Source organism: Paraglaciecola sp. 2405UD69-4, from assembly GCF_047525415.1.
Taxonomy (GTDB): domain Bacteria; phylum Pseudomonadota; class Gammaproteobacteria; order Enterobacterales; family Alteromonadaceae; genus Paraglaciecola.
In genome coordinates, this window is record NZ_JBLIXM010000002.1 from 1,037,852 (window position 1) to 1,095,522 (window position 57,671).

Below are 57,671 nucleotides of genomic sequence, written 5' to 3' on the forward strand. Positions count from 1 at the left end.
ATTTTTTCTAACGGCCTTTCCCAGTTGTCATAAAACCCACCTATGTCGATGCCAAAATATTCTAATTCACTGTGGTTAGCTAAATTATAACTACGCATCCATTCTATTAAGTCCCGTGCTTCTTGCCATTCGCTGTATAAGCTATTCAAGCCATTTTTCCACATGTCGTCTTGCTTAGGCTTGCCTTGAACATAATCATATATAAGTCGAGATTCTGGCAAACCAGTCTCAGTTGCAACAGTATTAAAGCCATGGTTTTCTACTAGGTATTTGATCATGCGCTCATGTAATTGCATCATTTCTTTACTGTTGTGAAACCCTTCAGAGAGGGCGACCACTTTATAATTGGCTATGTCCTTAAAGATAAGATCTAAATCATGGTTGTCTGTGCTGTTTTCCATAGAGATTAGAGGTACATGGTTTTCACTGACCCATTTAACAAAACTATCTTCTACATTATATTTTTCGTCTAACTCTTGCTCGCAGGATATTAAAAATAGAGCGCTAACAAGGATCACTAGTTTATTTTTCATATTGAATTCAAATTAGGTTTTGTTTTTCGTTTTTAACAAAAAAGAGGTTATAGAAATTTAGTTCTTGCAAATTTACTCGGCTGTTTATAGAGCCAGAAATCAGTGTAAACTGTTTTTAAATAAGAAAATACAACAAAGATATTCACTCTAAAAATAACCCATAGCAGCATTTTTCATGACATTTCTTTAAGCGTTTAAAGGTTTTGAAAGCGGTCTAAAATAAAGGGATTGAGACAAGTTAAATGTGCTACTCGCACTAAAATAATTTCTTTGTTCGCCTACATCTATGCAGTTTAGTTTTTATATTTGTGGAAATAAGTTGCTCTTGTTAAACCGACAGGAAAACAACAAAAAAGAGGCCGCGTTCGTGCCTCTTTTCTTTTGTTTTAAGCCTACTGTATTTAGTTTCAAATTAGAGCGCTATTTAATGCCCAGCCCCTTAAATACATAACCAATAAGCAAGTCTTTATTTTTAAAGTTGATTAAGGGTTTCCATGTCACAGTTCCAAAAATCGGTATTTGTGCCACGCCTTTTTCCTGCCCTATAGGTATAAGCCCCATTTCAGGCATAGGTTTGTGAGCTTTGGTTTTTTTACCCTGTTTTGTGGCAACGAGGTTGGCGGCCAATTCTTTTCCTTGTGGTATGGCTGCTGCAGCCAGTTTTAAGTCTTTTAGATCTGCTACATCACCTATGGCCCATAGCGTTTTTGTGCCAGTCACTTGAAAGTCGTCATTTACTTTTATGAAGCCTTTGTCGGTAATGTATTGATTTAAATGAGCTTTCATAAAGTCTGAATTAGCTTTTACACCAACAGCTACATAGGCGATGTCTACAGCTAGTTCTTCACCACTATTTTTATCTATATAAACATCTTTGTGTTGTTGGTAATAACGATTAGTTTGTATGTTTACGCCAAGCGCTTGTAATTGTTTGCTTGCCTTTTGCTGAGTTTTTTCGCTATAGCTGCCAAGCACGCTTGTTCCAGAATCTGCTAGTGTCACTTTTATATTGGGGTGGCTGTAGGCAATATCGCCGGCCAACTCAACACCAACGGCACCGGCACCAATAATCAGTACCGATTGTGCTTTTTCTAATGCCAGTGAAGCGCTTTTTAGCTCCTGGTTACGGGCTTCTAAAGTAAATGCTTGATTAGATTTTGCCACTGAAAAAGACGGGTAACTGGACCCTGTAGCAATTACGGCTTGTTGAAACGAAATGCTGTCGCCGTTTTCAAGTAATGCAGTTTGTTCTGTAAGCTCAGTTACGCGCCCTTGGATAAACTCCCCCGATAGGAAATCGCGATAGCGTATTCTTGGTGTATCTTTGACTTTGGCAAAATCTGCAATGTTTCGCAGTGTGGCCATGGTAACTTCAAAGTAATCTTTGCAGTCAATTAACATCGTGGCTATGTTAGATTTTGCGAGCTCTTGGGCAAGGGTAGCGCCGGCAAAACCGCCACCGATAATAAGCGTGTGAGTAGTAATATTCATTTTGTGTCTCACTTTTAGACTTAAGTTGATTTTTTATGTATTAGGCCTATTTTATCCCGCATAAAAAATGCAACAATGAGCGAAAACCGCACCTTAGTGTGCGTATTCTATACATAGGGTTTATATGAAACATTGGAGCGAAATCAGAACCACCTACTTTGTGGCACAAACTGGCAGCATAAGTGGCGCTGCAAGAACCTTAGGTGTGCACAGAGCAACGATTCTTCGCCACCTAGACATTATCGAACAAGAGTTAGGTGAAAAAGTATTTTTACGTGGCGCTAAAGGTTATAAATTAACTGATGTGGGTGAAGATTTATTACGGGTTGCAAAGTTAACCGATGAACAGTTTAGTGACTTTGCAAAACGAGCTAAAGGTCAACAGGGAGAATTACAAGGAGAGTTTATCTTATCTTCATTAGATGCCTTAACTAGCTTGTTAATGCCCGCTGTACGACTTTTCAGCCAAAAATATCCCAAAATACGCATTCGATGGCTCACCAGTGCAGAGCTAATGAAATTGGAGTATGGGCAGGCTCATGTGGCTATTCGAACTGGCTCCAAGCCACAAGACGACAATTATGTAGTACTCCCCTTTGCGTCACTCAAAATTGGCTTATACGCCAGTAATGATTATTTGCAGAAACATGGTACGCCTGTTGACGAGGCAAGCTTGAAAACACACAGGTTTGTATTTGCAGACGATGCACCACAGCACTTACCCATCACAAAATGGTTTAATGAGGTTATCCCCCCAGAGCAAGTGGTATGCACCAGTAACAACCCTGCCTTGTTGCAGCGTGAAATTGTTGATGGCCTAGGCATTGGGTTCATGCAATGCCAAGTGTCGCAAGCTAATACAAATGTAAGCCGGGTACTACCAGATATTCAATGGGACTTTCAAAATTGGATTGTGACCCATGGCGATCTACATCGCTCTGATAAAATCCAAGGGTTTCTAACTATTTTAAAAAGCGAAGAATACCAAAATGCCATTGCCGCTTTTAGTTAATGGTGCGGGCTCAAATTAGCTTGGAAAATCGAGAGATGATTTTGCGGTTTTACCGAAAATAACTAAGTACGGCTAAGTGGTTAGCTTCAAATTGCTTTTTTACCTAAGTGTTAGCCAAGTGTCATTTCACTTTACAAAGAAATTACTGATGTCATGATTAGGGCAGTTTTAACATTAGAAATAAGCGTTTACTTTACATGAATCAAAACAATTTATCAGATACCTCAGTAGCTCCAGAAAAATCAACTTGTACTAATACTAGTTGTTGCCCGCCGCCACAATCGCCAGTAGTCAGAAGCTCACCTAAAGTTGGGCGTAATGATCCGTGCATTTGTGGTAATGGACGTAAGTATAAAAAGTGCTGCGGTAAAAACGCCTAAAATAAGTCAATTATTTTTAGTTTATTTTGGCAGCTTAGCCATGTTTTAATTGAAGTGTGATTGTATAAAGCAGTGTTTGAGCAGTATATAGGGCCTGCAATCAGGCCCTATTTTTATTGATACAAACGAATTAGAAATCGTAAGACGCTGTTAAGTATATACGGCGACGCTCACCCACAACGGCACCAGATACTTCATTGAAACCAGCCAAGGCAAATTCTTTATCAAATAAATTTTTGATGTTCATTTGGAATTTCCAATCTTGCCAATTGGTTTGCCAAGATAAATCGTAAATAGTGTAAGGCTGAATAGTAAAAGGTGCATCGTAGGTTGTGGTGCGGTCTGTACGCTCCCCTACATATTCTGCGCCAAACGCAATAGACGATGAAATAGACGGAAATTCATAACGAGTCCATAGTCCCAATTGGTTATGAGGGTTGTTAGCCAAAATACGGTACACAGTACTGTCTTCTGAAATTTCATCGGCTTCTACATCAATGTAGGTGTAGCTGATGTTTGCCACCCAACGTGGGGTGATATCCATTAGGGCATCAATTTCAAAGCCTTGGCTGCGGACTTCGCCTATCGCCGAAGTATTGCCATCTTCATCTGCTGTCACTGTGTTTTCACGATCTATATGAAATAATGCGGCGTTCACATTTAATCTGTTGTCTAATAAATAACTACGAACACCTATTTCAAACTGCTGTGCTTCTTCGGGATCAAATAGATCTCCATCAAGTGAGTCTTCTTGATCAGAGGCGGTTTGCGGTGTTAAACCCGTTGATATAGAAGTGTATGGTTTAAACTGTTCGTTAAGATCATAAGTGGCTCCCACGCGAACCGAATAGCCAATATCATCATAAGAGGTATTGTCATCTGTACTGATGTAATCAACAAAGTCCTCCTCAAAACGGTCGACACGAGCCCCCACTAACACAGTCAACTTATCTGTCGCACGCCACATATCTTGAGCATAAATACCCACTTGATTTAGCTCAGTTAACCTGTCTCGGTTCAAGGTTGCGTTATAAGCACTGATGTCAGAGTCGTAACTTGGGTTTGTTAGGCTTAAGTTTGACACTCCGTTAGACACGCCATTAGCGTAGTAGAAGACTTCGTCTTCACTGGCAAAATGATAATCCATTCCAGCGACTATTGTATGCTTGCCTAACTCAGCAACTAGGTAAGAAGAGAGATCAACTCCTTTATAAATACGAGTTTGGTCTTGGTAACGGCGAGTCATTTCATCAAAAGCCCCATCGTCATCGGTGTCTACTAACGCCCTTGCTTGGTGAAACTTGATAATTTCTTCAGTCTCATAGTATCTAAATGTTGAATTACTGCTTAGCCAATCATTAAAAGAGTGTTCAAAGTTGGCTTGAAATATATCCGTTTCGAAGTCTTGATCATCATCAGGTTCGTTACTATTCCACGCAATGTATGTTAGAAAGTTTCCATTCTCGTCAATTGGCACGCCACGTAAACGCTCACCTAACTGATCGAAATGTGTGTATTGCAGAGTCAAAGTACTGTCGTCACTTACATCCCAGGCATAGCCTAAATCAACAATCAGGTTGTCTTCTTCAACATTGTCTCGATATGAGTCTTCGGTACTAGAGTAAACACCAAGTCGATAACGCTGAGATGCGTCTTGGTTAATTGGGCCAGATGACTCTACACTGCCGCTAATAAAGCCTTTATTGCCTAGCCTAACCTCAAGGTTGTTTTCTTGTTCGTGGGTAGGCTTCTTGGTGACGTAGTTTATTGCACCGCCTGCTTCACCTGCACCATAAGCCGCACCAGCTGGCCCTTTTAGGGTTTGCACTTGCTCAATATTGAATAGCTGCGGAATAGTAAAGGTTCTAAATGGGTCTCCTTTAACGCCGTCATAAAACACTTGGCTTTCTTGTTCAAAACCACGCATTTTAACAATCCCATAGTTTAAGTAAGACACACCAGACATAGAACGAAACAGATCTGTTATTTCGTTAGCGGCTTGGTCTTCGATTAACTCTTGAGTAATGATTTGAATCGTTTGTGGAGTTTCGTCAATTGAGGCACTGGTACGGGTAGCAAACACCGCGCTATTACCCTGATAAAGAGACAAAGCACGACCTATGACTTCAATTTTTTCTGTTTCTGCACTTTCGTTACCTTCTTTGTTGTCAGGCGTAACTTCACCGAAAGCTGACATGGCAATGCAAAGTGCCCCGAAAGAAGGGATAGTTACAAAAGTGGTTTTGGCGCGCATATATAGGGTTCTCCAACTGGCTTTAAGAAACCCGCAACGATATAGCAAATGAGAATCATTAGCAATTAGAAATATATGAAATTGAGTAATTATTCGACCAATTTTGAGACAAACTACTTGGTGTGTATTCCCCCCTAAGTAATTGCCACTCTTACTTCACTAAAATCCCCATTAGATGTAAAAAGTAAGCTCCCACGCTCAGCCTTATATCCTTAAATTTACAGTTTCATTTTTATTGTTGTAAAAATTAATTTATAAAGTACTTTGTAGCTTCAAAGATTAAAGTTCAGTTATGAAAATACGCAGCGCAAACACCTGTTTACTACCCCTTTTTTTACTTACCAAATAAGAGGCTAGCTTTGAAAATAAGCGCATTAAAAGACATAAAAATATCTGATGTTTCTCACAACTCTCAGATCAAAAAGAAGGTTTTGGTCGCTAATGGCGATATCCCTCATATTACTAATTTTTCCAGAGCGGTTTTCCCCCCAGGTGAATTGGCTAGTGCACATAGCCATAGTGATATGACAGAGGTATTTTTTATTGAGTCCGGTACAGGCATTATTTCGGTTAATGGCAAAGATATTCCTCTAGAAGCAGGAATGTGTATAACCATTGAGCCAAATGACATACATGAATTAAATAATACAAGTACACAGGATTTAACAGTCATATACTTTGGTGTAGAAACCTAGCAACTTGACTATTTTTACCAAGCCAACACTTTCCTTGAATACCTTTGGGTTTCTCGGTGTATATTGAGTTAAAATCGTCAGCACTTTTGGGCACTACATGTTTATACAGAAAAAATTTCAGGCAATACTTTTCAGTGCGTTAGCTTTGAGTTTATGCAGTTCGTATGCACAAGAAGATACCACTCATCAAGCCACTGCTTACCATAGAGACATGTATCAAAACTATGAGCACAAGGAGTTTGATTTAGGTGGAGAGCCCAGCCGCTTTGCTTGGCGAGAAATGCCGGGACTTTTCCCCCATACTACTATTTTTCATAACCATACCCGTAAATTACCTATAGCGCTTACACCAGCAATTAAGGAGTGGACGGTAACGGCAGATAATAAACCAATCAAGTTTGACGACTACGTATCACAAGACTCGCGGATTGACAGCGTCATCATTATTCACAATGGAAAAATTGTATATCAGAGGTACAAAACCCTCAGTCCATTGGAGCGCCATTTAACTTGGTCTGTGACTAAGGTTATTACCGCTAGCGCCCTAGCTCGCTTAGAAGAAATGGGCAAGGTAGATATGCAAGCCCCAGTAAAAAAATACCTAGCAGATTTTGCATCAAGTGTATGGGGCGATATTAAATTACAAGATGTAATTGATATGGCTTCAGGCATAAATTGTCGAGATGGTGATGGCTATCAAAATACTCAAGCATGTGTATACCGCGCAGAAGAAACCTATGGCGTAGTTCCCCAAGTGCGTGCAAACCTTAGCAAGGCTAGGGAGTATTTAAAATCAATGAAGGCTCACAGAAATCCCGGTGAAGCTACCGAGTATTCGTCTTCAAATACGAATATAGCCAGTTTAGTGATTGAAGAAATCACCCAAAAACCACTTGCCCGAGCCATTAGTGACTTGGTGTGGCAGCCCATGGGAGCAGAAGCTGACGGCCTAATGCTTGTTAACCAATATGGTGAAGCCTATGCCTCTGGTGGCATCAGTGCTCGAATGTCAGATATCGCCAGATTTGGATTAATGTATCTAGATAACCAGGGTTGGGGGCAGTTAGGCTCGGCACATTTAGACTTTTTAAAAAACTCCCCTAGACCCATTTTTACAGATGAGCGTAAACAAGAATTAGAGCAACTCTTTGATGGCGATGCTCCTCTACATAGCCGCTGGCAGTGGGATTTGATTTGGGAAGATGGTGATATGTTTAAATCCGGTTACTCTGGTCAAGGCCTTTATATTTCGCCTAGCAATAATATGGTGATGGCTTGGTTTGGCACTGACGATACAAACTTCAATACCCATAATTTACTGCCCTTATCACGCAAACTATCTAAGGCTAAGTTACTAACAACTAAAAAGTAGCTGCCTTTTTACCCAATTGGTCGGAATAAACAATACGGTTTCGACCTTGATTTTTAGCTTTATAAAGATTTTTGTCAGCCAACTCTACTAAGTCTTTGCACGTAAGTTCTTTGTTAGGTATTAGGGTTGCAACACCTATGCTCATCGTGACATGCTCAGCGACTGAAGAGTTTTTATGATGTATATCTTCAATCTTGAGATTGTTCACAAACAGGTTGAGCCCAGAATGACATTGGATGGCAGTAGTTTCGGGGAGTATAATCGCAAATTCTTCACCTCCAATTCGTGCAGCTAAGTCGGAAGGACGACTAAAACAGTTCCCCCATAAAGCTGCTACAGAAGCCAAACATATATCCCCTCGTTGATGCCCATATAAGTCATTATATTGTTTGAAAAAATCAATATCTCCTATGACTAACGTAAGGGGTTTACCGCTACGCTGGCAACGTTTCCACTCAATACTAAGTGTATGATCAAACTTGCGCCTATTAGCTAATGACGTTAATGAGTCATGGGTAGATTGCTGGAGCAACTCAGAGTTTGCTTGACGTAACTCTTTATCTTGAACTTCGTACCTTTGGATCTCTTCTAGCAGCTTTTTTCTGGGGGCTGTCATTAACTCTTGAAGCCGTAAAGGCGATTTTAAGAAACCAATTAAATGACGTTTAAATACCCAATAAAAAATCAACATTGGCAAACTATAACTCATTGCCAACACAAATTTACCTGCCACACTTCCTAATATAACCTCACCTAAGTCAACTTTGAATGTCATAGCAAGCAACGGAAATAACAAACCATCTAAGCAAAGAATAAAAATAAATGCAGCAGTGTAAACTGAGGCTAATAAAGAGATATTGAAAATCACTTTACGAACCTGAATAAACAAAAATAAAAGCAACAACAACTCTATGAGAATTATTATGCCACCAGTCAAAATAATAGTTAACGATATATGAAATATATCAACTGAGATATTAAGGTGGTTTATTACCAATTCTGCACTTAACAACCACGTAAATAATTTAAATCCAAGAAAAATAATTCCGTCTACGAGAAGTACTAATTTCACCATATTTCTTAATACAGAAACATTACGCTCTATGATAAGTAACATAGTTGTACTCATCATAAATGCTCCAAAAGCGACACTTCCTCCCGATATAATAATTCCGTCAGCTAATTCAAATGAATAGATACTGCCAAGTAGGCTACCAAATACCAACATAGCGCTAATGTAAATATAAAATAGGCTAGATCGAGAACTTGATTTTATTGTGGTCAAATAGAGTGGAAAAATAGAGTACAGAGCTATGTTGAGCAGAAAAGCACCGAAAACATTCATTATGAGTTACTTTATATATTGTTATTATTAGTTTTGAATTTTAAGTACATAACTGCTGAAGCAATAATGAACATATACATGAAATGGTACGCTAAATTTCTAAATATTAGAACTATGAAACTTTAAAAATACAAATAATTAACTTAAAACCAACATAACTTACATTAAATCCCAAATAGAGTGGTTAAACACAAATAAATTAATGCTCAAATCTACATAATGTTTTCGCCATTCTCTGGGTCTCTTGCTCTTAATGCTTGTTCACGTATTTCATTAGCTTCACTTGAAACATCATCATGTACTGCAAGGTTTCGCTTCTCTGACTTAATGATTACCTGACTTTCACTTTGCTTGGTGCTGGTTGAAGAGAGTGAATCTTTAGAACCGGCTATTACGTTTGCGGTTGAAACTATATTAAGCCCTTGGGGGAAGACACGCTCTCTAGCATCATCAGGCATACTAATTCCACATTGATTATATTCTTCTACCAACTGCCTCATTAATACCGAAGACATTTTCAAAACACTTGTTTCTTCTACATTTACCCAAAAATAAACTTTAAGGTTATAAGTAGATGGCCCCAAATTATCAATTAGTATCTGCGGCTCTGGATCCCGCAAAATATTTCCATGCTTTTCAATTACAGACAATGCGATTTGCTCAGCTTTTTTAATATCTGCGTCGTAGCCTACTCCCAACATAAAATGACCTCGCATTAATGGGTTAGCAGTTAAATTCTTGATCACACCTTTGTATATTGTCGCATTAGGTATTTGAATATGGTTACCGTCAAAGTCAACCAATGTAGTGGCTCTCGCTGTAACCTTTTGGATGATCCCTGTAGAGCCATTAACTTGCACTATATCACCAATTTTAAATGGTCGCTGAACAGTAAGTAACAAGCTTGATATAAAGTTTTCGGCTATATCTCTAAAGGCAAAACCTAAAATTAACCCCACCACACCGGTTCCGCTGACAATAGCTACCGCAAACCCAGTCAAACCGGCGAGGTAGAGAAAAAGATAACACCCCAGCAAGATAAAGAATAAGCTAATACTTCTTTGTAAAACCGAACTAATTAGAGGCGTAAATGAGGAAGACGCGGGCTTAAGCAGCACCTTTGAAAGCGGACTAGCCACTAAAACAAATATAACCATCACCACCAAGCCAATACCAATACCCGGCAGTCGGTACATAAAGTTTTGCCACAGCTCAACTAACAATGATTGTGCCTCAGTTATGCTTTCTACTCCGCCCCCTTCTTGCTGTGCCACAACGTAATCAAATGGTCTTATTTTGATATTTGCTAACAAGGTAAACGCTATTTCTATCAACATGACCTATCCTTTCCTTTTTTCGTTTGTGTAATACTTTTGAAATTCCTAAACTTATGCTCGAGCGGCTTGCTAAATAGTGACTTTATCTAAGCAAATATAACTATACTCTACCCCAACTCAGCCTAGTTAATCCTTATTTTCACATTCACTTTTCCAACTATTTGGGTTTACTCAAACTAGACAGTTAGAGAGAAAAATAGACTTTCTTATACTTCATCATACCTATGTATTTTCAAATAGATTTTTAAACTAAAACATATGGGGTTAAATATGTGCATCAGAACATTAACTCACTTCAATTCATCATTGAAATAAAGTTCGAGGCTTAGTTATGTTAAAAATAGTAAAAGTATCTATCGCAATTGCTAGTGTCGCACTCTTTAGTATTGGCCATGCCAACGCTCATGTGGGCGAGATATTCGTGGACAATTGCACCATAGTTAAATCTGACGACAAAGGTGAGTTAAGTAAAAAAGCGAAATACGTAAAGCCAGATTTCAAATTAAAATTGAAAGATTTTTCTACTAATTCTCCTTGCGTTGAAAATCATTTATCTCTGTCTCGCGTGGCAAGTAAAGATAGAATAAACGCTAGGTTCTAATGTTTTGAACAGGTTCATTTACCAAGTATGACCAGTTCAACATGGTGAGGTAATCACTTAGCAATAAGTAGGTTACCGTAGGAAAGGCCTCTTTTGAGGCCTTTTTTATTTTCTAACTTTCATATTGTTAGGGGGGGTTGAGCTAAGGATATAGATATCCATGAACCTTCATATTAAACAACAAATGAAATTTCACCGTTTTTTAAGGCTTCAACGACACCTTACCTTTAACTTCTCTGTTCATTACTTTTTTGAGCCCATCTTTAGCTCTTTCTAGTGGCACAACTTCATCCACTATCACTTTAACTTTGCCTTGCACGTACCAAGTAAGTAACTCTTGCATATTTGCCGCAAAATCTTTGGGTTGATGCTGCGTAAAGGAGCCCCAAAACACTCCTACTACCGAGTACCCTTTCACTAACGCTAGATTAACTGGAAACTCTGGGATAGTGCCGCCAGCAAAGCCTACGACCAATAAGCGGCCATTCCAAGCCATACTTCGGGAACATGCATGGAAAGTGTCCCCTCCCACGCACTCGTAAACCACATCTACACCTTTACCATTTGTAACTTCTTTAATGGCTGTTTTCAAATCAGTATCTGTGTAATTAATAAGGATATCCGCACCATTTTCTTTGGCGATATCAAGCTTTTCTTGGCTTGAGCACACTGCAATTACCTTTGCGCCCATTTCTTTACCAATTTGCACAGCCGCTAACCCAGTGCCACCGGCAGCGCCTGTTACTAATAAGGTTTCTCCGGCTTTAATTTGCGCTCTTTGTTTTAGTCCATGGTGGGCTGTGGCATGGGCTGTAACTAAGGCAGCGGCCTCTTCGTCTGGAATTTCATCAGGTAGGGGTAAAACATGGGTAGCAGGACAAGCGACTTTTTCGGCATAACCTCCTAGCATACACAAGGCAATCACTCGCATTCCCACTTTTAAATGGGTAACCCCTTCGCCAACTTCACTTATTACACCCGCTACTTCACTACCAGGAATAAATGGAAAAGCGGGCTTCATTTGATATAGGCCCTGCACTAGCAACCCATCTGGAAAATTAACGCCCACAGCATTTATATCTACTACCACCTGACCTTTCGCTGCTTTTGGGTCGGGTACATCTTGGTATTCAAGCGCTTCTACTGGCGCAAATTTATTACAAACAATGGCTTTCATTACCTATTCCTAAAATATTACTGAGTTAATTGTAAGGCGTATTGTGCAAGTGGCTGCACCATGCCCCCTACTGCTTGCGCTTCTTTATTTGAAGCATTGCCATCTTCAGCTCTTTTAGCCACACCTTGAGCTATTGCCGCTAATCTAAAAAAGCTAAATGCTAGGTAAAAGTTCCAGTTATCAATTTTATCTATGCTCATCAAATCACAGTAAGTTGCGACATAGTCAGACTCATTAGGTATACCTAGTTTTGCTCTATCGACACCTCCTAATCCTGTTGCTTTCCCAACGTTGTCAGGTAAGCGTAATTGCATACACTGGTAAGCTAGATCTGCAAAAGGATGACCTAAGGTTGAAAGCTCCCAATCTAAAACAGCTATCACCTTGGGTTCGGTAGGATGAAACATTAGGTTGTCCATACGGTAATCGCCATGAACCAAGGACACTTTGCCATCGTCGGCAGGTAAATTACTCTCAAGCCAGTTAATAAGCTTGTCCATCTCTGGAATATCTTGGGTTCTTGATAGCTCATACTGCTTACTCCAGCGACTAAACTGACGCTCGAAATAATTCCCTGGTTTGCCATAATCCTCTAAACCTGCTTTTTCTAAATCAACACTGTGCAAAGCGGCCATCACCTCAGCCATATTTTGATACATAAGGTGGCGAGTGCCGCTGTCAGAAATCTCTGGTAGTGCGCTGTTCCAAAATACCCTTCCCTCTACGTACTCCATGACATAAAACATACTGCCAATTAACGAGGTGTCTTCGCAAAGGTGATAGACCTTAGCAACGGGAACATTAGAACTGACTAAGGCATCTAATACCCGATACTCACGGTCTACAGCATGGGCAGACTTTAATAGCTTTCCTGGAGGTTGGCGCCTGAGGACATAGGTGGCATTTGGTGTGTCTAGTTTAAAGGTTGGGTTAGACTGGCCACCAGCAAATTTAGTGGCTTTTAAAGGGCCACTAAATCCTTCAATATGCTGACTTAAATACTCAGTAAGTTTTAGTTCATCGAGCTTATCTACCGCAGTGTTATTACTCATTATTTGCTCCTTAACTTACTTATTCACACCCGTGGCGTTTTTCTCTGCGATTAAATTACGACCTAGCTGCATCATATGAACTTCGTCTGGGCCATCAGCAAGCTTGATAGTCCGAGCATAGGCATAGTTAGCTGCTAGCATATAATCCTGACTAGTTCCCCCAGCACCAAACATCTGAATGGCTTGATCAATTACTTTACAGGCCATAGTGGGGGCAACAATTTTTATAGCAGCTATGATATTTTTACTGACTTTATTACCGTGTTTATCCATGTTATCAGCGGCCTTTAGGGTCAGTAGTCGTGCTTGCTCAATATCGCAATGCATTTGTGCAATTCGTTCTCTGATAGACTGCTGTTTACTTAAAGGTTTACCAAAAGCCACTCGGCTTTCAACCCTTTCACAGGCCATATCCAAAGCCCTTTGAGCACAACCAATGAGCCTCATGCAGTGATGAATTCTCCCCGGGCCTAAGCGACCTTGCGCAATAGCAAACCCTTCCCCCTCTCCCACTAAAAGATTAGCAGCTGGCACCCTTACATTTTCAAACAGTACTTCTGCATGGCCGATGGGTTCATCATAATGGCCCATTGCCGCTAGTGGCCTAACCACTGTAACGCCTTTGGTATCTAGGGGCACTAGAACTTGAGATTGCTGCTGATGTTTAGGTGCACTGGGATCAGTTTTACCCATTACCACCATGATTTTACAATTGGTGTTCATCGCCCCACTTGTGTACCACTTACGACCATTAATGACGTACTCGTCACCGTCTCTTTGAATAGAGGTCTCTATATTCGTCGCATCAGAGGATGCAACCGCAGGCTCTGTCATTGCAAAAGCAGACCTTATTTCACCCTCAAGTAATGGAATTAGCCATTTCTGCTTGTCTTCTTCAGAGCCATACCGCGCCAAGACTTCCATATTTCCGGTATCTGGAGCACTGCAGTTAAAAATTTCAGCACTCCATAAAGAGCGTCCCATAATTTCACACAAAGGTGCATATTCGAGATTGCTTAGACCAGCACCATAAGGCAGATACTCTTTTGGCAGAAACAAGTTCCATAACCCAGCGCTTTTCGCTTTTTGTTTTAAGTCTTCCATTACTGCTGGGGTCGTCCAACGGTCTGCACTCTGGTGCACTGTATTTATGTATTCTTGCTCTATTGGATAAACATGCTCCTCCATAAAACGCTCTAAACGCTGGATTAATGCTTGAGATTTACTCGAGTATTCAAAATTCATGATGTTTCCTTTTAGCTAAAGGTAATAATGTCTGGCTTATTTAGGTTTTCTAGGTGTGGAATATTATTAAAGCTGGCTAGCCGCACCCCATTCTTATTAAAGTAAAAGTGACTAAAACTGGTGTTTTTAACTTGCATATTAAGCTCCATAACCAAGTGACTTTTGAGCTCTAATATCAAACTTAACAACATGGCTATTACCCCTCCTGAACTAACGATCAAAATGGGTTGTTTTGCTGGAGATTGACATACTCTGTCTAGGGCATTCTGTACTCTTGCCCTAAACTCTTGCCAGGTTTCAGTTAACCTGTCTTTGGGGAGCAGGTCTTTTGACCAAGACAACATAGATTGTTTAAGTAAACGATAAAAAAGTGCGGGTTGTGCGTCTTCGGCTAGAGCTTCATTTGGATAAATAGATAGGTAAGCTTCCACTATATTTTGAAAATCAAACTCATTAAAACCTAGCTCAAGGGTTTCTTTAGGAAGGGAACTAAGCTTAGAACATATGCCTTGCATTGTTTCTTTATGACGAACCATGTCGCCTCTAAATGCATGGCTGAATGTTATATTTTTTCGTTGAAAATACTCTCCCAACCACTCTGCTTGGCGTTGCCCTAGTGCACTTAACTTGTCATAGTTTTCAGCCCCAAAAGACGCCTGTCCATGACGGACAATGTAAAACTCAGCCACAATCACCCCACACCTTAGTTTGTAGATTCAAGGCATACTATTCCCTACTGAGCCATTAGTTGAATTTATTACCTTGATAAAAATTCATTCACTAAAGTTATACCCCTACACCACCGAAAACCCCAAAAACCACATAAACACCTGTTTTGCATAGTCTTTTTGTGAAACTTCAAAAAGAACCACAACAACAAACCCATTACAAAAAGTTAACTTTTAAGATTATTTTGTTAACAATTTTTAAACCTGTCATTTACTTTATAAATAAAAGGTTGATAAGGTACAGGTCTGATGAGTGAATCCGGATGCTGAGACGCTAAGTTGATTCAAATATCAAAGCAATTGGAAGTAGAAAGTAAAAACTAGACTTGTATTACTAGCTAATAAGAGAGCCATTATGAAACAACAGCTACCTCAAAGATTTAAACCTAAAGCGTTAGCCGCATTAATCGGATTGACCTTCACTTTACATCACGCTTCAGGTATTGCTCAAGAAGCAGAGCAAGAAACCGCGTTAGAAACCATTACCGTTACAGCACAAAAACGTACTCAAAATCTACAGGAGGTCCCCGTATCTGTTACCGCTTTCACAGGGGATGAAATGGCAGAGGCTGTCATCAAAGACATGTACGACTTACAAACCAATGTACCTGGGTTAGGGGCCTTTCAGAGTCAAAGCGCCACCAATTCGAGCTTTTCAATTCGCGGTGTTGGCACCTCATCTCAAAACTTTGGTTTAGAGTCTTCAGTAGGTTTATACGTAGACGGAGTTTATCGGGCTCGTCAAAACTCTATGATCAACAACCTAGTGGATGTGGCCGCAGTAGAAGTATTGCGGGGCCCACAAGGTACCCTATTTGGTAAAAACACCCCATCAGGTGCAGTCTTAGTAACAAGTGTTGCCCCAAGTCATGATGGTGGTGATGGTTTTGTAGAAGCAACTATAGGTAATTATGGATTAATCAACTTGTCAGGAGCCACTTCGATTTCGGCTATTGACGATGTGCTAGCGTTTCGAGTAACGGCTTTTGGAAGCCAAAGAGACGGGACTATAGATAGTGTCGGTAATGGCTCTGAAACAGGCAAAAACTTACTCAATGACAGAAATCGCTGGGGGGCTAGAGTTCAGGCTCTTTACACACCTAATAATGATGTGACAGTACGTGTAATTGCTGACTATGCAGATATTGACGAGATATGTTGTGGTGCGCCAGTCCAATTGAGTAATGCCACTATTAACCCAGAGGGTGAAATAGGATCAGACCTAGCATTAACTTTACTAGGAGGAACGGTTTTTGCTGGAGGCGATGCCTTCTATGACAGAGAAGTAGCAGTGTCATTTTTACCTGAATCAACCATGACAGATAAAGGTTTATCTGCTGAGGTTGATTGGGAGCTAGACGAAAACTACACCCTTGTTTCAATATCTGCTTATCGCAACTTTGAGTCTTTCGATAATATCGATACAGATTTTACCGATGCCAATTTGTTCGGTACGTTCAACGACTCCAAACAAAGCTCTTTCTCTCAAGAGTTACGCGTTAATTATACTGGTGACGACTTAAACTATATTTTAGGAGCCTATTACTTTACTCAAGATTTAGATCTAGATTACAGCTTGTATACGGATACATTCTTTAATGAATTCTATATGTCTTCTCTTGGCGGAGCTTTAGATGACTTATTTGCAGGTATCAACGCACTAAGTGCCGCAACAGGTGGAGCGATAGCACCAGTGGCAGATGCAGCACCAGCCGGAACAGGGTTTGATCACCAAGCCAAACAAAAGCATGAAAGCTACGCGATATTTGGTCAGTTTGACTACCAATTAAGTGAAACCCTTACGCTAACCGCAGGTTTAAGATACACAGACGAAACCAAAGATTTAGTGACAGTTTTCAGTGAAAACCTAGCTGATGGTAGTCAGTCACCTGAATTTTTTAACACAACCACAGAATTAATTGTAGGTGCCGGCGCTGCAGGTGTTGCTGCAGGTAATATAGGTGCTGCTTTAGCCAGTGGCCAAGCACCTGCCGCTGAAGATGTCGCTGCCTTACAACCTTTCCAAACAGCAGGCTGGGGGTTCCAGTCATTAGGGGCAACCACTGCAAGTCGCTCAGATATTAATGAAACAATCGAGGATGACCAAATTACCGGCTCGCTAAAACTTAGCTGGCAGCCTAGTCGAGGCACCTTAGTGTATGGCTCTTACGGCACTGGCTATAAGTCTGGTGGTACCAATACCGACCGAATAGCAGATGGCTTTGACCCATTATTTGATGCAGAAACGTCCGAGTCACTTGAAATCGGGATTAAAAAAGACTTTCCCAAGTCTAACTTAAGAGTCAATGCTGCAGCCCACTACACTACAGTAGAAGACTTCCAAGCGAATACCTTTACAGGTAACGGCTTCAACTTACAAAATGCAGGTGATTATGAGATTTCTGGATTAGAGATAGAAGCAACCTGGCTACCTATTGAAGATCTAGAAATTAACCTTGCCTATGCATTTGTTGACGCTGAATACAAAAGCTTTGAAGGTGGAAACTGTTGGGTAGCTTACTCTTGGCATACAGGTATTGACGATCCTGGCCGTCAAAATGAAGATGATCAGTTTTGTGACCGCTCTGGTGATAGACCCGCTGGTGAGCCAAAACACTATGCCGTTGTGAGCGTAAAAAAAGACTTTGAAATATCTGACGGTATCTATGCCTATGTACAAGGTGACTTCAGTCACACAGGAGACATGGTGCTAGATGGTAGTAACGATCCTTTCGCTGTTCAAGATGCTTACAATGTCGTGAACTTTAGATTTTTCATGAACTTTGAAGAGTACGATATGGACCTAATTGCTTGGGGACGCAATGTGCTTGACGAAGAGTATATTAACAGAACTAATTTTAATGCCCCTCTTCAAGAAGGTAAATTAAATGCTTATATGTCTGAGCCGGCTACATTCGGTTTAACCGTTAAAAAACGCTTCTAGAGATATAATCAACTAATCAAAAGCCGGCATATGCCGGCTTTATTTTTAGGTGAAAAATAAAAATCAAAGCGCATCTAAGGCATCGGATAAACGAGACACACCTATGATTTCAATCCCAGCAATCCGCTGTTTTGGTACATTCGCTTTTGGCACTATAGCTCTCTTAAAACCATGTTTAGCGGCTTCACTAATACGTTCTGAGCCATTAGGTACAGGACGAATTTCTCCAGCTAACCCTACTTCACCAAAAGCAATTAACTCTTTATCTAGAACTTTGTTCTGAAAGCTCGACACAATCGCTAGTAATAAGGCTAAGTCAGCACTGGTTTCTGCTACTTTTACGCCCCCAACAACATTTGCAAAAACATCTTGGTCATTCATTTGTACACTGCCATGGCGATGCAGTACAGCAAGTAACATAGATAACCGGTTTTGCTCTAAGCCTACAGCCACCCGCTTTGGATTAGCCATTTGTGAGTAATCAACTAGTGCTTGAATTTCTACTAATAATGGTCTGGTTCCTTCCCATACCACCATAACAATACTGCCGGGTGATGGCTGCTCTTCTCGGCTTAAAAAAATAGCAGAAGGGTTACTCACTTCTCGCAAGCCTTTTTCAGTCATGGCGAACACACCTAACTCATTTACCGCGCCAAACCGATTTTTATGGCTTCTAAGCGTACGATAACGACTATCACTTTCCCCTTCTAGCATCATGGAGCAATCAATGCAGTGCTCTAACACCTTAGGGCCAGCTAAACTACCTTCTTTAGTTACGTGTCCAACCAAAAACATCGCAATATGTTGCTGCTTAGCAAACCGAGTCAAAAATGCTGCGCTTTCTCGTACCTGCGACACACTTCCGGGTGCTGATTGCACATCAGCCACCTGCATGACTTGAATGGAGTCAATCACCATTAATTCAGGCTTATGCTGCAAGGCTAATTGGCATATGGTTTCAACATTGGTTTCTGCCAATAATTTCAATTTATCTTTTGCTAATCCTAGACGCTGTGCTCGCATAGCCACCTGTTGCAGCGATTCTTCACCTGTGACATACAGCGCACTCTTATTAACAGCCATTTGGCACATAACCTGAAGTAACATGGTACTTTTACCTGCACCGGGCGAGCCACCAATTAACATAGCAGAGCCTGGTACAATACCACCGCCTAAAACCCTATCTAACTCTTTATACCCCGAGGCAAACCTAGGCAGTGCTTGCAAGTCGATATTGTCTAAGGTTTCCACTACCGCTTGAGTCTGGCCTGAATAGCCGCCTAACTTACGGCTTACACTACTACTGCTTGAAATCACAAATTCGCTGATAGTGTTCCATTCTTTACAATCATTACATTGCCCTTGCCAACGGGAGTACTCTGCTCCACAATCCGAGCACACATAAGCGGTTTTTCGTTTAGCCATTTTATTTACTGTCTTTTTAATTTGTGAATTAAACTTGATAATTATCAACTAATTATCGTACTTTAGAAGGTGAATTGCTAAATACGTGTTAGAAAAAAGTGTTAATTTTTTCTGACCTATTCCGATAACAACTATTATAAGTAATTTCTGAATTCATGAGTCAAGATATAGAACAATACGCCAACATAATTGAGCAACTTAAGCCCATGATACATGAGCCTGAGTTTAATCAGGTACTTAATCAAGTGGCGTCTGCCATTCCCAAAGAAAAACGTTTCTTAATAAAAATGGAACTGATGCGGCTTTCTCGCCCTTGTACTCGCTTAATTAACCTTCAGGGCCTTGTTTCAGGAAAATGCAGACCCTATGAACACCAGAACAAAAAACATATATTAGATGATATTGCGATTGAAACCTTTGAGCGCCAAGTAAGAATTTTTGGTGAATATACAATGGGCGTATACGAGGCCGTTACCAATACCGAAAACAACTATCGGGTAATGCATAAAAAAGAGCAAGAACAGGCCAAATTAGAAAAAAATAAACTAGCCCCAGTAAAAGAAGATATTGAGCATTTTGAAGCCCCGCTACTAAAATTTGGTAACTTTGCCCAAAGGGGTGAAGAGAGAATGAACTTCTCTGTGAGCATAGAGATGTTTACAAGCCAGAACAAAGGCATTCAAGCCACCACTATTGATATATCTGTTCACGGTTTAAAAGTCAAAACCAGCAAAGAGCACCTTTTAAAAGAGGGTGAGCGCCTATCTATACAATTTAGAGGCTTAGAAAAAGAATACTCCCTAGATAAGCGCCAAGGCATTCCATACATAATCAAGAAAGTAGAGACAGCTCAAAATGATCAACGGCTGAGTTTAGTACGTCAACTTGATATCCCAACCCCAGCTTTTGATAAGTTTTTTGAACAGTTTATTCACGGCAATAAAAGGCGTTATAAGGTAAACCTAGATAACACCTTTACTGCAATTCAGAATAAAACATACGAACAATATTACATTCCAAATTTTGCTTCTATTCCTGTTTTTATTGATTATATAGATGGCAAATATGTCCCTAAATACGCACTGGCAAACGATTGTAATAGAGAAGAAATTCAGTATTGGGCCAATGAGATACAAGATCTTAAAATAGGCTATTTATTAACAGAGGAGCGTATCAAGCATGCTCTTTCTCTAAATAAGGGCCAACAAGAGCTGTTTATTTTTGTGTTTAATCACATCAATGATGGAAAAATCTATTTTTACTCAGCGACTCATCATGAGTTAGATGCCAAACCCGCCTTAAAAAATCTATTTTTAGGATTTGGATCACGCAAAGTAAGCTGGCGCGTATATAAATTACAGTTAAAAGACATGGATGCTAAGCAAAGTTATCGACCTTTATCGATATCTAATACCATCAATAGCAATGTCAAAAAACTTAACTCAAAGCCCTCACCTAGGCTAATGTCTAGGTTAAAAAACCTGTCTTACATCGCCGTATTAACCAATGTAACAGACGATATAAGCACCGAACATTATCAGAAGCACATAGTAAAACGAGAGCATCTAGCCAAACTAAAAGTATTTGGACACGCCAGAAACAAGCCGCCTGCGGTTGTGACGGTTTATCGCTTTAAATATTTTAATCAAAGGCGCGAAACGCGGTTTTTACTGCGTACCGCGGTAAAAGTAAAAATAGAAAACACAGTATTTGAGGGAAATACAGAAGACTTTTCAACTCAAGGATTACGGGTTGAGTTAAATGGCCCATTATCGACTTATGAAGACTTGCAAATTTCCTTAACCTTTCCTCAATTGCAAAAGGTCACAAGTAAATTCAAATTGTCAGATTTGCCATATGTCATCCGTAATGTATCTAAAGATAGATATGTATTACACCTACAAAATATTGTGACAGATGACAATAAAACCGCTCGACGTTTTTTTGAAGCGCTCATAAAGTCTAACCGCTCTAAATTGAAAGCTTTTAGAGACGAGGAAGAAGTCCCAGGTATTGGTGAAGCCTTAAGAAATATCTATACCGAAAACATAGTCAATACCGCGTTTTTCTTAAGAAAAGACAATAGCAAATACATAGCTGACGCCTGTGCAGCTTCGGTCCCTAACACTCGCGTATTTAACCTATTAACTTATAAAGCCGAACCCAAAAAGGTCAATTTATATTCAATTTTCAGAAATGCTAGGGCAAAACATGATTTCATTCCTGAAACCATGAGAACACGAAAGCCAAGCGAAAAACCTATTATGCGAGAGCTGTTTATTGCCTTTGATCCCAGTCAGGAATTAATAGGTGATGCAGTTGAAAGTATCTTCACTGAACAGTTTACAAGTACAGAACAACGCAGAGAGTTTATCGCCCAAGCCTTGCAAAAGGGCCAATTTATCGCGATAAAAATATTCCTAGGGCCAACAGGAAGGCCAGACTTTGAAACTATGCAAGCAGAGTTACAATATGTAGGTATTTATGCCCTACATAAGGCTAAAGCATTAGAGGAACAACTTTGGAGCGTTGCCGCCACGGGTGATTTAGTAGATGTTACTGATGAAGTATTAAGGCGTTTTGAGTTTTCTGAAAGCGTCATTTTAATTAACCAAAAAACGCCACCAAGCCACAAAATAAAGCAAGTGGGTATCGAGCAATTACTTAAAACATAGAAAGTAGGGTTATGAAAAAAAACGCTAACACAATAAATATAGGACTACTGCTATGTTTGGTTTTAACATCAGCCTGTGCAAGCCCTGATAAGAACTGGATATTAGTTGATGATTTCGAACAGGCTAAGAGCATATCCACTTGGCAAAAAATGGATACTGATAATCAAACTAAGCCCTTTGTTGACTCACCGCAAATAACCGAAATACGCGCAGAAGCCGCCGTTAACAATCACTATTTAATCAAAAAGCCAGCGGCTGAAGGTGTGATTGGAAATAGAAAAGCCATAACCATTAAAAAACTCCCCAAAGTGATAGGGGTTGGTGAAACCTATACCTTTTATACCCGTATTAAAGTGGAGTATTTTCCGAACAACCATTCGTTTGGTTTGAGTAATTTAACTTCCACAGAAATTGAAAAACAGCACTACAACAGTTTTGAGCCTATGATCCGGGTGACAGACAAGTTTGAGTCTAACGGTTATAAGAACGATGGAACCTTAATGGTGATGGGTGACAACAAGGCTTATCACAAGGTATCCCACCTAGCCTCTAAACAAGCAGCTAAACCACTAGAAACAGATCAATGGTACGAGCTTTGGTATGTGGTTAACAACACACTGCATGAGCAAGGTGGTCAAAGTTATGACTTGTATGTACGAGGTGGGGAGTTTATCAACCAAGAAAAAGCATTTGAATACGCAAAATTTAGAATGAAGCGTGAGCTACCACTACTTTATTTTATGACCATAAGTAACACTGGCTCTGTTAAAAAGCCCTATGGTAACGGCGGTCTAATATACGATGATATTTACATGGCCAAAGGCGAAGTGCTAAGTACACCCACACACTGATAGCAAATAACAAAAAATGGGAACTCACTAGATGAGTATTGAGTTCCCATTAATAGTTATTTCGCTGCAAGCACCCATAATAAAACATCTAACCCACCCCTACGGATGGCAATATCTGCTTTTTCACGAACCACAGGTTTTGCATGTAATCCCACACCTAAAGCTGCGGCATTCATCATGACTAAATCATTAGCGCCATCACCCATTGCAATGGTTTGCGACATAGCAACACCCCATTTTTGAGCAAGTGTGCGTAAGGTTTCTGCTTTTACCTCTGCATCAATAATACGCCCAGAAAGCTCCCCCGTTAACTTACCCTCGACTATATCTAAGCCATTTGCAACAGCGGCATCAAGCTCTAATCGACGTTTTAAATAATCTGCAAAATAGGTAAAACCTCCAGAAGCAATTGCCACTTTCCATTGCTGCTTTTTAAGTAAATTAACCAGATTTGCCACACCCGCCATTAATGGCAATGCATCTCGAACCTGCTGCAAAATAGCTTCATCAGCCCCTTTCAAACAAGCCACTCTAGTTCGCAAACTTTGAGCAAAGTCTAGCTCACCTTTCATTGCTCTGGCGGTAACCGCTGAAACCTCTTCACCGACCCCAGCTAAGCTTGCTATTTCATCGATACACTCGACTGCAATGACAGTACTGTCCATGTCCATTAATAACAAACCGGGTTCAGATAAGGTAGGCACTTGATCAAACCAGCACAATTCAATACTAAATTGATTAGCAACATGCTCAATTTTCTCTTTTAGGCCTTCAGTTTTCAGAAGGTGAACCTTGGCACAAATAGCAAACCCGGCCACCCCTTCTACCTTCACAACGTCAAAGGAAGTCGCCTTAAAATAATCTTGTAAAGCACTGCAAACTAACTGTAATTGTTGTAAAAACAAACCTTCACAGAAAATCAGTACCTTGTGGTACTCAGAGTTATCATCCAGCACCTCTGCCTCTTGCTCACAGCTAACCCCACCATGAAGAGCTTGTTCGCTGAACAAACTATCTTTTACTAGCGTAAAGGACTGCAAACCTTGGTCTTCTACTAACTCTTTTAGGAAGATGTGAGATAAAAAATTACTTTCAGAAACCTTAAGCTCAAACACAAATAACAACCTTATCTTTTGAATTAACAGCATGTTATCCAAAGGATTATGAGATTGCCATCAAAGGGTTATGCCTGTTTTTATTTATTTATATCCTTATAATCCAAATACCGATTTTTCAAAATCACTACAACCATGAAGATTGCCATCCAACCAATAGGCAAAATACACACACCCTATCAAGAAAAATTCGCGATCCCGCGTCAGCCAGGCTTAGTAAAAAGTGCAACTGGGGTGATTTACTTTGAAAAAGAGTTTAACGATCCTAATTATTTACGGGGCTTAGAAAGCTTTAGCCACCTATGGTTACTGTTTCATTTTCATCAAACGGCTGCACAGGGTTTTAAGCCCTTAGTTCGCCCTCCTCGCCTTGGTGGCAATCAAAAACAAGGAGTCTTTGCTACTCGAAGTACTTTTCGCCCCAATGGTATAGGTATGTCGGTGGTAGAATTTGCGTCTATAGATAATCACAATAAACAACTGAGTTTGACAGTAAAAGGCGTAGATCTACTGGATGGAACACCTATTCTCGATATTAAGCCTTACCTGCCTTATGCCGACAATCTATTTGATGCAAAAAGTAATATTGCACAAGTCGCTCCAAGTTTGATGGAAGTGGAGTTTTCTGCAGAGGTTCAAGGTCAAATATCCAAGCTAGAAAGCCATTATCAAAACTTAAAAACACTCATTCAAGAAGTACTAGCTCAAGACCCTAGACCCGCTTACCACAAAGCCACAGAGCCAGATAAAACATATGGAATGAGCCTTTTTGATTTGAACATTAACTGGCAGGTTGTAAACCAAAAGAACATAGTCGTTAGCGTTCAAAAAAAATAATTTATCGATAGCTAAAATTATGGCTTTAGCGGATGAGATCCTGCTGATAGAATGTCGGCCATTTTTCACTTCAACCCTTAGAGACATTAACCTTCATGCGCACAAGTAAATATTTATTATCGACGCAAAAAGAAACCCCAGCAGATGCAGAAGTTATTAGCCACCAGCTAATGCTACGTGCAGGTATGGTTAGAAAATTAGCATCAGGGCTGTATACATGGTTGCCGTCTGGATTGCGCGTTTTAAATAAAGTCGCCAATATAGTACGCGAAGAAATGAATAACGCCGGTTCAATTGAAGTATTGATGCCAGTAGTTCAACCTGCTGATTTGTGGCAAGAGTCTGGTCGCTGGGATGAGTATGGCCCAGAGTTACTTAGGGTAAAAGATAGGCATTCTAGAGATTTTGTTTTAGGTCCAACCCATGAAGAAGTAATTACTAGCCTAGTTAAAAACGAAGTGAGTAGTTACAAACAACTACCTTTAAATTTATATCAAGTACAAACCAAATTCCGTGACGAGGTTCGCCCAAGATTTGGCATCATGCGTGGCCGCGAATTTACAATGAAAGATGCTTACAGCTTTCATATGGATCAAGCGTGTTTAGAAGAAACCTACGAGTCCATGTTTCAAGCCTACTGTAAGGTTTTCGAAAAAATTGGTTTAGATTACCGCCCTGTTATTGCTGATAATGGCTCCATCGGAGGCAGCGCTTCCCATGAGTTTCATGTGTTAGCTGAATCAGGCGAAGACGACATAGTATTCAGTAACCAATCAGACTACGCAGCGAATATTGAAATGGCGAGCGCCCTTGCACCACAAGGTGAGCGCCCTGAAGGAACACAAAGCCTTGAAAAAGTTGCCACTGCTAATCAAAAAACCATCGAAGAAGTCTCACAATTTTTAAATATTGCGGCTGAGTGTTCAGTAAAAACACTAATAGCACTAGCAGAGCCTAATGAAGCAGGCGGGCAAGGTTTAGTTGCTTTAGTGCTAAGAGGCGATCATCAACTTAACGAAATTAAAGCTGAAAAACTAGAAGGTGTGTTTGCGCCATTAACTATGGCCAGCGAGCAACAAATTGAAGCCGCCTTAAGTTGTACAATTGGTTCTATCGGACCTGTGGGCTTAACTATCCCTGTTATTGTCGATAGAGATGCCGCACATTTAGCAGATTTCGTATGTGGAGCCAACGAAACTGGGTACCATTATACTGGAACAAACTGGTCACGAGATGTCGCTACATTTGATGTTGCTGATATCCGCAAGGCACAAGTGGGTGATATTTCTCCTGATGGAGAAGGAACCTTAGAAATCAAACGTGGCATAGAGGTTGGACATATTTTCCAACTTGGCGATAAATACTCACAAGCAATGGGCTGTGGTGTTTTAGATGAAAATGGTAAGCACAAAGTACTAAGTATGGGATGTTATGGTATTGGTGTATCTAGAATCGTAGCAGCGGCCATTGAACAGAATCATGATAAATACGGCATTATTTGGCCAGATGCCATCGCACCTTTCAAAATAGCGCTGATCCCAATGAATATGCATAAATCACATCGCATTCAAGAAACTGCTGAAGCCCTTTACACTCAGTTGTCAGAAGCGGGTATTGAAGTATTATTTGATGATAGAAAAGAACGCCCTGGCGTTATGTTTAATGACATGGAATTAATTGGTATTCCACATACTATCGTCATTGGTGAACGCAATCTAGATGAGCAAAAAGTTGAGTATAAAAACAGAAGAAGCGGTGAAAAGCAGCTTCTTGATCTCAACGATGTGGTTAATTTTATTAGCTCATTATAGCAAAGTACTTACCTTTACAGAGTCATATCCAAAAGCGCCCTAGGGCGCTTTTTTTACCACGCAAAAACACTAAATTTAGCAAAATAATCTTGCCCAACCCTATACTATAAATTTTAAGTTTATACTTAATAGCCCTTAAGTTTAATGGTAATGTTTAAGTTCATGGATGTATTAATTTTCAAAATGAGATAATAAATGCAAGTAACCTTTTATGGTGTACGCGGCTCCTGCCCTTCTCCAGGACCAGAATTTATCAAGTATGGTGGTAACACGGCATGTGTACACATCCTCTTGAATGATGGTACTGATATCATTTTAGACGCCGGCACGGGGATCAAAAAACTAGGTAATAAACTAGTTAAACAAAGTAACGACATACACCTACTGATTACCCATAATCATTGGGATCATATTCAAGGATTTCCATTTTTTGCGCCCATTTATCAACCTGATAGAAATATATTTATTACTCCAGGTCAAACCATTCATAATGAAAACAACGCCATTTTAGAGCAAATGAGTGGCAGCTATTTCCCAGTTGATTACAAGTCATTACGTTCCAATATCAAGATAGTCACACAAGATAAAGAGGTAAAGAGTTGGAAAATTGGATCTGCGACTATTAGCCGATTAACAATGAACCATCCTGGTGGCGGTAGCTCTTATTCTATTCAAGCGGATGGCAAAAAAGTCGCATACATTACCGATAACGAGCTCTACCCTCCTTACAAAAAGAATACTGACTTTTTAGACTGGGTGAGCTTTAGTCAAGATGCTGACTTAGTAATCCATGATGCTCAATATATGATGGCAGATATGCCCAAAAAAGCAGGCTGGGGACACTCTATTGCCGAAGAAGCAGTAAAACTAGCCATGGGATGTCGTGCTAAACGCATGGCTCTGTATAGCCATGACCATATCCGAACAGATGACGAAATAGCTGAAATTGAAAGTCACTGCCAAGATGTCATAGAATTAGGTGGCGCTGACTTACAGCTGTTTGCTGCAGCAGAAGGTATCAGCCTCACATTGTAGGGAAAAATAGTATTGTCAGATCGTAATCAATACGCTTTATTGCTATCAGGTGGTGGTGCTAGAGCGGCTTATCAGTTGGGTGTTTTAAAGGCTATTGGAACGTTTTTACCTCGCAATCAAGGTCTACCTTTTCCGATTGTGTGTGGTAACTCAGCAGGAGCAATAAATGCAACTGGGTTAGCCTGTTATGCCTCTTGTTATCATTTAGGTTTGCGAAAACTAGAATGGGTTTGGAAAAGCTTCAATACACGTCAAGTCTACGACAGTGGCATTCGAGATGTGTTTAAACACCTATCGGTTAACTTTTTAAGTAGTTTTCAAACAGAGCAAAGTCAGAAAAACCCTTCGAGTCTCTTAAACAACCAACCCCTTAGACGCTTAATTCGCGAACGTTTAGATTTCCACCGTATTGATCGCAATATTTCAAGAGGTTTTCTTCGAGCCATTAACGTAAATGCCTCCAGTTATTCAAGTCACGATTCCATTAGCTTTTATCAAGGCCAAAATGATATCAAGCCGTGGTTCAGAGAAAAAAGGCGTGGTGTTCCTTGTACATTAAACTCAGAACATTTAATGGCCTCTTCCGCTATTCCTTTGTTGTTTCCACCGGTCAAAATGATGGGTGAGTATATGGGTGATGGTTCGGTTCATCAGTTATCACCACTAAGTCCAGCTATTCATTTAGGCGCAGAAAAAATACTGATAATTGGTGTAGAGCAACCAGAAAAACGCTCCCGATTTACAGACATGAGCAGATACCCAAGTAGTATTGCCATTGCTGGCCACTTACTCGATACCATTTTTGCAGATACCCTAAATGCTGACCTAGAGCGGTTAACGAGAATTAATCAAACCATAGCTCACATGACCTACAAACAACAGCAACAAACCCAATTGAAAACCATTGACTGCATGGTAGTGAATCCGTCCATTAACTTTAATGAAATGGCCGCAAAGCACTTTCATAAAATGCCTTCGGGGATCAAAATACTTCTTCGCATGTTAGGACTTCATGATAAGTCAGATACAAGCTTATTAAGTTATTTATTGTTTGAAAAAGAGTTCTGCCGTGAGCTTATAAACCTTGGCATGAAAGATGGATTAGCTAGGCAAGAAGAGTTGAGAAGCTTTTTATCTATTTAAATCAAGTTTACCCTGATATTTAAATAGATTTAATCAAAGCTCTTAAACCATATAATAGCGGTTTTAACTTCAGCATAAGTGCCAAATTTTTCACCTAAAACCGCTAAGTATGTTTTTAATTACTAATTATCAAAGTGATTGGAGACTAGCTATCTCCACGAATTTTCAATTGTAGACCTTTTAAAAAGTTCCGTAAGATTTGATCATTACAGGTACGGTATTGCCGATTCTCAGGCTTTCTGAATAACGCACTTAACTCATGCTTACTTATTTTAAAGCCACTTAAATCCATTGCTTCTAGTACCGCTTCAGCTTGCATATTTAATGCTATTTTTAACTTCATAAAAATAATATTGTTATTAAGCCTGCGCTCTACAGGCGCTTCAACTCCTTCTCGCTTTCCTCGGTTTGTATTAATTAAACCATTTAAAAACAAAGAAAATTGAATGTCGGTAATCTCAACAAATGCTGGGTCGTCTTCTTTACGTAACCAGTTATGTAATTGTGACACAGTGGCGGGATAATCAGCTTGAGCAAAAATATCGATCATCTTTGCATCATTAAAATCGAAAATATAACGCACGCGGCGTAATACATCATTGTTAATCATAGTATTCCTAAGTAATAGTTGGTGCAGCCAACCTAAAATATATAACTAGTTTAAAGGTTTTCCCTGCTAATGGCTTATTTTATTAACAGCTTTAGCTTGGTTTTTTAAAATCAGCACAAGGGGGAACGAATCAGACCTGCTAGGTAACAGCGGTGATCATTATAGATTTGATTATTTAAAGCGAACAAAGGGCCGTGTTTCAGCCCTAAATTTTGGCACACAAGATAATACTTAGCGCGTATTTACTGGGTTTACCACAAACCAACTAAATCAAAAATACTCAAAGTAATTCAATTAAAAACAAAAGCTAGTTTGCGCCCCTGCAACCGCTAATTTTTTATCTCGTTGCTGTTTTGCAATAACTCTGAGTTTAGCCATGCGAGACAGCAGATTACTTTGCCCTGTTTCTAGATCTTCAATTAAATGAGCCTGTGTACATAAGTCTAAAATGTCATAGCCATCAGCGTGTAACACAGGGCGACTGGCTGATGTATTAAGATGTGAACTTTTATTCATATATCCCCCAACAAACAACTGTTTATACATACAGTATAATATAGGTTATTTATTGTGCAATATAAAATTACAGTTTTAGCTTCTTTAATCTTATAAAATTCAGCTAAAGGTCTACTTAATCAAGCTCCTTCAAGTAAAAAACGCTCTGCTCTTTCTACTCTTCTAGGTTTTCCAGTTATCACTAATACATCGCCCTCAAGTAGCTCAATATTGCCGTCTGGCGCTGATAGCTCTTTATTATCTCGCCTTAAACCTTTAATACTTACTCGCATTCGCCGAGTATCAAAAAAATGTAATGGCTTACCCACCATAAATGCATCTGCGGTTAAAATGACCGCGTGCATAAATTCCAATTTGTCCTGTTTACCGTAATCCATTTCAGTGGTTTCACCAGGGAAAAAGCCATGCATGTTGCCATAATGTCCCTTACGCTCCTTGCGAACTCGCTTTAAAATACGCGACATGGGCACCCCTGACATCTGCAACACTTGAGTGACCAACATTAAACTGCCTTCTAGTATTTCAGGAACAACTTGCGTTGCTCCTGCGTTTAGTAACTCTCCCATTCGATAGTCTTTACGGGTTCTCACTACAACAGGAAGGTCTGGATAAAGGCTAGATATTAATTGGATCACAGCCATGGCTTTTTCGTGTTGGTCAAAGGTAATCAAAATTAACTTAGCTCTTTGTATACCCACCGCACGTAAAATATCTTTTTGCTTTACATCACCAAAGTAGACTGGCTCTCCAGCACTTTGACTTTCTTGCACCCGCGTAGGGTCGGCATCGACTACCAGATAAGGAATGGCCTCAATTTTTAATAATCTACTAACAGACTGCCCTACTCGCCCAAATCCAAAAATAAGCACATGATCCGTTAGCACTTGATCCCCTGCAGAAAGTTGCTCGACACTTTTGTGGTCTGGTAGAGGTTCAGGGCTTAGTTTTTTCGCCAATGATGGGCTTTTATCAACCAGCCAAGGGGTAATAGCCATACTCATGACCCCTATCGTTAGTAATAGAGAGCCTTGTTCCGAGCTAAGAATATTATGATCAACTGCAAGTGCAGCAATGACAAAACTAAACTCACCCATTTGGCATAGCTTAATTCCTGCGGCCCAAGCATCCTGACTCTTTAATTTAAATACCCAGGCTGATATTCGAATCAGCAAGACTTTCAAGACGATAATGCAAATTAAACCAAGTAGCGCCCAATGAAACTGCCCAGGTAGGTTGTGTAACTCCAAACGCATACCTATGGTGATAAAAAACAGCCCCATTAAAATATCTCGAAAAGGCCTGATATCTGCTTCTAGTTGATGTTTATATTGGCTCTCTCCTAACATCATGCCAGCCAAAAATGCGCCAAGCGCCATAGATAAACCAAACGAAAAAGCCAAGCCAGCAGCCATAAGCGCAACCATAATTGTCGTCAGTACAAATAGCTCATCGGTGCGAGTTCGAGCTACCTCACTAAAAACTTTTGGCAGTATCCACTTTCCAACTGACAACAATATCACTACCACTAACACCCCTTTTAGAAAGGCCATAGAAATAGCAATACTCAAACTCTGCTCAGAATCGGCAGCAAGTAATGGTACGAGTATAAGTAGTGGCACCACAGCTAAATCTTGTAATAACAAAATACTCACGGCTATTTGGGCTCTAGAGGTATTTAAAATGCCTAAGTCGCTGGTCTGCTTAATTACGATAGCGGTGGAGGAAAGTGCCACCAATCCACCTATGACCAAAGAGGCTTTGATATCAAAACCGATGAAAAAAGCGATAATCATAAAGGCGCAAGTAGTCAGTAACATTTGCCCTAGCCCCACCCCAAATACCAAATGACGCATAGCCAACATTTTTGGTAGTGAAAACTCCAACCCTAAAGAAAAAAGTAAAAATACAATACCCAACTCAGCAAAGTGCTGCATATCTTCTGGGTGTTCAAACAAAGACAATAAGTCTGGGCCCGCTAAAATACCGCAAAATAGGTAAGCTAATATGGGAGGAAGGTTAATCCGTTTAAATAGCCACACAGCCACTACAGCGACAGCCATCAGAATTAAAATATTGCCGAAGTTTCCATTCATTACGACGAACGTCCTATCTAGAGATGATTAAAAAGCAATCAGAAAACATAAATTTAGTAATGGGCATAGTACTTGCTATTGGTCCTACAATTAGCAAAGCAATTCGTCAAAATTATGGCAGGAGAATACGTTGGAGCAGTTTAATCAAGTCTATGATTCTAGTATTAAAGACTCTTTCTTTAACCTTGATCCGTCAAGTCAAGAGTCAAGATATAAACTCGATCATAATCAGCTCAATCAATTTATACAAACGTTACTCACTACCATAGATCTATCAAATTTAAGTGAGCTGTATTTTCAACAGCTGTGTTCAACATTACAATTGTCAGCGTTAAAAATCCAGTTTGAAGACGAGCAAATACTGTTAGGTAAAAGCGTACAAAAGCCTTATATAAAGTCACTTAACTGTGTTCACTTAGGTTCAAATGTCGCCACTATGCATTATACCTTTAGGCATCCAGTATCCATACGGGTGTGGCAAATTTTGCAGCAAATGCATATGAATTTTTGCTATCCATTTAAGAATGCTCTCGAGCACCACAAAATCAAACAGTTTGCCATGAAGGACTTCCTAACCTCGCTAGGAAATAGAGCAAATTACAATGAAACCATTGCTAAATTAGCAAACCTTGCAGATAGGCGTCATAGCTCCTTTGGTCTGCTCATGTTAGACATGGACAACTTTAAACAAGTTAATGATAACCACGGTCACCATGAAGGAGACAGGGTTTTAGTGGCTTGCGCTAAGTCTATTTCTGCTTGCTTGAGAGAATCAGATTTTGCCTTTAGATTTGGCGGTGACGAGTTTTGTTGCTTATTGCCAGATGCTGACGACAAGGTGAATAGCTTAATAGCTGAACGTGTACGGATGGCTATTACAAATGATCCTCTACTCGCTAAGCACAATATATCTAGCAGTATAGGAACAGCCACTTATCATAAGGGTGACTCACAAATTGGGATTTTTTCTCGAGCCGATGATGCCCTATACAAAGCTAAACAAGCCGGAAAGAACTGCGTCGTTGCGGCAACGGCTTGCCATAATATCTAAATAAAACGCCATGCTAATTAGCATGGCGTTTTATCGTTCAAGCGACTGCTATCTAAATAACACCTTTTCTTTGTTAAACCAGTACACGCAAAAAGCGAACAAGGCCCCTGCAATCACTGCGGTAGACCCAAAAATAGCAAACAGTTGGTAATAATCCATCGTACCTTTTACCAGTTCTTTCATGGCTAAAGACACATTGGTTATAGGCACCCAAGCCCAACCACCTTTTAGCTCTACTCCTGGCAAAATAGATAGCATGATAGGCACAATAACAAATATCATCATTGGCCCCATGTAACTCTGGGCTTCTTTAAAGCTCTTGGCATAAATAGATATGCTGAGTAAAACTGCCGCAAATATTGCGACAACAGGTACTAGCATTAAGAATATCAACACAAAATCTAATATCCCGATTTGTGCCATAAAGTCAGTCACTATTTGAATCGCCATACCTTGGCTAAGTACTAATCCCCAAATTGCCATGCTGGCAACTGTAATCAAAGCGGTCATAGTACCTGCAAAGCTAATTGTTAAAAACTTGCCTAAAACTATCTTGTTTCTATCAATGGGCGATATTAGTAGAGTTTCTAATGTGCCTCGTTCCTTTTCACCGGCACCTATATCTGTTGCTGGGAACATGGCTCCCTGTAAACATAAGATAAACAAAAGATAAGGCAACATACCGCCTATCTTCTCACCCCAATTTTCACGGGTATCAGCTGTGTTTACCTTTTCTAATTCAATTGGCTTAATTAACGCTGCTTGTTGTTGCTCATTTAACCCTAAGGTAGAAAAAGCCCTTTGCTGAAACAGTTGCGATTGACTTTCTACTATTTCATTTACTCTTCGGTAAACAAGATTTAAACCAGCATCATTAAAATATAATTTTATATTGGCTTGGCCATTATCTAGTACATTATTAGAGTAGTTTTCTGGGATCACTAAAACAAAATCTACGGTTTCATTGCGGATAATGGCTTTGTAATCATCTGTTGCCGTTATATCTACCCAGTTAAATTTATCGGGTTGTTGTAACTCTGCCACTATATCAGGCGCATACTCAGCCCCAACAATGCCATAGTTAAGGATTTTTGTTTCAGCTTTATCTATTGCTTGCTTACCTACAAACCCAGCAATACCAAAAATAACAGGGAAAATAAGTAAAGGTAACGCGATCATAAAAAACAAGGTTTTGCGATCTCTGAGTAACTCTTTCAGCTCTTTAAAAAAAACTAACCACATAAATGTTTCTCCTTACTCGCTAACACTAGTTTGAATGGCGGCCATAAAAGACTGATGTAACGAACCATCAGCTAACGCTTTAAAGGTATTGATATCACCATCAAACATGGTTTTTCCTTGGTCTATCACAGTGACTTTTTCACACAACTCTTCTACTTCATCCAAATGATGAGTCGAAAATATCACTGGAGTCCCTTGTGATTTAAGCCTTCTGATAAAATTCAATACGGTTTGAGTCGCCATAATATCTAGGCCAGTGGTAGGCTCATCTAAAATGACTAATTCGGGTGAATGCACAACCGCTCTGGCAATCGCGACTTTTTGCTTCATCCCTGTAGAAAAATTTTCTGAACGCCTATCTAAAAAGCTATGCATGTCGAGTAAATCAGCTAATTCTTGAATACGTTCAAGGATTAAAGCTTCAGGCATTCCGTGCAGCTGTCCAAAATAATGAATATTCTCACGGCCAGTTAAACGACCATAAAGGCCGGTAGTACCTGATAAAAAGCCTATTTTTTTACGGGCTATTACCGGATGGGTCAACACATTTTGTCCATCAATTTCTACACTACCTCCGTCTGGCTTTAGAGCCGTCGACAGCATACGCAGAGTTGTGGTTTTTCCAGCACCATTGGGACCGAGCAAACCTAAAACTTCTCCCTTTTGGCAACGAAAAGAAACATCTTGTACTGAATGAAAGAAACGCCCTTTTAATCTAGGATCTTTCTTTTCTTGTTCACTTAATTTTTTAGGGTTTTCAACAGCAAACTTTTTTGCTAACTGCTTGATTTCTATCATTCCATATTCCTGATTAAAAACTGACAATGTCTATAGTCACTTAATTCAAAGAATTATTACATGCGTACAGCAAAAAAATTATGTAACAATAAGGCTTAGTTAAAACGGCGGTTTAACATACTAAAATAAAAGCACTATTCAAGGGAGCGACATGCAACTAGTTAATAATCCATTTCAGGCGATGAAAGATGTTTTTATCAAGCCTAATCAAGTATTTGCTACAATCGAACAGACTCATAATTGGTCTTGGGTGCCCTTTATCCTAATCTCAGTGATAACGGCTTTGCCCATCTATTTGTACTTTAATTTTATTGATTTTGATTGGTATAGAGATCTTATTATTCAGTCAACAGCAGGTGATTTAAGTCCAATAGAGCAAGAAAATATGGCTAAAGCCATGCATCAGCCACAGCTCTTATGGGCAAGTGTCATCGGGGCTGTAATTGCCAATATTGTCGCCAATGCAGTGTTGGCACTGTATCTAAACATTGCAACCAAGTCTGATGAAGAATGCGTACAAGGATATACAGACTGGTATGGTTTTACTTGGTGGGCAAGTATTCCTTCTATTTTCACCAGTGTTTTAGCGCTCATTATTTTAGGCTTTTCGCAGGATCCGCAATTATCCCCCATAAGTTTAGGCCCCACGTCATTGGCTTTTATTTTTGGTGTCGAAATGAACTCTGCTTGGTTTTCTCTGGCTCAGTCAGTGCGTTTAGAGTCTATTTGGGTAATGTATTTAATAGCCGTAGGGTTAAGTCAATGGACACAACTAGCTCTCAAAAAGACCTACATAATAGCCACTGCCCCATACTTATTAATTTGGGGCATATGGGCGTTACTTATTTTAATCTGATTTACGTAAAGGCTTAGGTCGAAAATAATCTTTATTTTGATAAAAACTAGGCGAATTATTGGCATTCCAAACATTTGGAATGCCTAACAAAGGCAGTGGTGACAAAGGCTTTTGCTTAGAAAACCAATCTTGGCTTTCAATCATGGTGGCGAGCTTGCTATCTAGCAGTGCTAGCTGTTGTGTATAGCTAGCCTCCTCAAACTGCGCATCTACTTCTACGGCTAGCCATTTGCCCGTTAGCCCAATAAAAGGGCATAACAACATTTCTAAATTGGCATGGCCAAACATAAAGCTATTCAGCTCCTTACCCCATTTATGTCTGTTTTCTACAAAAACTTGCTGCCATTGGTGCTCTCGCAAAGCATCCACTAAAGATGAGTTTTCTGCAGTATTGGTATAAGTGATGATGACACCGCACTCATCAAAGTGCGTGAGCTTGTTACGTCTTTGGGTACGAGGAGATAAACCGAACCCATTAATATCGTCAATATGTTGTTTATTAAGGAGCCCCTTAGTTTTAGGAAACTGTATCCACACTAACCCGTTAAATAAATCGTGCCATCCGTTTGGCCTAGTTGGGATAATGTTTTGCTCGTAAATAATTTGCTCATAATATTTATCTGTTTGCGCTAGCCTAGATTGGCACACAAACTCAGGCACAGTAGAGTGAACACCTCTTATATTTTGATTCAGAGAATTAAGGCCTTTGGCATTAGGCCAATCACTAAATTGAGATAAGCAAAAGTGATCCTCAAGTTGTTGCAGTGGCAACATAGGTAATTGTTTTTCAAATTCTTTTAACCAAAACATAAAGTAGCTGACCACCAAATAAAATAGCATGGGTATTAAAGAGGCTTTATAATCACTAAACTTTGAAACTACAAGAGCATTGTTATGAAAACTTGCCACACTGTTTGGGCGCTTTGCCTCAGTTCAATTTTTGCATTAACTGCATGTCAAAATAGTCAAACAACAGACACAGGGAAGGTCGACAACTTCATAGAAGTTTACAACCAAATTAGCACAGCCGATATAAAACGACATATCAAAACCTTAGCATCTAACGAATACGAAGGCCGTTTACCTACAACCGTAGGAGAGCAAAAAACCTTAGAATATTTAGAGTCTGAATTTAAAGCTCTTGGTTACCTACCAGGTAATGGCGATAGCTACCTGCAACCGGTTGAATTAATTGAAATGACAGCCGACCCAGATATGACGCTTACCATAGGTGATAACCAATTCATCTATAAAGAAAACATGATTGCCTCCACTAAACGTGAGCAAAACCTAGTAGACCTAAAAGATTCAGACCTAGTGTTTGTAGGCTATGGCGTTAACGCCCCAGAATATAATTGGAATGATTACCAAGGCCTTGATGTTAAAGGTAAAACAGTGGTGATTCTGGTAAATGATCCTGGATTCGAAAATCCTGAAAGTGGCAAGTTTCAAGGTAAAACTATGACCTACTACGGCCGCTGGAGCTATAAGTACGAAGAAGCCAGCCGTCAAGGAGCAGAAGCCGCTATTATCGTTCACGAAACCGAACCTGCCTCTTATGGTTGGTCTGTGGTTGCAAACAGTTGGAGCGGTCCTCAATACGGCCTAGTTAGCCCAAATGGTAATGCTGATAGAGTAGCAGTTGAAGGCTGGTTAACCTTAGCGGCAGCTCAAAAAGTATTTGCAGATGCGGGATTAGACTTCGCAACCGAAAAAGAACACGCCAAAACAGGACCATACAACAAAGCCTTAAATTTAAAGGCCTCGGTAACCGTTAAAAACAGCTTTAAAACCTCACAAAGCAACAACGTCATAGCCACTTTACCAGGTACAAGCTCGGCGGATGAACATGTTATTTTTACAGCCCACTGGGATCACCTAGGCAAAGACGACACCAAAGAAGGAGATCAAATCTACAATGGTGCCCATGACAACGCCACAGGTGTAGCAGCTGCCCTTGCCATGGCTAAAGCCTATGCAAATTTAACTGTGAAACCCAAGCGCTCCACAACCTTTTTAATCGTAACTGCAGAAGAGCAAGGCCTGTTAGGTTCAAAGTACTACTCTGAAAACCCCATTATTCCCCTTAAAAACACAGTTGCGAACATCAATATGGACGCCATGAGCGTACTAGGTAAAACCAAGGACGTAGCCGTGATTGGTATGGGTAAATCAGAACTAGAAAGCTACCTTGAAAAAGCAGCAAAACGCCAAAACCGACATTTAGTGCAAGAAGGACGCCCTGAAGCTGGCTCTTATTACCGCTCTGATCATTTCAGCTTTGCAAAACAAGGTGTACCAGCGCTATACGCCAAAGGCGGCAATCAACCCATTGACGAAGCCACAGCCCAATACCGAAAACGCACCAATGTTATCGTTAGGGGTTGTTATCACCAAGTGTGCGATCAATTCCGTGAAAGCTGGGATTTATCAGGTATACAAGAAGACGCACAATTATTATTTGAAGTGGGTTACGACCTAGTATCTTCAGACGACTGGCCAAGCTGGGCTGAAACCAGTGAGTTTCAAAGACAAAAGTAACGATAATTTAAGCCGATAGATAAACACATATGGGGTAGTCAGTTATGTTAGTTAAAAAGCTGACTATCCGCTAAATGGTTTATTTTCAACGCCCCCCAGTAAGTCCATACAATCATTACAAACTAAATGACATCATTGTTACTAAGCTATCTAAAAGAATATTTTAATGGTTAAATAAATAGTTAAATTGAGTTCAAACGATACATCTTATCTAGAGCTCAGGTTAATCGCGAAGAACTGCAAATTTGAAGGGTAATCAATGCAAAAATTTATACTAGCAAGTGTGAGTAGCGTATGGCTGTTAACAGGGTGCTCTTCAACACCGCCAGTATTAGGCGTGATTAATGGCCAACTAACTCCCTGTCCAGAAAAGCCCAATTGCGTGAGTAGCTTTGCCAAGGATAAAGCCCATTATATCGCGCCTATCCAACATACAGGCACGGCTTTAGATATCAAAAATGACATATTTAATGTGCTCAAGAACATGCCAAACTCAATGGCCACCCAAACCCAAGATAACTATGTAAGAGCTGAGTTCACATCTAAAGTTTTCCGTTTCGTCGATGATGTAGAATTTTATTTTCCTGATACAGAAACTAACAATACAACCATCCATATCCGCTCCGCATCAAGAGTCGGCCATTCAGACTTTGGTGTAAATCAAGAACGAGTAGAACAGATCCGCAGCCAACTTGGTAAGGCAGACAAAATCAGCAATTAGTCGAAAATCGCTAATATTGCCTGTCCCAGAAAGATGATTGTTATCTTAAATTCAATGATCAGAGATGGGGGGATGTGGGACGAGAGCATGGCGAAAATTCAATGATTGACACCATAGAGGTCGAATTGACATGACTGCCCTGCTAGTCTTGCTTTAAGGCTTTGATATCTTGAAGGTATCACGTTTATTTTTAAGATTGCTAACAACAACAAGTTCTACTGGAATTTCAAATGGAAAATTTATATCTAAAATATCAATATCCCACCAAAACCCTATACCTCCAGAGTACGATACTGGTCTGTTAGCAATAGAGTCAGTACCAGTTTTTCTATAAACTTCTTTTCCGTCCTTGAGAAGCACGTACTCTAGCCATTTAGTGTTGGCAGCATCAATAGTTTGCGCTTCATAATGGATTAGTATACGACCACCTTGGGGTAAGTTTTCTAATGCTTGTTCAAGTTCACTTTCAGAGGACATTCGATTGTTCATCGTTTTAGTAACTTCAGTTCTTAGAAAGTCAATGTCTCGATATTCTATAGTGACCCCACCTCCGTAAATCTGTTTATCATGCTCTATGGAATATCCATTACCTTCATTATATGGCAACCCAGCCATCTTATTTAATGCAGAGCACCCCGAAAGAGCTAATAAAAAGCTAAGAACGATATAGACCTTTTTAAACGTAAACATTTAATATTCCTTTTAGTTGTTGTTTACAAATTATCTAGAGCCTCACAATAAATGACTTTGCTAGGTACATCCAATTAATTACCCGCCATAAATAAAGATAAAGAAATAAAATGGGTCAGCTCCAAATTAAAAATCTAACTTAAATTTTTAGCCTTTCGCCACCCAATCGGTCTACCTTTTTACCAGATTTTAGCGTTTTTCCTGTGAGTGCTTATACTTCATTTATAATACATTCGTTTCCCAAGACAATGCCTTTATTGGCGGCTTTTCGAATATAGTCTAATAACTTGCCTTCAATAATGAACGAAGTGAATGCTTGGTGTGCGCAGCACATGCTTGGTGAGCAACGCGAATGCTTTGCGCGCGCAACGCATGCTTGATGAACGAAGTGAATAACAATAAGCACAGCCCATAAATAACCAAATCCCCCTTAGGTCACCAAAGGGAATAAGTTACGCTAAAACAGCCATTAAAAATGGTAAATTTGGTGTAGGAATTAGTGTATACTCGAACGCAATTCAACCAACCCAAATCTAATTGAGCCAAATCCCATGTTAAACAACGCGTTAAATAATAATTGGAATGGTAATAATCTTAACTATTAGGTTCGGAAGGTTTCTCAGTATTTAAAAACAAAAAACCTTCCAAATCCGGAAGGTTTTTTTTGGTTAGTTAGATGTGCTTATTGCACGAAAATGCCACAAGGTAATGAAATAACAATGAATAAAACTATGACTGTCGATGTATTGTCGAGTATTAAAGGCGCAAAGCCTTCAGAGACAATTAATAAGTTATTTGAAGTGATTAAAAATTCTGATTTATCGACTACTGGCTCATCGGGTAATAATAATCAGAACGCAGTACCTATTGAACAACTTAGAGAAGACACAGTTGTTCAAGCAAGTGACGTAGAAAAACAGCTCATAGTAGAAAACTTTCCTCAAGAAAAAAACGGCTATTTAGTCGTGGCAAAAGTGATAGAAGCCTAACCTATGCAATCTCAAATAAAAGATATTCATCAACAATTAATCAACAAGCAAATTAGCTGCGTTGATTTAGTTCAGCAACGACTCGATTTGCTAAAACAAAACTCCCACGGCAGTGTTAATGCGTTGCTTGAAACCCGCGCCCTAGAACAAGCTCAAGCAGTGGATACCAAAATTGCTAACGGAGAAAGCATAGGACTACTTGAAGGCATTCCTTTTGGGGTGAAAGATGTCTTTATGTTGCAAGGCACTCATACCACGGCTAGTTCTGACTTTTTGAAACAGTACAAATCAGCCTATACCGCAAGTGCCATTCAGAAGCTTATCGATGCAGGCGCCATTCCCATTGTAAAAGAAAACTGCGATAGCTTTGGTCATGGTTCATCAAACGAAAATAGTATTTTTGGCCCAGTTAACAATGCCAAAGACTCGGCATTAGTGGCAGGCGGCTCTAGTGGTGGTTCGGCGGTAAATGTCGCTAAAGATTACACTGTGTTTTCTATCGGTGGTGACACGGGTGGTTCGGTGCGCCAACCTGCTGGTTACAACGGCGTATATGGTTTAAAACCCACTTATGGCCGCGTGTCTCGTTATGGCTTAATGGCCTATGCCTCTTCTACCGATTGTGTTGGCCCTTTAGCAAAATCTGTAGAAGATATTCGCATTGTACTTAACACCATAAGTGGCAAGGATGTTAAAGACCAAACTACCTATGAGTCAGCGCCAATAGATGAAGCTGTGTTAGCGGATACTGGCACTGTAAAGACTGTTGGTTATTTTAAAAACTTGCTTGAAAACGATGCGATGGATGCTTCCATTAAAGCAGACTTTATGGCGACCCTTGAAAAATTAAAAGCCAAAGGAATTGAAGTTAAACCTCTCGATTTCATAGATGCAGAGGCGTTAATCTCAACCTATTACATTTTAGCCATGGCAGAAACCGCATCTAACCTGTCACGACTCGATGGCACCAATTACGGCAACCGCATTGACGCTGCAAATTTAATAGAAAGTTACGCAGTGACCCGCTCTGAGAATTTTTCAGAAGAGAGCAAGCGCAGAATAGTCGGCGGTAACCAAGTGTTATCTCAAGGTTTTTCAGACGCTATTTACCTTAAGAGCTTGGCTATTCGAGACAAGCTTTCAGCTGACTTTGAAGGCTTTTTTGATGATGTGGATATTGTGTTATCGCCGGTAACACCAGGTTTACCCCCTAAAGTAGGCGACGGCCTTAAAGATCCCATGGCAATGTATTTATCCGATGCCTTCACGGTTGGATTTAGTCTCGGGCAACTGCCTACTTTAACCGTGCCCCATGGTACCGCTACAGGTATTCAAATTACAGCAGCTAAAACCGACGATGGGCGTGTTTTGCAGTTCGCTCACTTGCTAGAAGAAACACTATAATGGAACTGGATTATTTAAACGATTTACTCGAAAAACACGACCTAGAACTGGTTATTGGTCTTGAAACCCATGTGCGCTTAAACACCAAAACAAAATTGTTTTGTGCGTGTCCAAATGAAGAGTCAGATACCCCTAATCACAATATTTGTTCAGTTTGTACTGGGCAAATGGGTGTACTACCCGCCATCAACAAAGAAGCCATAACTAAAGCCATTTATTTTGGTAAAGCGGTCAAGTCTACTTTTAGCAATCCGGTGATTTCGTGGGATCGTAAGCACTACGAGTACCCAGACAACCCTAAAAATATTCAGATCACCCAATTTCATAATCCGGTTATTCCTGATGGTGAAGTGTCGTGTTTCCGTAAAGATGGTTCACAATTTACAGTTAGTTTGACTCAGGTACATATTGAAGAAGACGCCGCTAAGCTAATGCACGAGCGGGATATCTCCTTGGTTGATTTCAATAAAGCCGGTGTGCCTCTTATTGAGATTGTGACAGATCCTTGTATCCGTAACATCGAAGATGCATCTACCTATGCCCAGTACATTCAGCGCATAGTTCAAGGTATTGGCATATCTGAGGCAAACCTTGAAAAAGGTGAATTTAAGTCAGACGTATCTGTGTCTTTACGTAAAAGAAACAGCAATGATCTGAACCCACGAACCGAAATCAAAAACTTAAACTCCTTTAAGTTTATGGTGGAGTCATTAAAAGAAGAAGTTGAAAAGCAGCTTAACTACTACATTGAGCACGATGTATTTCGCCCAGACCAAACAACAGTGTTATGGGATGAAGACCTAAAACAAACCAAAACCATGCGTAAAAAAGAGTTTGAAGCGGATTACCGTTTTATCTCTGAGCCAGACTTACCCTTTGTGGATATTTCACAGGTAGTCAGCACAATTGAAGTGGATTTAGCCACCTTACCTTTTGCCATAGAGTCTATCTTAATTGATGGCGGCGTAGTTCCCCAAGACGCCAAGTTTTTTACCGCCGACTCGGTGCGTGCTAAAACCTTTATGGATATCAATGACGTCTTAAATGATCCTTTATTTATAGCTCGTACTTTAGTCAATGTAATCCCTGCTGACGATTACAAAAACATTGAAGATACCGCTGTGCTTACGGATATTTTCAGCCAATTTAAAGACGGCAAAGTAAACTCAGTTTTAGTCCAAAAAGCTGTGAGTGAATACTTAAAAGATGCCAGCTTTGACTATAAAAAGTACTTCCAAGAAAACAGTATTTCAGAGCAACAAATAACTGACGCAATCGATACCGTTATCGAGCAAAATGCCGCCATTGCCGCTGACATAAAAGCCGGTAACCAAGGCAAAGCAGGAATACTGGTTGGAAAAGTTATCGCCATTATTGGTAAAGGAGCATCTGGTAAAGTCATTCGTGAAGGCATATTAAAAGCCGTGAATGCCACCGGAAACACTGAGACTTCAGCATCTAGCAACAATACCCAAACTACGGCCCAAAACACCGCTAAAGGTGGCGATAAGCAAAGCGCTAAACAAGCAGAGGAAACACTGCCAGAAACCCCGCTTATTGTTAAAGAGCACTATCGTACCCATAAGATTTCTGAGTTGTCTGAGCAATCAATCGCTGAAGAAGTCACCCTGTCGGGTTGGGTAGCCAGTGTGCGGGATCACGGTGACTTAATGTTTATCGACTTGCGTGATTCTAGCTACCAAATATTTCAGGTGCGCTTAAGTCGTGAGAGCTTCCCTAATTTTGATGAGCTAGTGACATTAAAAGCCGAGTCGGTTATTGCGGCAACGGGGACTGTGGTCAAACGTAGAGAAGACGATTGTAACCCAGGATTAAGAACCGGCACCATTGAGCTTGAAACCACTAAACTAGAGATTTTAAACCTAGCGAGAAGCTTACCCTTTGAAATCGCCAGAGCCACAAAAACCAGTGAGAACATTCGTTTTCAACATAAGTATTTAGATCACAGAAACAAAGAAGTACGTAAAGTGATCATTGACCGCCATAAGGTGATCAAACTTATCAGAGATATGCTGGATGACGAAGGCTTCCTTGAGATGGAAACCCCTATCTTAAGTGCTGGAACCGATGAAGGTGCTAGAGAGTTTATTGTACCAAGCCGTAAAGAAGCCGGTGCATTTTATACGCTGCCACAAGCCCCTCAGCAGTTTAAACAAATGATCATGGTGAGTGGTTACGAAAAGTACTTCCAAGTAGCTCGTTGTTTCAGAGACGAAGATTCAAGGGGTGACCGTCAACCAGAGTTTACCCAGTTAGATATCGAAATGGCCTATGCCAGCATGCAAGATATCATCGACTTAAACACTAAGATGTTTAATACAGTGGTAAGAAAAATTTATGGTAAAAAATGGAAGTTACATGACTTTGCAGTCATCACTTACAAAGACGCCATGGATAAATACGGTTGTGACCGCCCTGATTTGCGTTTTGGCCTGCAAATGCAAGACATCACTGACATAGTTAAAGATACCAGCTTCCAAGTATTCAGTAAGCCAATTGAACAAGGCGGTATTGTTAAATGCATTAAGGTGTCTGCCGAGGAACAAGGCGGTAAGCGTTTATCCAAAGGCCAAATCGAAAACCTTACAGCTCTGGCTCAACAAAACGGGCTTGGTGGACTTGCCTATATATTCGTTAACGAAGACGACCTGCAATCGCCAATCATTAAATTTTTAGGGGAAGACATAGCAGCTAAAATAATTGCAGCGAGCGGTGCCCAAGTTGGCGACGTAGTGTTTTTCTCTGCGGCCAGTTATGCCGTGGCTAACAAGGCCTTGGATGTGGTACGTCAAGAGCTTGGCAAAATGCTCAAGTTAATTGACCCTAAAGAGCTACGACCAGCTTGGGTAGTCGATTTCCCTATGTTTGAGAAAACAGATGATGGCAGATGGACCTTTACCCACAACCCATTCTCAATGCCAGCTATTGCCGACATAGAAAAACACATGAACGGCAAAGAAGACGATATCGGCACTATCATCGCCCAGCAATACGATTTGGTGCTAAATGGTTACGAAATTGGTGGTGGCTCAGTCCGTGCCCATAAACCAGAGATATTAGAAGCGACCTATAAAAACATGGGGTATAACAAAGACGAGATGCTGAAAAGTGTGGGCACTTTGTATAAAGCCTTCCATTATGGCGCACCACCGCACGGCGGGATCGCCTGGGGTATTGACCGTCTAATGATGTTATTAGGTAAGAAAAACTCTATTCGTGAAGTTATGGTGTTCCCTAAAACAGGCACCAGCGAAGACTTACTCTTTAACGCGCCTTCACTCTTATCTGATAAAAAAGTCGAAGAGATGAACGTTAAAGTAATCAAAAAGAAATAGTATTCATTGAGCTTAATAAAAACCCCAAGTGGCAGCAGTTGCCACTTGGGTTTTTTCATATCACTTCAACACCCGTTATAGCCCAGCAAAATTATGCTATTTGCGTAGGCATTTTTCGAAACAAAAACTCATTGAAGAGCCTGTTGAAACCATAACTCTTTGCGTTGCAGCGGTGTCTGTTCAGGCAAAAAGGTATTATCCAATTGATAAAAGGTTCTTTCTCTTAGCTTTGCTCTTTCAATATAGTCTTGATAGGTTTTCTGAAATAACGCTTCGAACTTTCCATTTTTAATAGCTTTTTCTAACCCTACTTCTATCAAATGCGCCAAGGGGCGATTATTCTGATTCACAAAAAAGTACACAGCACTGGGATAATGGATCCCTAATGTTGGCTGCACAGACAAGCCTTCTACTCCCTCAAGGGTTTCGAGTTCGTGCCATATTTCAGCCAAAGAACGAGGATAAAAGTCGCCTTGAGCCGTTGCCAACATATTTATTAGGTTATCTTGACCAAGATTCACAACCACGTCGAAGCCATTAGATCGTAAAATTTTTGTATCCGGCCAATCTCTGCCCTGGATAGGCGATAGCTTAATAAGATGCTCTAGGCTCTGAATATAGCGAAACCGGTCCGACATGTCGTCACGTATCATCAATAAGCGCCACCCAATTAAGCCTTTGAATAACGGAATACGGATCGCTAGTAAGTCTTCTTCTCTTTGTTTATTGGTCATGGCCCAAACAAGGTTAACCTCACGGTTATCCTCTAAACGATTCAATGCCTTTACTTTAGTGAGCAGATTGCTAGAAGGGTGCAATTCATAATTTACCCCAGTTTGCTCAAGCGCTAGGCTTAGAAGCTCAATGGGGTAATTGGTCATGATATCTGAATCGATAGCTGCCTTTGGATAAGTGACTTTCCAAGAAGCAGCAAATAAGTGGCTACTGCTTAACACCCAAACAAAACTGCAAAGTACTAATAAATTGGATCGATTTGAACGGTTCATAAAAAGCCTCTTAACGCGTACTTCATTAACAACAAGCTACCACTGCAATACCAAATTAAGCCATAAACCAGATGAGCAATAAGAGATGTAATTACTCTATGCCAATAAACTTATGTGTTTGCAAAGACAAACGCCAATTACGAGCTATGCAGGTTTTAATTGCAAGCTCTGTTGCTCTTTTCTGTTGGCTAATAGGTTGCAAGTAAATCTGCGGTATGGTCTCACCTTCTAATAAGGTTAAAACCTGATCCAATTCTTCGATGTGCTTTTGCATGGCAATTGGATGCTTAATTTCATTGGCTCGTAACATAGCACTTTTTAAGACACGCCTACCGCTAGGCATATTAACTTTAGGTGAAACAGTCACCCAGGTATCTGGGTGGCAATAAATCTCAAAGGTACCGCTGGTTTCAATTTGTACCGAATAGCCAAGGCTAATAAAGTACGAGGTTAACTCTGTTAAGTCGTACATACATGGCTCACCGCCAGTTATTACCAAGTGTTTGGCTACATAACCATGGTCATTGAATAAATCAATCAGTTGCTGTGCTGTATGCTCAAACCAAGCGTTTGACTCATTGGTTTCAGCCATAACATCTGAGCTGGTTGCGCGAAACTCTGGATCCACTTCCCATGTATGTTTGGTATCACACCAAGGGCAACCAACAGGGCATCCTTGAAGGCGCACAAATATAGAAGGTAGCCCAGTATAACTGCCCTCTCCCTGTAAAGACTCAAACACTTCATTAATTTTATACAAACCTACTCACTTTCCTTTGGATTCAAGGTATTCCTATTGTGGGAATTCACCGTTAAATCACTTAAAATAAACCTTATTATCTGATTATAAAGAAGCAAAGCCCATGTCACAAAAGGTAGTGGTTATTTTTTCCGGGGGAATGGACTCGTTTACTGTCCTAAACCTAGCTGTTAAACAAGGTTTCGAGGTGTTTGCCTTATCATTTGACTACGGTCAAAGACACAAAAAAGAACTAGAGTATGCCGCAAGGGCCTGTTCGAACTTAAATGTGCACCACAAAATAGTAGATATTTCAGCTATCAACCAACTCATTGGCGGCTCTTCGCTCACATCTGATATTGATGTAGCTGAAGGCCATTATGAAGAAGACAGCATGAAAACCACAGTAGTGCCAAACCGTAACATGATTTTGTTATCTATGGCTGTTGGATATGCCGTATCCATTAATGCCAACAAGGTATTTTATGGCGCACATTCTGGTGACCATGCCATATACCCAGATTGCCGCCCAGAGTTTGTACATAAAATGAATGACGTATGTGCCATTGCAAACTATGAAGCTGTTGAGATTGTCACGCCCTATTTAGAAGTCAGCAAAACCGCCATTTTAACAGCTGGCTTAGAAATGGACCTAGACTACAACCAGACATGGACATGCTATAACGGCCGCGAAAAAGCCTGTGGAAAGTGTGGCGCTTGCCAAGAAAGGCTAGAAGCTTTCAGTGATAATCAAGTTAGCGATCCCCTCGAATATGAAAGTTAATCAATTAAAACCTTAAGACTAGGAGAACTAATATCAAGACAGAGGTTTTTTTCCGTTTGCTCAAACTAGACAAGTTTCAAGGTATTACCCTTAAAAGGGAGATAAATGGGGCAAGCTATGCCCCGATTTATGATAGCCATGATGTTATAGGTTTAGTCCCTGTAAATGCATCATTAGATAATTTAGATGACCTTAATATTTTCTTTGTTCGCCAGCAAATTACATTAGAGCAATGCGATATTTTAGTAAAAGTGAATCCTGCTGCCCCAGACTGTCAAATTCAAGTCCCAAATTTTGTAAATAAACTACTCAAACATATCGATTGCACCATAACGATCAAGGTATGTAATCAATCACACATTTAGGAATGTTAATGACTCTTGAAAACTTATTAAACCAAGTAAAAACTGCGCCCACCCAAGTGGAGTTTGCCCAAGTGATGGATGTGATAAATAACCATTACAATTATACACCTAGCCAATTTTCTAACGGTGACTTAACTAATTTAGCAGGCACTAACGAAGGCTCATGTAAGATATTCTTCTTTGCAAAGTTAAATCAATTAACAGAAGCACAAACTCTACATTTATTTGGCACCTATTACCGGGAAGATGTACTTAAACACCCAGATGGTAGTGATCATGGCAACATAAGAAACTTCATGAAGACTGGTTGGGACAAAATAAGCTTTGATAGCGCCCCCTTAACCAAGCAGTAAGCCTAAAAACAAGACCCATTCTGTGACCTAGAAAATAACTTTGCAGAGGCGTACTATAAGGAGATTCGGGTAAACTTACCTACCCTGCAAAAGCAGCAAAGGAATAGGTATGGGTCAAAGCACCTCAAATATAATAGATCAGGAAGAACTAGTCTCACCTAGTGATGAACTAGTGTCCGTTACCAATACACAAGGCGTTATTCAATACGTTAATGATCCTTTTTGTCAGGTTTCTGGTTTTTCCCGTGAAGAACTCGTTGGCCAAAACCACAACATTGTTAGACATCCAAGTATGCCCAAAGCTGCGTTTGCAGATTTGTGGAGCAAACTAAAGTCAGAACAAGCTTGGAGAGGAGCGGTTAAAAACCGTTGTAAAAATGGTAAATACTATTGGGTTGATGCCTTTGTCACTCCTTTATATGAACAAGGGTCCCTTATAGGCTATCAGTCAGTTAGAACGACTCTCACACCAGAATATAAAAACAAAGCCGAAACCCTGTATCAACAGCTAAACGCTGGAAAACCTCAAACTTCTATATTTAGCCAACGTAAATATGCAGATGCTGCCTTTATTACCGCTGGATTAGCGCTCGCAGCGGGCACTTTCTATTATCCATTTTTAGCATTGCTAATGATCCCACTACCTTATCTTACATTTAAGGTAGAACTGCTCTCTCTGAGGCAATATATTGGTAAAGAGCGTGAGCGCTACGATAGCGTGTCGAGAGCTATTTTTTCTGGGTCTGGCCAAAAAAGTGTGGTGGACTATATGAAAAAAATGCAAGAAGGTCGCCTAAAAACAGTAATAGGCCGAGTAATAGACAGCACCAACGCACTTCAAGAAGGGGTATCTTTACTCAATCAAATATCCAAGCAAACCAAACAAGGCGTTGAGCAAGAAACCAATGAGTTGCAGCAACTATCAAAAGCCATTGACGCTATGGTTGTCACTAATGCAGAGGTGGCCACTAACACTTCAATAACCTCATCAAAAGTTGCTGAGGTTCATCAAGACTGTGAGCGTGCTACACACTCAATGACACAAACAATGGAAAAAGTCTCTTACCTAGCTAACGATGTATCAGAGTCAGCCAACACCGCTAGCAACCTTGCTGCTGAAGCAGAGAAAATTGATGGCATTATGGTAGAAATTCAAGGAATTGCTGACCAAACCAACCTGCTGGCATTAAACGCAGCCATTGAAGCTGCAAGAGCAGGTGAGCATGGAAGAGGCTTTTCTGTGGTTGCCGACGAAGTTAGAGCATTATCGAGCAGAACCCATGCTGCAACGAAAGATATTCAATCTTCAGTGGGAGAAATTCAAACGACTTTAACAACATGGTCAAATAAACTTTTAGAAGGAAAACACGCTGCAGACGAATGTGTATCAGATACCGCAGCAACCAAAGACGTGGTAAACCAAGTTTATCAAGTTGTGTCACAAATATCTGATTTGGCGACGCAAATATCTGTTGCGACTGAAGAGCAAAAAGGCTTATCAGAAACCGTTAGCAATAACATTGATAATGTTAATAACATTGCCAAACACAACCTAGAGCTTGCAGAAGAAGTGGAAACTGAAGCCGCTAAAATAGAAAAGAAAACCACCACCTTAGCCGGATTAGGAAAAACATTCAGTTAGCCTGCATAAAATTAAGAGCTGAATGTGAAGGGGCAATCTCCAGCTATTTGCTGTTAACACCCAGCGTCGACAATAGACTGCAGCAAGACTTTAACTGAGCTTGGCATATGCTCGCCATCAGCTAGAGCTTGCTCTGCAGCGGCTGATAAACGATAACCACTTGATTGGCCCTGTTGTATTAAAGCTACTTGTAAGGCATCACTTTGGTATGGTGCAACTAGCTTGGCAATATCGTGCCACTCAAATTCATTACAAGGAATAACGATTAGATTTTCTGTGTGTTTTTTCGGCCCTAAGCTTTGTGACACAGGCGAGCTGCAAGCTGATTGTAAACCAAACATAGTTAACCACATTGCAACCAAAAGGTAGCGATTCATTCTCACCTTCTACTCATTTGAATGTTAAACCTACTCAGTTTTTATGGTTAGCATTGTGTAAAGCCCATAGTGACAACAATGCTACAGCTAGTAAAATATCAGCCCCATTTGCTAACTCATCATTGTATTGATTGTTGCTAGCAATAATGAGTTTTGCTTTGTTAACCTAGCTACCATCATTTCAAAACAGTGTTTATAACTCATTTTCAGTACCAGTCTCTAACTGTATTAAATGCTTGCTCTCAAACCTTGATATCATCAATTGAGATATTCATTTCACTCTTTCATCCATTTTTGAATCAAAGCTGCAATCCGCTTAGGATCGTTCTCAGCGTAAACCAACAACAACCTCGCCATGCCTTTTTTGGCTTTCACCTTAGGTTGCTGCCTAGAATAAAGCTTACTTAAAGGCGATTGATAAACGCCCTTTTTAATGCTTTTTTTAACAGCCAAAACTATGCACCTTTAACCTGGGGATCCTTTTTTTCTTTGGCAAATAACAATAGAAATACACCTAGCATGATAGCCATATCTGCCACGTTAAATATCCCGGTTCTGAAGGTTCCAACCCCTATGTTTAAGAAGTCGATAACAGCGCCGTTATTCATTGCTCTGTCGTAAAAGTTACTGATCCCGCCTGAAAAAATAAGAGATAAAGCACATACCCCAAATGCAGTTTGGGTAGTTGTTCTAATGATATAAATCAGCAAAGCCAGTAAAATAACGCCCACTGCACCAACAAAAATCCAAAACCTAACACTGTCCGGTAAATCACTGCCTAAGCCTAAAAATGCCCCAGTGTTTTCAACATAGCCAATACGTAAGGTATCGGCTAGATAGCTAGTCATTTCATATTTAGGTAAATTTTCAGCAGCAAACAATTTAGTGCCTTGATCTATACCAACACTGGCAATTGTGATGGTAACTAGCAGAATCAGACGTTTTATCATACTCATAGTGGATTACTTTTTCTTTTATGGAAGCAAGGAAGAATAAACAATTATTTCATGTTCACTAGTGTTTGGTCTATCTAACAATGGCGTTAATTCTTAATAAAACAACACCACCCAATTGTTAAATTTTTGTTACCATCATTAAATTCAAAAGAACACTGAATGCTTAATGGCTATTTTAAGCTGTTGTATTAGCAGTATAAATTTAAAAAGTAAGGGATATCATGAAAAAGATAGAAGCGATAATTAAGCCTTTTAAACTTGATTGTGTGCGAGAAGCATTGATAGAAGCAGGAATAATTGGCCTAACTGTCACTGAAGTAAGGGGGTATGGTAGACAAAGAGGACATATAGATACTTACCGTGGTGCAGAGTACCTAGTGGATTTTATTCCCAAAGTAAAACTAGAAATAGTCGTTACCGACCAAGAAGTAGAGCGCTGCATAGAAACAATTATGGAACATGCTCATAGTGGTAAAATTGGCGATGGAAAGATATTCGTTTACGATTTGCAAAGAGCAATACGCATTAGAACAAAAGAAGAAGACGAAGATGCCGTGTAGTTATTGAGATAAAATATCGTGTGAAATCACCTGTTTGATTGACTTTAAAGAACGCTATTTTCGACTACCTTTTTTGTACTCAGTGTTTAACTCTAAGCCTTTCTCATACAGAGTGTTCATCTTTTTATCAGAGCGATTAAAATAATACTGCCACTTAAGGTACTGATTTTTAAATGCTTGAAAGTAAATCCCAGTGGTCTCAAATCGAATTGCAGAGGTTTCACTAATAAAAGGGAGCCTTATGCCTTTAGCTTTTTTACTTAACTTGAGACACAGCTCAGTGTCTTCAAATATTTCAATATCTGGCAATAATCCAATATCAAGCAACAAGGTCTTCTGAGCAAATATACAATGATCTAAATAGTATATCCCTCTCCTATCTCCCCTAACGAAATTAGAATACCAAGACGTAAAACTAAGTAGCGGGTGTGAATTATCAAACTTGTGGGTAAACGCTCCCCAGCTTAGGTCTTTGTTACTTGCCATCAATGCTTGGATACCTGCCCCTTCGATTATGCTTCTGGGGTGGTTGAGCAATATCATTTGATGCTTGGCAGCCTCAATCCCCACATTTAATCTTGCCGCCCGAGAGGAAAAATCGGTTTCAATCAGCCCCACCCCAGCTTCCTGAATCAAGTTCAGGGTATTGTCGCTACTGCCACCATCAACACACAATACCTCAAGATTGGCACTGGGTTTATAAGCTTGAAGCAGCTTATTTAAGTAGCCTGATTTAGACTCGTTTAGGGTTGGAATAATAATAGTTAACAAGAAAGACTCTGCGCATATTGAAAATTAAAGGTCACTTTGCCTAGTTAATAGCCAAGTAAAACAAAGTCTATTAATAAGACTTTTTAGAATACTAACACCCCAAAGCATTTGATGATAAATTTACCTGAGAAAAGTAGCTTTACACAATTTAAGGATAAAAAGGTTATGCAAAAAATACTGGCGCTGTTTATCGTTAGTTTTACGTTGACTGCTTGTGCCCCAGAAATTGGCAGCGAGCAGTGGTGCACAGACATGAAAGAAAAACCTAAAGGTGACTGGACGGTTACAGAAGGTAAAGATTTCGCTAAGCACTGTATTTTTTAAGCACTTAAATAGCCAAACATGAGTTACCACAGTGCGATTTAAGAAAAAATAATAATGAAAACAGCGATACTTTTTAGCTCCTCTAGAGCCAAAGGCGATACCTTTCAAATCGCGGAATATATACGTCATCAAAGCAGTGCTGATCTGTTTCACTTAGCGGACTATAGTATTTCGTTTTATGACTACGAACATGCAAATAAAGATGATGATTTTTTAACATTGGTATCCCACTTAGTTAAATATGAACATATCGTATTTGCCACCCCTATGTATTGGTATTCAATGTGCGCCCAAATGAAAGTATTTATAGATAGGCTATCTGACTTACTCACAATTGAAAAAGACTTAGGTCGCCAGTTAAAAGGTAAATCATGGTCTGTTGTGTCTACAGGTTATGATGCTCAAGCACCAGACTGTTTATGGCAACCTTTTGATTTAACAGCTAAATACTTGAGTGTTGAATATCTAGGCTTACTTTATTGCCCATGTCCACAGGGATTTAGTTTGCCTCAACATAAGCAATCAATTGATAATTTCATCAATAATATTTTAGCTGGCGTAAGCATTTCGCCAAAGCTCACCAATTAACCACCCAAGGTAATAAAACCAATGCGACAATCATTGCGCACAAAAATACTACAAGTATGTGATAAGAAAATAGCTGCAAAAGGCAGCAATGTTGGATTGTCTTTCTACGCCTTTTTTGCCAACAAAAATGATGATCCAGAGCAGCTCATGGAAGCGGCAACCTGGTGGATCCAAACCCATGCATTAGATCATTTTGAAAAAGCTCAAAAAATAAAACAGCTGATACTGAATAATGAATAACCCACTTTTAGATATTTGGTGCCAATAAGCCCATGAAACTAACCATTAGACACGCAGAAGCGCAAGACTATGACGACTTAGTTGAGATCTACCGGTTTCCTAGTGTTACCCAAAACACCTCACAATTACTGTATTTAGACACAGAAACCATCAAAAGCTTCTTTAAGCCAAACAATCAACTCGTATTAGTCGCCGAAAACGAAGGTAAAGTGGTGGGCCATGTCACATTAATATTAAGCCACAAACAAAGAGAAAAGCATGGGGCAAGCCTCGCCATTGCGGTTCATCCTAATTTTCATGGCCAAGGAGTGGGAAAAACACTCATGAAAGCGGCGATTGACCAGGCTGACAACTGGCTCAACTTATTACGCATTGAACTAGAGGTTTATGCTGATAATAAAAGTGCCTACGCTTTATATGAAAAATTAGGCTTTGAAATAGAAGGCGAAAAACGCTGTGCATCTTTTAAAAATGGCAAATACGTTAATCTTTTAATGATGTCACGACTTAAACCTTGATAAAAACAAAAATCCCCCACTTTATCAAACACTACCAAGTGAACTCAACACTTGCCTAAACCAACTTAATGCCTCGTCTTGCTCGGTATTTTTATGCCAATACAAGTGGGTTTCAATATTAGCGGTAGCAATGGGCATGTCTAATAAAACTAGGGCTGGGGTTTGGGTTTTCCCTCCTAACAGCTCCCTTCCTAATTGTGATGGCAGCGTTAATAAATACTCAGACTCAGCCACTATAGCTTTGGCAGCATAGTAGTTTTGACAACGAATATTGATCTGCCGCGAATAACCTTGCTGTTGAAATAAAATATCCTCTGCGGCGGCACCGCTTGGGCGATTTGACACCCCAACATGCTTAGCCGCTAAATAATTGGCTTGGTTTAAATATCCTTGTAATTTATGCCCCTGTGCCATCAACACACTAAAAGAGTCATCTATAACCTTAGTGTGAAATACTGGCGGCTTAATGGGTAATGCCACATCAAACGCCATATCTATGTGCCCAGCACCTAATGCCCGTGTAAGGTTTTCTCTATCTATCTTAACGCTAGAAAAAGAAGTGTTAGGTGCTAATTGCGCTAAACACTTCACTAACTTTGGCAAAATAGACGGCTCTAATGCGTAATGAATACCTAGCTTGAAATGGTGCTCACTCGTTAGTGGCTGAAACTCTCCCCAGTGTTGCAAAATTTGCCTTAGCCTACTCAAGGTATCAATGATTTGTGGCGCCATACGTTGGCAAGCTGGAGTAGGTAACATTTTGTTGTTACTACGTTGAAATAATGGATCACCCAAACACTCACGCAATCGCTTTAATGCGTGACTCACAGCAGAGGGCGTAATATGCAAAGCCTCTGCACTACGAGACATATTCTGCTCTTTGTAAATACTTTCAAATATCTTAAGCAAGTTAAGATCGAGTTGTTGAATTCTATTGTAATCTGCCATCACCGCACCAATGAACTAAATTCACAGTAACCATATAGTATTTTTCATTTCATTCAACCTGATAAAGCAACTATTCTTGATTGAAATATCAGTACGCCGGAGCGCTAAAATGAATTTCTCTCACAGTGAAAAAACGCAAGATTACATCAATCGAGTTCGTGCTTTTATGCAAGAGCATGTGTACCCAGTTGAAGAACAAATATACTCAGAAACCCACCAGCTAAACCCTGACGGAAACTGGAAAAACTGGCAAGTCCACCCGCTTATTGAACCATTAAAGAAAAAAGCACAAGGAGCTGGACTGTGGAATCTATTTTTACCCGATGCTGAGCTAGGACAAGGGTTAACAACCTTAGAATATGCACCGCTGGCTGAAGAAATGGGCCGAGTATTGTTTGCCTCTGAAATATTTAATTGCAGCGCCCCAGACACAGGAAACATGGAAGTGCTTTATCACTTTGGCAATAAAGCTCAACAAGATAAATGGCTCAAGCCGTTACTTGCCGGAGAGATACGCTCAGTATTTGGTATGACAGAACCTGACGTTGCTTCATCTGACGCTACCAATATGCAGGCTACCGTCGAGCTAGATGGCGATGAATTAGTCCTTAACGGCAAAAAATGGTGGACCACAGGCCTTGGTCACCCTAACGCCAAGGTCGCTATTTTTATGGCTTTGTCTAATCCAGAGAACGATAAACATAATCAACATAGCCAAGTTATAGTACCTTTAGACACACCGGGTATTGAGATTAAGCGTATGTTACAAGCCTTTGGGGATTACGATGCTCCATTTGGCCATGGCGAAATGCATTTTACTAATGTCAGGGTGCCTAAAGAAAATCTCTTAGTAGGCATGGGAAAAGGTTTTGCTATTGCTCAAGGTCGCTTAGGTCCAGGCAGAATCCATCACTGCATGCGTTCTATAGGCGGCGCTGAGAAAGCCTTAGAACTTGCCCTAGAACGAGGCATGTCGCGCACTGCCTTTGGAAAGCCATTAATGATGTTAGGGGGCAACCGAGAGCGCATTGCCGAAGCTAGAATTGCCATCAATCAAGCAAGATTATTGACCTTAGAAGCCGCTTGGAAAATAGATAACCTTGGCGTTAAAAATGCCATGGTAGATATTTCTGCCATTAAAGTCGCAGTTCCTAAAATGCTAGAAGATGTAGTTGATTTGGCCATTCAAATTCATGGTGGTGCAGGTATGTGTAATGACTTTCCGCTGGCGCGTTTTGCAGCTGGAGCACGAGCATTACGCCTAGCTGATGGCCCAGACGAAGTACATAAAGGTATGGTGGCCCGTTTAGAGCTTAAAAAATATCAATAATCAGCCCTAATATAAGCGCTTCATGGTAAATGAAGCGCTTCACCTTTAAATAACAAAAATTAAAAAGCGATGAAAGCCATGACCAGACAGAATATTTTGATAACGGGTGCCAGTTCAGGTTTAGGAAAAGGTATGGCCATAGAATTTGCCAAAAAAGGCCGTAACTTAGCCCTATGCGCTCGACGCCTTGAAAACTTAGAAAGCCTAAAACAAGAGCTACTAAACATTAACCCCAATATTAAGG

56 protein-coding genes and 1 pseudogene (2 of these 57 running past the window's edge) are annotated in these 57,671 nt (G+C 40.1%); 31 read left to right on the plus strand and 26 right to left on the minus strand.

The features are described from left to right. Positions 1-533: the 5' portion of an erythromycin esterase family protein gene (locus ACMUMK_RS11065; protein ID WP_414701170.1), read on the minus strand. 811 nt of this gene lie to the left of the window's left edge; only the first 533 of its 1,344 coding nucleotides appear in the window; its start codon is at positions 531-533; its stop codon lies beyond the left edge, outside the window. A gap of 420 nt (positions 534-953) precedes the next feature. After that, on the minus strand, positions 954-2,024 hold the full coding sequence (locus ACMUMK_RS11070; protein ID WP_414701171.1) for an NAD(P)/FAD-dependent oxidoreductase: 1,071 nt from the start codon (positions 2,022-2,024) through the stop codon (positions 954-956). A gap of 124 nt (positions 2,025-2,148) precedes the next feature. On the opposite strand from ACMUMK_RS11070, the gene ACMUMK_RS11075 reads away from it, so the two are divergent. Then, positions 2,149-3,036 carry a LysR family transcriptional regulator gene (locus ACMUMK_RS11075; protein WP_414701172.1) on the plus strand — a complete coding sequence of 296 codons (888 nt, stop codon included), beginning with the start codon at positions 2,149-2,151 and terminating at the stop codon, positions 3,034-3,036. A gap of 202 nt (positions 3,037-3,238) precedes the next feature. Here the strand turns inward: ACMUMK_RS11075 and ACMUMK_RS11080 are convergent, their stop codons facing one another. Further along, positions 3,239-3,367, minus strand: coding sequence for a hypothetical protein (locus ACMUMK_RS11080; RefSeq protein WP_414701419.1), 129 nt, complete (start codon positions 3,365-3,367; stop codon positions 3,239-3,241). On the opposite strand from ACMUMK_RS11080, the gene ACMUMK_RS11085 reads away from it, so the two are divergent. Further along, a complete protein-coding gene (locus ACMUMK_RS11085; RefSeq protein ID WP_414701413.1) occupies positions 3,366-3,416 on the plus strand; it encodes a hypothetical protein in 51 nt (16 codons plus the stop codon). The two genes, ACMUMK_RS11080 and ACMUMK_RS11085, sit on opposite strands and share 2 nt — an antisense overlap. A 130-nt stretch (positions 3,417-3,546) precedes the next feature. Here the strand turns inward: ACMUMK_RS11085 and ACMUMK_RS11090 are convergent, their stop codons facing one another. Beyond that, a complete protein-coding gene (locus ACMUMK_RS11090; protein ID WP_414701173.1) occupies positions 3,547-5,670 on the minus strand; it encodes a TonB-dependent siderophore receptor in 2,124 nt (707 codons plus the stop codon). 359 nt (positions 5,671-6,029) lie between these two features. Here ACMUMK_RS11090 and ACMUMK_RS11095 point away from each other — a divergent pair, with 359 nt between their 5' ends. Further along, positions 6,030-6,365 carry a cupin domain-containing protein gene (locus ACMUMK_RS11095; RefSeq protein WP_414701174.1) on the plus strand — a complete coding sequence of 112 codons (336 nt, stop codon included), beginning with the start codon at positions 6,030-6,032 and terminating at the stop codon, positions 6,363-6,365. A gap of 97 nt (positions 6,366-6,462) precedes the next feature. Continuing rightward, complete coding sequence (locus ACMUMK_RS11100) at positions 6,463-7,737, plus strand: serine hydrolase domain-containing protein (protein WP_414701175.1); 1,275 nt, start codon at positions 6,463-6,465, stop codon at positions 7,735-7,737. Here the strand turns inward: ACMUMK_RS11100 and ACMUMK_RS11105 are convergent. Next, positions 7,727-9,082: a GGDEF domain-containing protein gene (locus ACMUMK_RS11105; protein WP_414701176.1), complete on the minus strand. Its 1,356-nt coding sequence runs from the start codon at positions 9,080-9,082 to the stop codon at positions 7,727-7,729. The genes ACMUMK_RS11100 and ACMUMK_RS11105 overlap by 11 nt on opposite strands. Before the next feature lie 212 nt (positions 9,083-9,294). Further along, a complete protein-coding gene (locus tag ACMUMK_RS11110; protein ID WP_414701177.1) occupies positions 9,295-10,419 on the minus strand; it encodes a mechanosensitive ion channel family protein in 1,125 nt (374 codons plus the stop codon). A 331-nt stretch (positions 10,420-10,750) separates the two neighbouring features. Here ACMUMK_RS11110 and ACMUMK_RS11115 point away from each other — a divergent pair, with 331 nt between their 5' ends. Next, positions 10,751-11,020 (plus strand): hypothetical protein, encoded by a 270-nt coding sequence (locus ACMUMK_RS11115; RefSeq protein ID WP_414701178.1) that lies wholly within the window; start codon positions 10,751-10,753, stop codon positions 11,018-11,020. A 202-nt stretch (positions 11,021-11,222) separates the two neighbouring features. Here the strand turns inward: ACMUMK_RS11115 and ACMUMK_RS11120 are convergent, their stop codons facing one another. From ACMUMK_RS11120 to ACMUMK_RS11135, 4 genes are read right to left on the minus strand one after another with little or no spacing between them, the layout of a single operon-like run. Continuing rightward, the gene (locus tag ACMUMK_RS11120; protein ID WP_414701179.1) at positions 11,223-12,197 is read right to left on the minus strand and encodes an NADPH:quinone oxidoreductase family protein; all 975 of its coding nucleotides are present in this window, start codon (positions 12,195-12,197) and stop codon (positions 11,223-11,225) included. Positions 12,198-12,214: 17 nt separating this feature from the next. After that, positions 12,215-13,249 (minus strand): phosphotransferase, encoded by a 1,035-nt coding sequence (locus ACMUMK_RS11125; RefSeq protein ID WP_414701180.1) that lies wholly within the window; start codon positions 13,247-13,249, stop codon positions 12,215-12,217. A gap of 15 nt (positions 13,250-13,264) precedes the next feature. Next, on the minus strand, positions 13,265-14,494 hold the full coding sequence (locus ACMUMK_RS11130; RefSeq protein WP_414701181.1) for an acyl-CoA dehydrogenase family protein: 1,230 nt from the start codon (positions 14,492-14,494) through the stop codon (positions 13,265-13,267). A gap of 11 nt (positions 14,495-14,505) precedes the next feature. Beyond that, positions 14,506-15,183, minus strand: a complete 678-nt coding sequence (locus tag ACMUMK_RS11135) for a histidine phosphatase family protein (protein WP_414701182.1) — start codon at positions 15,181-15,183, stop codon at positions 14,506-14,508. 394 nt (positions 15,184-15,577) lie between these two features. Here ACMUMK_RS11135 and ACMUMK_RS11140 point away from each other — a divergent pair, with 394 nt between their 5' ends. Next, positions 15,578-18,166: a TonB-dependent receptor gene (locus ACMUMK_RS11140; RefSeq protein ID WP_414701183.1), complete on the plus strand. Its 2,589-nt coding sequence runs from the start codon at positions 15,578-15,580 to the stop codon at positions 18,164-18,166. 63 nt (positions 18,167-18,229) lie between these two features. On the opposite strand, the gene radA is transcribed toward ACMUMK_RS11140, so the two are convergent. Beyond that, positions 18,230-19,591, minus strand: a complete 1,362-nt coding sequence (radA, locus tag ACMUMK_RS11145; RefSeq protein WP_414701184.1) for a DNA repair protein RadA — start codon at positions 19,589-19,591, stop codon at positions 18,230-18,232. Between the two features lie 155 nt (positions 19,592-19,746). Between radA and ACMUMK_RS11150 the strand changes: the two genes are divergently transcribed. Then, positions 19,747-22,266 (plus strand): PilZ domain-containing protein, encoded by a 2,520-nt coding sequence (locus tag ACMUMK_RS11150; RefSeq protein ID WP_414701185.1) that lies wholly within the window; start codon positions 19,747-19,749, stop codon positions 22,264-22,266. Positions 22,267-22,277: 11 nt separating this feature from the next. Further along, complete coding sequence (locus ACMUMK_RS11155) at positions 22,278-23,117, plus strand: hypothetical protein (RefSeq protein WP_414701186.1); 840 nt, start codon at positions 22,278-22,280, stop codon at positions 23,115-23,117. 56 nt (positions 23,118-23,173) lie between these two features. On the opposite strand, the gene serB is transcribed toward ACMUMK_RS11155, so the two are convergent. Beyond that, the gene (serB, locus tag ACMUMK_RS11160) at positions 23,174-24,232 is read right to left on the minus strand and encodes a phosphoserine phosphatase SerB (RefSeq protein ID WP_414701187.1); all 1,059 of its coding nucleotides are present in this window, start codon (positions 24,230-24,232) and stop codon (positions 23,174-23,176) included. A 135-nt stretch (positions 24,233-24,367) separates the two neighbouring features. Here serB and tsaA point away from each other — a divergent pair, with 135 nt between their 5' ends. The 4 genes from tsaA (at position 24,368) to ACMUMK_RS11180 (ending at position 29,058) form a co-directional block, all read left to right on the plus strand. Further along, positions 24,368-25,069: a tRNA (N6-threonylcarbamoyladenosine(37)-N6)-methyltransferase TrmO gene (gene tsaA / locus ACMUMK_RS11165; RefSeq protein WP_414701188.1), complete on the plus strand. Its 702-nt coding sequence runs from the start codon at positions 24,368-24,370 to the stop codon at positions 25,067-25,069. A gap of 95 nt (positions 25,070-25,164) precedes the next feature. Beyond that, positions 25,165-26,880 (plus strand): proline--tRNA ligase, encoded by a 1,716-nt coding sequence (locus ACMUMK_RS11170; protein ID WP_414701189.1) that lies wholly within the window; start codon positions 25,165-25,167, stop codon positions 26,878-26,880. A 195-nt stretch (positions 26,881-27,075) separates the two neighbouring features. Next, the gene (locus ACMUMK_RS11175; RefSeq protein WP_414701190.1) at positions 27,076-27,915 is read left to right on the plus strand and encodes an MBL fold metallo-hydrolase; all 840 of its coding nucleotides are present in this window, start codon (positions 27,076-27,078) and stop codon (positions 27,913-27,915) included. A gap of 12 nt (positions 27,916-27,927) precedes the next feature. Continuing rightward, the gene (locus ACMUMK_RS11180) at positions 27,928-29,058 is read left to right on the plus strand and encodes a patatin-like phospholipase family protein (protein ID WP_414701191.1); all 1,131 of its coding nucleotides are present in this window, start codon (positions 27,928-27,930) and stop codon (positions 29,056-29,058) included. A 145-nt stretch (positions 29,059-29,203) separates the two neighbouring features. Here ACMUMK_RS11180 and ACMUMK_RS11185 read toward each other — a convergent pair whose 3' ends face one another. The 3 genes from ACMUMK_RS11185 to ACMUMK_RS11195 form a co-directional block, all read right to left on the minus strand. Continuing rightward, positions 29,204-29,668 carry a DUF1456 family protein gene (locus ACMUMK_RS11185; protein ID WP_414701192.1) on the minus strand — a complete coding sequence of 155 codons (465 nt, stop codon included), beginning with the start codon at positions 29,666-29,668 and terminating at the stop codon, positions 29,204-29,206. Between the two features lie 294 nt (positions 29,669-29,962). Then, positions 29,963-30,184: a hypothetical protein gene (locus tag ACMUMK_RS11190; protein WP_414701193.1), complete on the minus strand. Its 222-nt coding sequence runs from the start codon at positions 30,182-30,184 to the stop codon at positions 29,963-29,965. Positions 30,185-30,303: 119 nt separating this feature from the next. Then, a complete protein-coding gene (locus ACMUMK_RS11195; RefSeq protein ID WP_414701194.1) occupies positions 30,304-32,277 on the minus strand; it encodes a cation:proton antiporter in 1,974 nt (657 codons plus the stop codon). A 130-nt stretch (positions 32,278-32,407) separates the two neighbouring features. On the opposite strand from ACMUMK_RS11195, the gene ACMUMK_RS11200 reads away from it, so the two are divergent. Continuing rightward, positions 32,408-33,328, plus strand: a complete 921-nt coding sequence (locus ACMUMK_RS11200; protein ID WP_414701195.1) for a GGDEF domain-containing protein — start codon at positions 32,408-32,410, stop codon at positions 33,326-33,328. 48 nt (positions 33,329-33,376) lie between these two features. Here the strand turns inward: ACMUMK_RS11200 and ACMUMK_RS11205 are convergent, their stop codons facing one another. Both ACMUMK_RS11205 and ACMUMK_RS11210 read right to left on the minus strand, forming a co-directional pair. Continuing rightward, the gene (locus ACMUMK_RS11205; protein WP_414701196.1) at positions 33,377-34,570 is read right to left on the minus strand and encodes an ABC transporter permease; all 1,194 of its coding nucleotides are present in this window, start codon (positions 34,568-34,570) and stop codon (positions 33,377-33,379) included. A 12-nt stretch (positions 34,571-34,582) separates the two neighbouring features. Further along, the gene (locus tag ACMUMK_RS11210) at positions 34,583-35,368 is read right to left on the minus strand and encodes an ABC transporter ATP-binding protein (RefSeq protein ID WP_414701197.1); all 786 of its coding nucleotides are present in this window, start codon (positions 35,366-35,368) and stop codon (positions 34,583-34,585) included. 151 nt (positions 35,369-35,519) lie between these two features. Between ACMUMK_RS11210 and ACMUMK_RS11215 the strand changes: the two genes are divergently transcribed. Further along, positions 35,520-36,224, plus strand: a complete 705-nt coding sequence (locus ACMUMK_RS11215) for a YIP1 family protein (protein ID WP_414701198.1) — start codon at positions 35,520-35,522, stop codon at positions 36,222-36,224. On the opposite strand, the gene ACMUMK_RS11220 is transcribed toward ACMUMK_RS11215, so the two are convergent. Beyond that, on the minus strand, positions 36,216-37,034 hold the full coding sequence (locus tag ACMUMK_RS11220; RefSeq protein ID WP_414701199.1) for a DUF3025 domain-containing protein: 819 nt from the start codon (positions 37,032-37,034) through the stop codon (positions 36,216-36,218). The two genes, ACMUMK_RS11215 and ACMUMK_RS11220, sit on opposite strands and share 9 nt — an antisense overlap. 84 nt (positions 37,035-37,118) lie before the next feature. Between ACMUMK_RS11220 and ACMUMK_RS11225 the strand changes: the two genes are divergently transcribed. From ACMUMK_RS11225 to ACMUMK_RS11235, 3 genes and pseudogenes are all read left to right on the plus strand, one after another. Continuing rightward, the gene (locus ACMUMK_RS11225) at positions 37,119-38,765 is read left to right on the plus strand and encodes a M28 family metallopeptidase (RefSeq protein WP_414701200.1); all 1,647 of its coding nucleotides are present in this window, start codon (positions 37,119-37,121) and stop codon (positions 38,763-38,765) included. 259 nt (positions 38,766-39,024) lie between these two features. Next, entirely contained in the window at positions 39,025-39,486 is a 462-nt protein-coding gene (locus ACMUMK_RS11230; protein WP_414701201.1) for a DUF1499 domain-containing protein, read from the plus strand. 3 nt (positions 39,487-39,489) lie between these two features. Next, positions 39,490-39,591, plus strand: a pseudogene (locus ACMUMK_RS11235) (IS110 family transposase); the annotation flags it as partial. A gap of 48 nt (positions 39,592-39,639) precedes the next feature. Here ACMUMK_RS11235 and ACMUMK_RS11240 read toward each other — a convergent pair. Continuing rightward, entirely contained in the window at positions 39,640-40,176 is a 537-nt protein-coding gene (locus tag ACMUMK_RS11240; protein WP_414701202.1) for a hypothetical protein, read from the minus strand. A gap of 719 nt (positions 40,177-40,895) precedes the next feature. On the opposite strand from ACMUMK_RS11240, the gene ACMUMK_RS11245 reads away from it, so the two are divergent. The 3 genes from ACMUMK_RS11245 to gatB/aspS are packed head-to-tail and all read left to right on the plus strand — an operon-like array spanning position 40,896 to position 45,925. Then, positions 40,896-41,165: a hypothetical protein gene (locus tag ACMUMK_RS11245; protein WP_414701203.1), complete on the plus strand. Its 270-nt coding sequence runs from the start codon at positions 40,896-40,898 to the stop codon at positions 41,163-41,165. A 3-nt stretch (positions 41,166-41,168) separates the two neighbouring features. Then, positions 41,169-42,569 (plus strand): amidase family protein, encoded by a 1,401-nt coding sequence (locus ACMUMK_RS11250; protein WP_414701204.1) that lies wholly within the window; start codon positions 41,169-41,171, stop codon positions 42,567-42,569. Beyond that, the gene (gene gatB/aspS / locus ACMUMK_RS11255) at positions 42,569-45,925 is read left to right on the plus strand and encodes a bifunctional amidotransferase subunit GatB/aspartate--tRNA ligase AspS (protein ID WP_414701205.1); all 3,357 of its coding nucleotides are present in this window, start codon (positions 42,569-42,571) and stop codon (positions 45,923-45,925) included. Before ACMUMK_RS11250 ends, gatB/aspS begins: the two co-directional genes overlap by 1 nt. A 128-nt stretch (positions 45,926-46,053) precedes the next feature. Here gatB/aspS and ACMUMK_RS11260 read toward each other — a convergent pair whose 3' ends face one another. Together ACMUMK_RS11260 and queE are read right to left on the minus strand one after the other, a co-directional pair. Beyond that, positions 46,054-46,932, minus strand: coding sequence for an amino acid ABC transporter substrate-binding protein (locus tag ACMUMK_RS11260; protein ID WP_414701206.1), 879 nt, complete (start codon positions 46,930-46,932; stop codon positions 46,054-46,056). Between the two features lie 91 nt (positions 46,933-47,023). Further along, positions 47,024-47,692, minus strand: coding sequence for a 7-carboxy-7-deazaguanine synthase QueE (queE, locus tag ACMUMK_RS11265; RefSeq protein WP_414701207.1), 669 nt, complete (start codon positions 47,690-47,692; stop codon positions 47,024-47,026). Positions 47,693-47,795: 103 nt separating this feature from the next. Between queE and queC the strand changes: the two genes are divergently transcribed. From queC to ACMUMK_RS11285, 4 genes are all read left to right on the plus strand, one after another. Continuing rightward, positions 47,796-48,455 (plus strand): 7-cyano-7-deazaguanine synthase QueC, encoded by a 660-nt coding sequence (queC, locus tag ACMUMK_RS11270; protein WP_414701208.1) that lies wholly within the window; start codon positions 47,796-47,798, stop codon positions 48,453-48,455. Positions 48,456-48,511: 56 nt separating this feature from the next. Further along, positions 48,512-48,820, plus strand: coding sequence for a hypothetical protein (locus tag ACMUMK_RS11275; RefSeq protein WP_414701209.1), 309 nt, complete (start codon positions 48,512-48,514; stop codon positions 48,818-48,820). Between the two features lie 8 nt (positions 48,821-48,828). Further along, on the plus strand, positions 48,829-49,173 hold the full coding sequence (locus ACMUMK_RS11280) for a HopJ type III effector protein (RefSeq protein WP_414701210.1): 345 nt from the start codon (positions 48,829-48,831) through the stop codon (positions 49,171-49,173). Positions 49,174-49,282: 109 nt separating this feature from the next. Beyond that, positions 49,283-50,815 carry a methyl-accepting chemotaxis protein gene (locus tag ACMUMK_RS11285; RefSeq protein ID WP_414701211.1) on the plus strand — a complete coding sequence of 511 codons (1,533 nt, stop codon included), beginning with the start codon at positions 49,283-49,285 and terminating at the stop codon, positions 50,813-50,815. A gap of 53 nt (positions 50,816-50,868) precedes the next feature. On the opposite strand, the gene ACMUMK_RS11290 is transcribed toward ACMUMK_RS11285, so the two are convergent. The 3 genes from ACMUMK_RS11290 to lspA all read right to left on the minus strand — a co-directional run bounded on the left by ACMUMK_RS11290 (position 50,869) and on the right by lspA (position 52,148). After that, the gene (locus tag ACMUMK_RS11290; protein WP_414701212.1) at positions 50,869-51,192 is read right to left on the minus strand and encodes a hypothetical protein; all 324 of its coding nucleotides are present in this window, start codon (positions 51,190-51,192) and stop codon (positions 50,869-50,871) included. Between the two features lie 276 nt (positions 51,193-51,468). Then, positions 51,469-51,645 (minus strand): hypothetical protein, encoded by a 177-nt coding sequence (locus tag ACMUMK_RS11295; protein ID WP_414701213.1) that lies wholly within the window; start codon positions 51,643-51,645, stop codon positions 51,469-51,471. Between the two features lie 2 nt (positions 51,646-51,647). Then, the gene (gene lspA / locus ACMUMK_RS11300; RefSeq protein WP_414701214.1) at positions 51,648-52,148 is read right to left on the minus strand and encodes a signal peptidase II; all 501 of its coding nucleotides are present in this window, start codon (positions 52,146-52,148) and stop codon (positions 51,648-51,650) included. Positions 52,149-52,369: 221 nt separating this feature from the next. Here lspA and ACMUMK_RS11305 point away from each other — a divergent pair, with 221 nt between their 5' ends. Then, complete coding sequence (locus tag ACMUMK_RS11305; RefSeq protein WP_414701215.1) at positions 52,370-52,708, plus strand: P-II family nitrogen regulator; 339 nt, start codon at positions 52,370-52,372, stop codon at positions 52,706-52,708. A 54-nt stretch (positions 52,709-52,762) separates the two neighbouring features. Here the strand turns inward: ACMUMK_RS11305 and ACMUMK_RS11310 are convergent, their stop codons facing one another. Then, a complete protein-coding gene (locus tag ACMUMK_RS11310) occupies positions 52,763-53,479 on the minus strand; it encodes a glycosyltransferase (RefSeq protein WP_414701216.1) in 717 nt (238 codons plus the stop codon). Between the two features lie 165 nt (positions 53,480-53,644). On the opposite strand from ACMUMK_RS11310, the gene ACMUMK_RS11315 reads away from it, so the two are divergent. Genes ACMUMK_RS11315 through ACMUMK_RS11330 form a run of 4 tightly spaced genes read left to right on the plus strand, consistent with a single transcriptional unit; the run spans position 53,645 to position 55,149 of the window. Continuing rightward, positions 53,645-53,803 carry a DUF3012 domain-containing protein gene (locus ACMUMK_RS11315; protein WP_414701217.1) on the plus strand — a complete coding sequence of 53 codons (159 nt, stop codon included), beginning with the start codon at positions 53,645-53,647 and terminating at the stop codon, positions 53,801-53,803. Between the two features lie 54 nt (positions 53,804-53,857). Then, a complete protein-coding gene (locus ACMUMK_RS11320; protein WP_414701218.1) occupies positions 53,858-54,391 on the plus strand; it encodes a flavodoxin family protein in 534 nt (177 codons plus the stop codon). A gap of 21 nt (positions 54,392-54,412) precedes the next feature. Further along, positions 54,413-54,631 (plus strand): DUF6500 family protein, encoded by a 219-nt coding sequence (locus ACMUMK_RS11325; protein ID WP_414701219.1) that lies wholly within the window; start codon positions 54,413-54,415, stop codon positions 54,629-54,631. 32 nt (positions 54,632-54,663) lie between these two features. Continuing rightward, positions 54,664-55,149 carry a GNAT family N-acetyltransferase gene (locus ACMUMK_RS11330; RefSeq protein WP_414701220.1) on the plus strand — a complete coding sequence of 162 codons (486 nt, stop codon included), beginning with the start codon at positions 54,664-54,666 and terminating at the stop codon, positions 55,147-55,149. Positions 55,150-55,173: 24 nt separating this feature from the next. Here ACMUMK_RS11330 and ACMUMK_RS11335 read toward each other — a convergent pair whose 3' ends face one another. Then, positions 55,174-56,097 (minus strand): LysR family transcriptional regulator, encoded by a 924-nt coding sequence (locus tag ACMUMK_RS11335; protein ID WP_414701221.1) that lies wholly within the window; start codon positions 56,095-56,097, stop codon positions 55,174-55,176. Positions 56,098-56,206: 109 nt separating this feature from the next. Between ACMUMK_RS11335 and ACMUMK_RS11340 the strand changes: the two genes are divergently transcribed. Both ACMUMK_RS11340 and ACMUMK_RS11345 read left to right on the plus strand, forming a co-directional pair. Next, on the plus strand, positions 56,207-57,427 hold the full coding sequence (locus tag ACMUMK_RS11340; RefSeq protein WP_414701222.1) for an acyl-CoA dehydrogenase family protein: 1,221 nt from the start codon (positions 56,207-56,209) through the stop codon (positions 57,425-57,427). Positions 57,428-57,505: 78 nt separating this feature from the next. Then, positions 57,506-57,671: the 5' end (the start) of an SDR family oxidoreductase gene (locus ACMUMK_RS11345; RefSeq protein ID WP_414701223.1), read on the plus strand. The gene runs 584 nt beyond the window's last position; only the first 166 of its 750 coding nucleotides appear in the window; its start codon is at positions 57,506-57,508; its stop codon lies beyond the right edge, outside the window.

Excerpts from the sequence above, each read along its gene's own strand:
- ACMUMK_RS11070 (WP_414701171.1), bottom strand. The coding sequence starts at position 2,024 with ATGAATATTACTACTCACACGCTTATTATCGGTGGCGGTTTTGCCGGC.
- ACMUMK_RS11075 (WP_414701172.1), top strand. The coding sequence starts at position 2,149 with ATGAAACATTGGAGCGAAATCAGAACCACCTACTTTGTGGCACAAACT.
- ACMUMK_RS11080 (WP_414701419.1), bottom strand. The coding sequence starts at position 3,367 with ATGCACGGATCATTACGCCCAACTTTAGGTGAGCTTCTGACTACTGGC.
- ACMUMK_RS11090 (WP_414701173.1), bottom strand. The coding sequence starts at position 5,670 with ATGCGCGCCAAAACCACTTTTGTAACTATCCCTTCTTTCGGGGCACTT.
- ACMUMK_RS11100 (WP_414701175.1), top strand. The coding sequence starts at position 6,463 with ATGTTTATACAGAAAAAATTTCAGGCAATACTTTTCAGTGCGTTAGCT.
- ACMUMK_RS11105 (WP_414701176.1), bottom strand. The coding sequence starts at position 9,082 with ATGAATGTTTTCGGTGCTTTTCTGCTCAACATAGCTCTGTACTCTATT.
- ACMUMK_RS11110 (WP_414701177.1), bottom strand. The coding sequence starts at position 10,419 with ATGTTGATAGAAATAGCGTTTACCTTGTTAGCAAATATCAAAATAAGA.
- ACMUMK_RS11115 (WP_414701178.1), top strand. The coding sequence starts at position 10,751 with ATGTTAAAAATAGTAAAAGTATCTATCGCAATTGCTAGTGTCGCACTC.
- ACMUMK_RS11120 (WP_414701179.1), bottom strand. The coding sequence starts at position 12,197 with ATGAAAGCCATTGTTTGTAATAAATTTGCGCCAGTAGAAGCGCTTGAA.
- ACMUMK_RS11125 (WP_414701180.1), bottom strand. The coding sequence starts at position 13,249 with ATGAGTAATAACACTGCGGTAGATAAGCTCGATGAACTAAAACTTACT.
- ACMUMK_RS11130 (WP_414701181.1), bottom strand. The coding sequence starts at position 14,494 with ATGAATTTTGAATACTCGAGTAAATCTCAAGCATTAATCCAGCGTTTA.
- ACMUMK_RS11140 (WP_414701183.1), top strand. The coding sequence starts at position 15,578 with ATGAAACAACAGCTACCTCAAAGATTTAAACCTAAAGCGTTAGCCGCA.
- radA (WP_414701184.1), bottom strand. The coding sequence starts at position 19,591 with ATGGCTAAACGAAAAACCGCTTATGTGTGCTCGGATTGTGGAGCAGAG.
- ACMUMK_RS11150 (WP_414701185.1), top strand. The coding sequence starts at position 19,747 with ATGAGTCAAGATATAGAACAATACGCCAACATAATTGAGCAACTTAAG.
- ACMUMK_RS11155 (WP_414701186.1), top strand. The coding sequence starts at position 22,278 with ATGAAAAAAAACGCTAACACAATAAATATAGGACTACTGCTATGTTTG.
- tsaA (WP_414701188.1), top strand. The coding sequence starts at position 24,368 with ATGAAGATTGCCATCCAACCAATAGGCAAAATACACACACCCTATCAA.
- ACMUMK_RS11170 (WP_414701189.1), top strand. The coding sequence starts at position 25,165 with ATGCGCACAAGTAAATATTTATTATCGACGCAAAAAGAAACCCCAGCA.
- ACMUMK_RS11175 (WP_414701190.1), top strand. The coding sequence starts at position 27,076 with ATGCAAGTAACCTTTTATGGTGTACGCGGCTCCTGCCCTTCTCCAGGA.
- ACMUMK_RS11185 (WP_414701192.1), bottom strand. The coding sequence starts at position 29,668 with ATGATTAACAATGATGTATTACGCCGCGTGCGTTATATTTTCGATTTT.
- ACMUMK_RS11190 (WP_414701193.1), bottom strand. The coding sequence starts at position 30,184 with ATGAATAAAAGTTCACATCTTAATACATCAGCCAGTCGCCCTGTGTTA.
- ACMUMK_RS11195 (WP_414701194.1), bottom strand. The coding sequence starts at position 32,277 with ATGAATGGAAACTTCGGCAATATTTTAATTCTGATGGCTGTCGCTGTA.
- ACMUMK_RS11205 (WP_414701196.1), bottom strand. The coding sequence starts at position 34,570 with ATGTGGTTAGTTTTTTTTAAAGAGCTGAAAGAGTTACTCAGAGATCGC.
- ACMUMK_RS11210 (WP_414701197.1), bottom strand. The coding sequence starts at position 35,368 with ATGATAGAAATCAAGCAGTTAGCAAAAAAGTTTGCTGTTGAAAACCCT.
- ACMUMK_RS11215 (WP_414701198.1), top strand. The coding sequence starts at position 35,520 with ATGCAACTAGTTAATAATCCATTTCAGGCGATGAAAGATGTTTTTATC.
- ACMUMK_RS11220 (WP_414701199.1), bottom strand. The coding sequence starts at position 37,034 with ATGTTTTGGTTAAAAGAATTTGAAAAACAATTACCTATGTTGCCACTG.
- ACMUMK_RS11225 (WP_414701200.1), top strand. The coding sequence starts at position 37,119 with ATGAAAACTTGCCACACTGTTTGGGCGCTTTGCCTCAGTTCAATTTTT.
- ACMUMK_RS11230 (WP_414701201.1), top strand. The coding sequence starts at position 39,025 with ATGCAAAAATTTATACTAGCAAGTGTGAGTAGCGTATGGCTGTTAACA.
- ACMUMK_RS11240 (WP_414701202.1), bottom strand. The coding sequence starts at position 40,176 with ATGTTTACGTTTAAAAAGGTCTATATCGTTCTTAGCTTTTTATTAGCT.
- ACMUMK_RS11245 (WP_414701203.1), top strand. The coding sequence starts at position 40,896 with ATGAATAAAACTATGACTGTCGATGTATTGTCGAGTATTAAAGGCGCA.
- ACMUMK_RS11250 (WP_414701204.1), top strand. The coding sequence starts at position 41,169 with ATGCAATCTCAAATAAAAGATATTCATCAACAATTAATCAACAAGCAA.
- gatB/aspS (WP_414701205.1), top strand. The coding sequence starts at position 42,569 with ATGGAACTGGATTATTTAAACGATTTACTCGAAAAACACGACCTAGAA.
- ACMUMK_RS11260 (WP_414701206.1), bottom strand. The coding sequence starts at position 46,932 with ATGAACCGTTCAAATCGATCCAATTTATTAGTACTTTGCAGTTTTGTT.
- queC (WP_414701208.1), top strand. The coding sequence starts at position 47,796 with ATGTCACAAAAGGTAGTGGTTATTTTTTCCGGGGGAATGGACTCGTTT.
- ACMUMK_RS11280 (WP_414701210.1), top strand. The coding sequence starts at position 48,829 with ATGACTCTTGAAAACTTATTAAACCAAGTAAAAACTGCGCCCACCCAA.
- ACMUMK_RS11285 (WP_414701211.1), top strand. The coding sequence starts at position 49,283 with ATGGGTCAAAGCACCTCAAATATAATAGATCAGGAAGAACTAGTCTCA.
- ACMUMK_RS11290 (WP_414701212.1), bottom strand. The coding sequence starts at position 51,192 with ATGAATCGCTACCTTTTGGTTGCAATGTGGTTAACTATGTTTGGTTTA.
- lspA (WP_414701214.1), bottom strand. The coding sequence starts at position 52,148 with ATGAGTATGATAAAACGTCTGATTCTGCTAGTTACCATCACAATTGCC.
- ACMUMK_RS11305 (WP_414701215.1), top strand. The coding sequence starts at position 52,370 with ATGAAAAAGATAGAAGCGATAATTAAGCCTTTTAAACTTGATTGTGTG.
- ACMUMK_RS11315 (WP_414701217.1), top strand. The coding sequence starts at position 53,645 with ATGCAAAAAATACTGGCGCTGTTTATCGTTAGTTTTACGTTGACTGCT.
- ACMUMK_RS11320 (WP_414701218.1), top strand. The coding sequence starts at position 53,858 with ATGAAAACAGCGATACTTTTTAGCTCCTCTAGAGCCAAAGGCGATACC.
- ACMUMK_RS11325 (WP_414701219.1), top strand. The coding sequence starts at position 54,413 with ATGCGACAATCATTGCGCACAAAAATACTACAAGTATGTGATAAGAAA.
- ACMUMK_RS11330 (WP_414701220.1), top strand. The coding sequence starts at position 54,664 with ATGAAACTAACCATTAGACACGCAGAAGCGCAAGACTATGACGACTTA.
- ACMUMK_RS11335 (WP_414701221.1), bottom strand. The coding sequence starts at position 56,097 with ATGGCAGATTACAATAGAATTCAACAACTCGATCTTAACTTGCTTAAG.
- ACMUMK_RS11340 (WP_414701222.1), top strand. The coding sequence starts at position 56,207 with ATGAATTTCTCTCACAGTGAAAAAACGCAAGATTACATCAATCGAGTT.